Here is a 57,270-nt window from a genome sequence, read left to right as displayed (position 1 = left end):
CACCTCAAGCACTGGCACCGCCAGAAGCCGGAGCTCTTCAAGAAGCGACCGTACAATCATCCGGGATGTGACACCTAGTTGTAGAGTAGAGTGACTTCTACAATGCACCCAGGTGCTTTATGATATCAACAAGCTCATCGGCTTGCTCGGCGAAGCTATGGACGTTCAGTGGCTCAATCCGAACGGTATCCGGATTTTCTAGTAGATCTAACACTATTCGTTCGAGTTTTTCTGACCCCTCGCCAATTTGGAGTAAGCTGGTGCGATCGGTCCCTTCATGTTCTATTGTGCCGCCACCGTCCGTTTGAACGACATAAACACCGCGAGAGAGCGCCTCACGGATTGTGAGACCAAACGTTTCCTTCCACTGGGAAGGAAACAGAAGCACATCAATTTCGGCATAGAAATCATCTATTGTTATGCTGTCGTAGCGCTTCCGCACAGACCATTCGCCACTCATTCCCGCATATGCGTTCGGTGAATACCATGATTGATCCAGTGAAGCATCCACGAGTATTCCCTTGAAGTTCTTTCGTTTAAGTCTACGAAAAGTATCCTGAATTATTGGCCAGCCCTTTATCGGCGATGGGCCGCCTACGTAGCCAAAAACCAGACGGGGATCAAGTTCCCTGCGTCGCGCCTGTTTAGTGAAAAAATCCGAGGATGGTGGAATTATTCCATTCCTCAATACCACTCCCTTTCTCGGAAAAAACCCGGAGCGTTCGTAGAGTGATTTGGAAAAATGAGAAGGATAGGTAACAATCGCAGCGTGCGTAGCCTGAGTCTTTAGAAATTCCAGTCTTCCAATTGTCTCACGCATATCCTTGACACAGCCTGCGCATGCTTCGACTCGAATTGGATCCTGTGCACAATAAGTTCCGTCAGCCTTGATCATGAACTGCCGTTCACAAAGCCACCAAAAATCGTGAATGCTGAGGATGATCTCTTTGCCAAGCTCTCGCGCAGCACTAAGCAAGTCGGCGCCTAGATCCTGAACGCAATGGAAGTGGATCACGTCGGGATTGATATCTCGAACAACTTCCGAAAAAGCTTTCCGAACATTCTGGTTACTAAATTGCTCTTTCGAGTGGCGATGCGCTGGCAGGTTTACAATGTGATTAACGATACCATTTTTTTCTGTAGTCAACACGGAATATGGGCTGAATTCCGGTCGTGACATTGCCGAAAATGCCGATACGCGGAAACGGTGGCGATTGACGAGATTGATAGCTACTTGCTCTGCTACGTGCGTAGCCCCGCCATATGTATAGGGCGCGAAGAAAACGTTAACTACAAGAATATGAGGGGTCGGATTGGTCATGACAGGAACCAATGCTTGAATTGAGGATCTACAATCTGTTCATCCATGGATGCAGACCAGCGGCTTTCGATCAAGCGGCGAGCCGCTTGCCCCATTTTCATGGTGCGATCGCGATCAGAGACCATGATCGAAATCGCTTCTTTCCACCCAGTGTCCTTATTCAATACGATGCCTGTCTGGCTGTTTTGCACCAGGTTCCTTCCATCTCCGACCTGCGTAACTATGGCTGGAACAGCCGCGGCACAAGAATCAATGACGCGGACCCCACTCTTGCATCGATTGAAAAGATCGTCAGCCATTGGGATCAAGTTGCAGTCTGAGCGGGCAAGATGCGTCAAATACTGATCGTAGTCCACAAAAGGGACTAGCTTTACACGGTCGCGAATCCGTCTTGGAACATCGTTCATCCTGAAATGACCGATTATGACGATGCGTAAATTTGGTTGTTCCCGGGAAATATCGCCAAGGGCGTTGAATGCGTCCCGGAAGTCCGCGCTTCTTCCGGTCGAGCCTGTGGAAATCGAGAAGGTGAACGGTGTTGATCCTGACTTGTGTGGTATTGCGTCTTGAATTGCGCGACTGCCTGAAGCGAGAGTGTGCTTGTCGGCGAAATTTCGACGAACGAAAACTGGCCTCGGTGTGTGCTGTCGCGCGAGTGCTGCAAGAGTAGGGGTGCTGACGCACACAACGTCACATGCATCCATGAATGCAGCGTATCTCGGCGCTTCCCGCAGGAAGTGATCCATCAGGCTTCGATCAAATGTCTGGGCGGCGCCGTAATTCTGATATGCAGCTACGGAAAACAATGGGTCATCAATATCGTATGCCACAGGAAGTCCCAGGCGCCGTGCTTCATAAAGATAATCGCATGTGATGTCTTGAGTCTTGAGCCTGTAAAACATCACGTGTGTGGCATTTTGCATAATTCTTGCCGATCTGGGGAAATCTTCGTAGTGTGAATACTCCACTTCAGCATCGGCACATCGCCATAGATCGTTAACCTGTTCGACACGGTATTTCCGGCACTGGGGCAGGTTCAGATCGCCAATGATGGCAAGCCGGCGTTTCCGTATCCGCTTGATGGATGGTGTCGAAATATGAAAGGCGTCTGCCTTGCTTATCTCTGTCCAGAACGGAAAGAATCCACCCAGGCGGGTTGGAACTTCATCGGCCCGTCCGTATTGTCGTACGTCAGAGCGTGCCGCATCGGATATTATCAGTCTGGAAAAGTATGCTGCGCGGCGAAGTGCCTCGGCTGGTCCGTCCTGACGCGCAACAGAAAAAAATTTGCGGAAATGTACCGGTTTCAAGATGTGAAAAAATTTTCGCAAAAGTGCCATGCTTTTTTCTTTCCTGCCCTCGCGTCCTGGCTAACCACCTCCGAGGTGCGAGTGTACACGATTTCTGTCTGACCGGCCGTCACAATCTTCCCAGCATAGCTGCCAATGCCAAGGAAGCGTTGCCCGCAGCGGTTTGGCGATACACACCGGCCCCCCTCAGACGGGTCAGTGCAAGGAAGCCTCGCTGATGGCGCAGCTGCTCAAAACGGTCCAGGATTTCTCTGGCTTCGTCGGTGAGCAAATGTGAAACTTGACGAAGACACCGTATGTTGCGTGTGTTCCATTCGCTGAAACGGCCGCTCAGAACAGCCGATATTCGCCGTATTCGTCCGGCAAGTGCCATGTTCGATCCGATCTGGTTCGCTTCATGTTGGCGGTACAAAAGGCAGGGGTGCGGGTCGTAGATCACCTGACCACCGCAGCCGGAAATCAGTTGGTAAAGCCACCAGTCATGGCAGACCGGCTCCAGGCCCGCACCGGCGGCGATGACGAGATCGTGCGCCTTCCGGTTCAATACCATGGTGTTCCCCCCTGCGATGTTCTGCACCAGCGCGTTGCCAAATGTTGGCTTCCGCGCGAACAAGGGTGACAATCCAAGTCTCTTTAGCTGGTGATCGACGATCACAGTGCGCGCACCATACAGGGCCGGGCCCGATCCGGCGGCTTCCAAGGCAGCTATGGCGCGCGATAGCTTGTCTGGCAACCAGACGTCGTCCTGGTCCGCCAAGGCGATAAAATCGGTATCTAGGGCGGCGTCACACAAAAGGTGAAGAAAGTTTGCAGTGCTTCCCTTCCGCGGTCCGTGACGAAGTTGAATCGCGTGGTTCGGGTTTGAGTGAGCGAACTCATGAATCTTACGCAGCGTTTGGTCGGTCGAACCATCGTCGCCTACGATCAGGGACCATTCGCTGTGGTCCTGACGGCGGATGGATTCCAGCTGGTCACGGACGAAGCGGCCTCCGTTGCAGGTTGCCATCAGGATCGCGACATGACGCCCCGTACCCCTCATTGCTGCAGAAGATAGCTCTCGTTGCGCTCGAGAAGGAACGCGCCGAAGGCAAAAAGGCCCAGCCCTATGCCAAAGACGTAGGGCAGGGACACAAAGCCGGGCGTGTCGATGTTGAAGATGCCTTCGCGCATCTCGACGATCACATGTGCGATCGGATTGAACCACAGGATGTTCAGCAGATCTTCGGAGAGAGAGTTGAAATTGAACAGCACGCCCGAAGCGATGAAGAGCGGTCGGTTGATCATGGCCCAGATGTTCTGCCACGTGGGGAAAAAGCCCACCAGAACGCAATTCATCGTCCCGATCCCAAGACCCAGAGCAAAGGCCATGGTGACTGCCATCAGGATGCGGGCAAAATCGACATGAAGTTCGACCTGATCATAAACCATGATGGCCAAGGCCAGGATGAGACCGATCAGGAGATAGGTCAGTGTTTCCAGAATCGCCCGGGCAAGAATGGTGTCAAGGGCTGTCACGATCGGGTAGGTCAGCAATCCGCGATTGGTACGCAGTGACATCATCACGCTTTGGGCGACGTTGTTGTACATCAGAAACGGTACCAGTCCCGACGCATAGAACATCATGAAGCTGTCGCCGATCGGGGCCGTGCGCGTGATGAAGCTGAAGGCCAGTGACAACAGAAGGATACCGCCGGCGGGCTCGGCGATTGCCCACAGATAACCGCCCACGCTGCGCCCAAACCTCGCGGCCGTTTCGCGGATGATCAGTGCCGCGATGATCCGAAGACGCGCAGGCAGTACCAGGCGGCGCGGTACAAGAGGTCCGTGATGTCCTGTCTGGTCTGCCGGCATTTGCCTTCCGTTTCGCCAATGGATACCTTGCGCGTCATAGCACCAGATTGTCGGGCAGGACAGAGCCAGCATGAATACCCCAAAGCCAGCACCCATTGCGCCAAAGCCGTCAGGCAAGCAGGAGGCCGCGCCCGGGCGCCCGGCTGCCGCATCCGCAGGGCTGCAATCGGGCGCGGGCGGCAGGGCGTCCAGCCCGCAAGCACAGCATGACGGGGGCCAAGCCTCGCGGCAGGCTGCGCCCGTGCGGCCGGCGCAGCAACCGCAACGCCAGGCAGGCGCGCAGGGCAAACCGGGTTCCGGCGCCGCAGCGCCGAAGGCCGCGCAGCAGCCCGGACCGGCCAATACGGGCGGTCAGGCGGGCGCCGCGGCCGCGAAAGGGGCGGCGGCGGGTCAGGGGCCGGCGCGCGGCGCTCCCAAACCTCCGCAGCCGCTGCCGGTGGTCGATCTTCCAGATCCCGCGACCGAAGCTCCGCTGCGTCCGCGCCATCGGGTTGCGCTGGCCAGCTTCGTCGCTGTCGTTGTCGTGCCTACCTTGGCCGTTCTGGCCTATCTCTATCTCATCGCCGCCGATCAGTATCACTCCGAGGTTGCCTTCTCGATCCGGTCCGAAGAGCAGTCTGCGGGTGCTGCAGCGGGCCTCTTGGGCGCCCTGACCCAGATGAGCACCGGAACGGCCACGGATGCCGACATCCTTTATGAATTCATCACCAGCCAAAGCATGGTCAAGGCGGTGGACGAGCGGCTGGATCTGCGAACGCTGTTCCGCAAGCCACGATTCGATCCTGTATTCAAGCTGTCCGAGAATCCGTCGATCGAGGATCTGGTCGATTATTGGACCCGGATGGTCCATGTCAGCTATGACAAGAACTCGGGGATCATCCACGTCCAGACCGAAGCCTTTACCCCCGAGGACGCCCGCGCCATCGCGCAGGCGATCCTTGAAGTAAGCGGCAAGCTGGTGAATGAGCTTTCCGAACAGGCCCGTCAGGACGCGATCCGCTACGCGATGCTGGACGTTCAGGACGCCGAAAAGGCCCTGCGTGAGCAGCGCCGCAAGCTGGCCGAGTTCCGCAGCGAATACCGGATCATGAACCCCGAGGCCGACGTTGCCGGCCAGATGGGCCTTCTCAGCGCCCTGCAGTCCGAGCTTGCACAGGCCCTGGTCGAGCGCGATACGCTGCTGTCCTATGTGACCGAGGACGACCAGCGGGTGCAGCAGGCCAATCGGCGCATCGATGCAATCTCGGCCCGGATCGAGGCCGAGCGCACAAAGCTTGGCATCGGTGGCATCGACGTGGCCATCACCGATGTGATCGGCCGGTACGAAGAACTCCGCACCGATCTTGAATTCGCCGCCCAGGCCTATACCCAGGCGCTGGCCAATCTCACCCTGGCGCGGGCCGAGGCGCGCCGGCAGGCACGCTATCTGGCGCCGCATATTCAACCCACGCTTGCCGAGGAATCGCTTTATCCACGCCGGGCGCTGCTGACATTCCTGTCCGCGGTGTTCCTGTTCCTCGCATGGAGCATCAGCATGGTGCTGTATTACAACGTGCGGGATTCGCGATGACCCGGCGGGACTGACGGATCCGATGCTGCAATTCTGCCACGTCTCGAAATCCTATCCGACGCGCGATGGGCGCAAGGTCTTGTTGCGTGATCTCAACCTGACCCTGCCGTCAGGGACCAAGGTTGGCCTGCTGGGCCGGAATGGCGCCGGGAAGTCCACACTGATTGGAATGATCGCTGGCACGGTCAAGATCAGTTCGGGCAGGATCGTACGTCACGGCACGGTGTCCTGGCCGATGGGATTCGCCGGCAGCTTTGCCCCTGACCTCAGCGGTCTGCAGAACGCGCGTTTCGTGGCGCGTATCTATGGCGTCGATACCGACGCTCTGGTCAAATATGTCGAGGAGTTCTCGGAACTGGGCGAGTTCATGCGCATGCCGGTTCGGTCCTATTCCGCGGGGATGCGCGCCCGTCTGGCCTTCGGCCTGTCCATGGCTCTGAAGTTCGACTGGTACCTGGTCGATGAGATCACCGCCGTGGGCGATGCGCAGTTCCGCAAGAAATCGCTTGCCGTCTTTCGGGAAAGACTTGAACGGTCCGGACTTGTGATGGTGTCACATTCGAATGCGACGCTGCGCGAGTATTGCACCGCTGGAATTGTCCTCGAACATGGCGAGGCCATCTTCTATCCCGACATCGAGGAAGCGATTGCCCGCCACGAGGCCAATCTGGGCTAGCGATCTTCGTCGGCTTCGGCCAGCAGCGCAGCCAGATCCAGCCGTCGCGTGACCATCGCCAATCGCCCATCGGAATCGAACGGCCATTCGGCTCTCGGGCGGTCACGATACAGTTCCACCCCGTTCCCATCTGGGTCGCGCAGATAGACTGCCTCGCTGACGCCGTGATCGGCCGCGCCCTCCAGCGGGTATCCCGCTTCGATAACCTGTCGCACGGCCTGCGCCAAGGCTCTGCGATCGGGATAAAGCAGAGCTACGTGGTACAGGCCGGTATGACCGGGGGCGGGCGGCGTTCCCCCTTTGCTTTCCCATGTGTTCAGGCCGATGTGGTGATGGTACGCACCGGCCGACAGGAATGCGGCGTCGTTTCCATGGCGTTGCATGATCTCAAGACCCAAGACGCCCGACCAAAAACCGACCGCTCGGTCCAGGTCGGCGACCTTCAGGTGAACATGTCCGATGCGCATTCCAGCCGGGGCCGTGTAGGTCATGGCGACTCCCTCCGCGATTTCGTCCATCCTGGATCATCGGTGACGTTGGGGGTAGTGACAGACGCGAACACAAGATGTGCAAGACCGCAAAGGCCCTCACCACGCGGGTGAGGGCCTTCCAGACCGTGTTGGGGCGGGATGAACCCCGGGGGCCTCGGGCTGCCCGCCGCCTTGGGGATGTCCTGGGACGAACGGGCGGACAGGGCGTGTATATGCCTGTCACGTTTCAGTTTCGTGACAGTCCAAGCGCGGCCGCTAGGCGCGGCGGCTGCGCACGAACCCCACGATGTCATAGGCCCGCTGCAGGATCGGCTGTGCTATGGCCTCGGCGCGTTGTGCGCCTTCGCCAAGGATGCGATCGATCTCTGCGGTATCGGCCATCAGGCGCTTGGCCTCGGCCGAAATGGGAGAGATCTTCTCGACCACCAGCTCGGCCAGGGCCGGCTTGAAAACGCCGAAGCCCTGACCTCCAAAGCGGTCCAGTACCGACTGAGGGGTCGTGTCGGCCAGCGCGGCATAGATGTTGACCAGGTTGCGCGCCTCGGGGCGGTCCTTCAGCCCGTCGAGGGACTCGGGCAGTGGTTCGGGATCGGTCCGGGCCTTGCGAATCTTCTGGGCGATCGTGTCGGGATCGTCCGTCAGGTTGATGCGCGACTGGTCCGAAGGGTCGGATTTCGACATCTTCTTCGTGCCATCGCGCAGGCTCATCACGCGTGTCGCAGCCCCTTCGATCACCGGCTCGGGAAGGGGGAAGAAATCCACACCGTAATCGTGATTGAACTTGGTCGCGATGTCGCGGGTCAGCTCGACATGCTGTTTCTGATCCTCGCCCACGGGAACATGCGTGGCGTGATACAAAAGGATGTCGGCCGCCATCAGCGTGGGATAGGCGAACAGCCCGACCGAGGCATTCTCGCGATTCTTGCCGGCCTTGTCCTTCCACTGCGTCATGCGATTCATCCAGCCCATGCGCGCGACACAGTTCAACACCCAGGCAAGCTCTGCATGGGCGGCAACCTGGGACTGGTTGAACAGGATGGACCTCTTGGGATCGATCCCGGCAGCCAGGAAGGTCGCAGCGGCCTCGCGCGTGTTGTCGCGCAGCTTGTCCGGATCCTGCCAGACGGTGATCGCGTGCAGATCGACAAGGCAGTAGATCGTCTCGATCCCTTCTTCCTGCTTTTCGACAAATCGCTTGAGCGCGCCCAGGTAATTGCCCAGCGTCAGCCCGCCCGACGGCTGGATACCCGAAAAGATGCGGGGTTTGAACTTGGGCGCTGTGGCTTCGGTCATCTTGGTCCCCTAGCTTGGGCTATGGAATTTCATGCCCCGTTCGCGTATCGCAGGGTCAAAGCAGCGTCAACATGGGGGGCAGTGCCGAATGCGTCCGGGATATGACGAACCACCCGTTCACCCCCTGCCCTGGGCCGTGTGGGTCATCGTGCTGCCACTGGCCGCGGTCGAGCTTTGGATCAATGCCGGGGCCCTTGGCCTTGCGGGCGGCCAGGCCGGGATCGGCTGGCGCAATCTGGCGGCCCAGACGCTTGCGCTGGAGCCCCAGATGCTGGACCAGATGCTGGCCACCGGGCGGTTCGTCCCGGATTATGCGATGCGGCTTCTGACCTATGCCCTGGTCCATGGCAGCTTCACACATGCCCTGCTGGCCATCGTCTTTGTTCTGGCATTGGGCAAGTTCGTGGGCGAGGTCTTTTCCGGATTTGCCGTCGTTGCGATCTTCTTGCTGGCAACGATTTCCGGCGGGGTGATCTATTCCCTCGTTCCGGGGACAACGGCCTGGCTGCTGGGCGCCTATCCCGGCGCTTATGGCCTAATCGGGGCGTTCACCTATATCCTCTGGGCGCGCCTTGGCCAGGCACATGCCAACCGGGCGCGCGCCTTTTCCCTGATTGGCTTCCTGCTGGGGGCGCAGCTTGTGTTTGGCGCCCTTCTGGGGTCCAAGCCCGACTGGATTGCCGATCTTGGCGGGTTCATCGCGGGATTCGCCGCCTCTGCGCTAATTGCCCCCGGAGCGGGGCACAGGCTCTTGCGTCTGATCCGTCAGCGCTGACGGGTCAGGCCCGCGCGCAGCTCGGACAGGCGCAGGGCCCCGGTCAGATGCGCGGCAAGGCCATAGGCGATCATGCCCGCCAGAACCAGAAGGCCAAGCGCCCAGTAGCGGTGACCGGCCAAGCCCAGTTGCGCGGCCAGACCGCCTTGCAGGACCAGCAGCACGCCGCCCATCACCGCCGCGGACAGAAGGATTCGGGGCAGGCGCCTGCGAAGACGATCATCTGCGCGGGCCGCATCGCCCATCGCGCGCGACCCGCGCCAGAGCTGCCAGGCCATCGCCCAGCCCGCAAGCGTGGTCCCCAAAGCCGCGGCAACAAAGCCCAGAAACGGCGCCAGTCCGATTGCCAGCGCGGCATTGACCAGCATCGAGATCACGGCATAGCGAAAGGGCGTCGCGGTATCTTCGCGCGCAAAATACAGCGGTTGCCAGACCTTTTGCAGCACGAAGGCGGGCAGCCCGGCACCATAGACGGCAAGCGCCAGCGCGGTATTCGCGCTGTCTTCCGGCCCGAATGCACCGCGTTCATACAGGACCGCGACCAGAGGATAGGCGATCACGACAAGCGCCACCGCCGCGGGCACGGTCAGGAACAGGGCGAATTCCGCCGCCCGCGACAGCGCATGCCGTCCGCCCTGCGTGTCGCCGGCCTTCAGCCTGCGCGACAGATCAGGCAACAGGACAATCCCCACCGCGATGCCCACGACACCCAGGGGCAGCTGATACAGACGGTCCGCATAGCTCAGCCAGGCGATTGCGCCGTCGAAGAAACTTCCCACCTGCCGTCCGACCAACAGGTTCACCTGCACCACACCCCCCGCCAGAACGGCGGGGCCGGCAACGGTGACAAGACGGCGCATCTCGGGCGTCCAGCGCGGCCGCCGCAGACGCAGCGCAAAGCCCATGCGTGCCGCGGCGATCCAGACACAGGCCAGTTGCGCCAGCCCCGTCAGCGGCGTTGCCCAGGCCATGGTCAGGCCCATGTCCCAACCGGCGCGATCCGCCACCACCATCGCCGCGATGAAGATCACGTTCAGCAGTACCGGCGCCGCCGCGGCCGCGACGAAACGGCCGCCCGCATTCAGCACCCCCGACAGAAGCGCCGTCAGCGAAATCAGGATGATATAGGGAAAGCAGATCCGCCCGTATTGCACGGCCAGGTCAAGCCGGTCATCGCCGGCAAAGCCCGCGGCCATCGCCAGCACCATCCAAGGCATCACGGCCATTGCGATCACGGAAACCAGCGTGACGACCGCCGCCAGTCCGGAAAAGGCATCTTCGGCAAAGCGTCGTGCATCCTCGCCCGCTTCCAGTTTCTTGGAAAACATGGGGACGAAAGCGGTGTTGAATGCACCTTCGGCAAAGAAGCGGCGGAACATGTTGGGCAAGGTGAATGCCACCAGAAAGGCCTCGGCCACGGGGCCGGTGCCAAGATAGGCGGCCATCATCATGTCGCGCACGAAACCCGCCACGCGCGACAGCAATGTCCAGCCGCCAACGGTGACGAAGCCGTGAATCAATCGGATGGGTTTCATTCGCCCCGCGCCCGTTCGGCCCCTTCGGCAATCGCCTGCCGCAGCTTGCGCTCCAGGCTGTCGCGTTTGGCCTTGGAGTAAAGTTTCAGGCCGAACATGTCCTTTACATAGAAACTGTCCACGACCTGAGCGCCATAGGTCGCGATCACGGCGGATGCAATATAGATGTTGTTGGCCGCCAATGTGCGTGTCAGATCGTACAGCAGCCCCGGCCGGTCGCGGGTATCGACCTCGATGATCGTGTAGATTTCGGACCCCTCGTTGTCGAACGTGATATGGGTCGGAAATCTGAACTGGCGCTCGCGCTTGCGGATCTTGTCGCGGTTTTTCAGCGCGTCGCGTGCAACGACCTCGCCACGCAGGGTCTTTTCGATCATCTGTGTCAGGCGTGGCAGGCGCGACACCGCATAGGGATGTCCCTCGCCGTCTTGTATCCAGAAGACCGCCGTCGCATAGCCGTCCTTGGACGTGTAGGTGCGCGCGTCAACGACATTGGCACCGACCAGCGCCAAGGCGCCGGCAAGCCGAGAAAAGATGCCCGGATGGTCGGCCAGGGCGAAACAGACGCGCGTTGCATCGTGATCGGGGTCGGGGTGCAGATCGACGCGGATCTCGTTGTCGGGAATGTCGCGCAGCAGGCGGGCAAAGACGGCATGGGTCTCGGTGGAAAGACCTTGCCAGTAGGGCCCGTAGTGGCGCCCCAGTTCGCGCCGGATGTCGCGTTCCTCCCAATCGGGCAAGGCCTCGCGCAGCGCGCGCCTGGCCTCGTTTTCGCGCTTGTCGGAATTGATGCTCTCCAGACCGGCCTCCAGCGCTTGTGCCGTCTCGGAGTGGAGCCGGCGCAGCAGCATGGCCTTCCAGTTGTTCCAGGTGTTGGGGCCGACGCCACGGATGTCGCAAACGGTCAGCACCGTCAAAAGGTCCAGTCGCTTGCGCGTCTTCACCAGCTTGGCGAAGTCGCGCACCGTCCGTGGATCGGCGATGTCGCGCTTTTGCGCCATGTCCGACATGAGAAGATGATAGCGTACCAGCCATTCGACGGTCTTGCATTCCTCGGGGTTGAGGCCCAGCCGGGGGGCAACCTTTCGCGCGATCTTGGCTCCCAGGATCGAATGATCCTCGGGACGCCCCTTGCCGATGTCGTGCAAAAGCAACGCCACATACAGGACCCGGCGATTCACCCCGCGATCAAGGATCTCGGACGACAGGGGCAATTCCTCGATCAGCTCCTTGCGCTCGATCTGGGCCAGCACCGAGATCGTCTGGATCGTGTGTTCGTCCACCGTGTAGTGGTGATACATGTTGAACTGCATCATCGCGACGATCGGCTCGAACTCGGGAATGAAGGCGGCCAGCACGCCCAGCTCGTTCATCCGGCGCAAGGCGCGTTCGGGATTACCGTGCTTCAGCAGCATGTCCAGGAAGATGCGCGCGGCCTCGGGGTTGTTGCGCATCTCGTCATCGATCAGATGAAGATTGCGCGATACCAGCCGCATCGCCTCGGGGTGTATGAGATTGCCGGTGCGCAGGCCTTCTTCGAAAAGGCGCAGGATGTTCAGCTTGTCGGCAAGGAAAGCGTCGGGATCGACGACATTGATGCGGCCGCGTTCGATGCGGAAGCCTTCCCGTGTCTTGCGACGGCGGCGCAGAAAGCCGGCAAGCCGGGTTTCCTTCTTGACGTGACGTTCCTCCAGGACGGTCAGGAAGACACGGGTCAGCTCGCCCACATGGGTCGCATGGCGGAAATAGTCCTGCATGAAGTGCTCGACCGCGCGTCGTCCGGCACTATCGGAATAGCCCATGCGGCTTGCGACCTCGACCTGCAGATCGAATGTCAGCTGATCCTGCGGGCGCCCCGCGATCAGGTGCAGATGACAGCGCACCGCCCACAGGAAGTCCTCGGCCGCGGTGAAGGTGTCGTATTCCTCTCGGGTGAGCAGGCCTTGCGTGACCAGTTCGGACGGATGCCGGACCGCGTGAATGTATTTCCCGATCCAGTACAGAGTCTGCAGGTCGCGCAGTCCGCCCTTGCCCTCCTTGACGTTGGGCTCCAGCACATAGCGCTGCCCGCCCTGTTTCCGGTGCCGCTCGGCACGTTCCTCGAGCTTTGCCTCGATGAATTCCGTCGCGGTTGACTTGAAGAGCTCCGACCACAGTCTGCTGCGCAATTCATCGGCCAGGGGTTCGTGACCGCAGATGTATCGACGCTCCAGCAATGCGGTGCGGATCGTGTAATCCTCGCGCCCAAGGCGCAGGCAGTCGGCCACGGTGCGGCTGGAATGGCCGACCTTCAGCCGCAGGTCCCAAAGGATGTACAGCATGGATTCGATGACGCTCTCGGCCCAGGCGGTCATCTTCCACGGGGTGAGGAACAGCAGGTCGATGTCGGAATGGGGCGCCATCTCGGCCCGGCCATAGCCCCCGACCGCAAGCACGGCAATCCGTTCGCCCTCGGTCGGGTTGGGCAGGGGATGCAGCTTCTCGGTCACGACCGAAAAGATCGCGCGCACGATTGCATCCGTCAGGGCCGAATAGGAATCGACCGTCACCCGCGCCGCGCGCGGATGTTTCATGAAGTCGGTTTCTATGGCACCCAACGCCTCTACCCGGGCCTCTGCCACGTGAGAAACGATCGCGGCCCGGGCGTCGCGGGGATCCGTGTGATCTGCCACGGCTTCGCGCAGCGCCTGCGCAAAGCGTTCGGTGTCAAAGATCGGGCTGGCCGCAACCTCGGCCGGCAGGATGGGCGCGGGCCGGACTGTCAGCTCAGAAACCGGCACCGCGGAAGCTTCTCGGCGCGGGGTCGATGATCACGACCTGGGCGTTGCGGATCTGGGCGACGGCCAGCGCGCGTTCGTTCGTGCCGTCGGGCCGCAGACGGAAGATGCCATTGACGCCTGCGAAACCGGCCCCCTGGGTCAGGGATTCCCGCGACAGGGCATTGGGCCGCCCGCTGCGCACCAGGGCGCCAACAGCCGCAACGGCATCGTAGGCAAGACCCGCGATCGGATGCGGCTGTTCTCCGTATGCGGCAGAGTAGCGTGTTTCGAACTGTGCCTGCAGGCCGGGATCCGGCATTGCAAACCAACCTCCCTGCAGACCGGGCAATGACAGTGTCGCCGACGGAATGTCCCAGCGCGTCAAGCCGACGAATTGCACATCCTGGGGTCGAAGGCCCGATTCGGGCAGAAGCTGCGCCAGCAAAGGCAGCGCTCCGGCGCTGTTGGCGGTAAGGAAGACCGCCTCGGCCCCCGAGGCCCGGACATTTGCAGCGATCCGCGGAGCGGCCGCGATCACATCCTGCTGCGAGAACGGATAGGATTCACGCAGTACCACCTTCGCCCCGGATCGTGCCGCGGCCTGCTCGATAGCGCTGCGGCCGGCTTCGCCTGCCGCATTCTGTTCGAACACGATCGCGATCTGGTCCTTGCCGTTCCGTGCAGCGAAGGAAACCAACCGGTTGGCGGTGTTCTCGAAAGTCGGCCCCAGGACGAAGACGTTTCCGCCGGCGATCGCCGTGTTGTTCGAAAAGGACAGCACGTTCACGCCACGATCTCGCACCGCCTGTCCCGCGGCATTGGCCGCTTCGGCAAATACCGGGCCAAGGATGATTCGGGCCCCTTCATCCACCGCACGGCGCGCAACCGCGGCCGACATCGCCGGGTCACTGCCGGCATTGTAGACGCGAAGATCGATCCGAACGCCGTTGAGGTCGGCCATCGCCAGATCCGCTGCCTGCTTGAGGCTTCGCGCCAGCACCTCGTCTCCGGGATTGCCCGAGCCGCCGGGCAGGATCATTGCAACGGGAACCGGCGCTGCCGGATCGATGCGTGGGGCCTGGGCCTGGGGAGAGGGAACACAAGCTGACAGGAACAGTCCCGCGGCGATCATTGCGGCGCGGGTCATCGCCTTGCGGCGGCTGAGAAAAACAGGGAACATGGCACAATCCTCGATCCGGTGTCGGGGTATGAACTTGGTCAGAGGTTAGCCCTTGCCAAGCGTGAAGTAAACGCGGCATCAGGCTGATCGGCAACAAGAAGGCGCACATGTCCGGCAAGATCCAGCCGCTTGACCCGGGATTGTACTTTGTCTCGACCCCGATCGGGAACGCACGCGACATCACCTTGCGGGCGCTCGACATTCTGGGGGCGGCCGATGTGCTGGCCGCCGAAGACACGCGAAGCCTGCGTCACCTGATGGACATTCATGGCATTCCGACGGCGGGGCGTACGATCCTGTCCTACCACGATCACAATGGCGAGCGGATGCGCCCCCGGTTGCTGGGCGAGCTGGCCGAGGGGCGCTCGGTTGCCTATGCGTCCGAAGCCGGCACGCCGCTGGTCGCCGATCCCGGCTTTCAACTCGCGCGCGCTGCGATAAGCCAAGGATACATGGTCACGGCCGCCCCGGGGCCCAGTGCTGCAATCGCCGCGCTGACCGTGTCCGGATTGCCCTCGGACCGGTTTCTCTTCGCGGGCTTTCCGCCGTCGCAATCCGGTCAGCGGAAGCGTTGGCTGGCCGAACTCGCCAACATTCCGGCGACCTTGGTCCTCTATGAGTCTCCCAGGCGCATTAACGGACTGTTTTCCGATCTGGTGCAAACCTTGGGGCCGGAAAGAAGTGCCGTCATTTGCCGTGAGCTTACCAAGCGGTTCGAGGAGGTGCTGCGTGGCCCGATCGGCGTACTCGCCGAACAGGTGGCCGAACGGCCCCTCAAGGGCGAGATCGTCGTCCTGATCGATCGCGCGGGACACAAGGCTGCCTCCGAAGACGAGCTCGAGACTGCATTGAGGGAAGCGCTGGAATGCCATTCGATCAGGGAATCGGTTGCGATCGTGTCCCAGTCGCTGGGGTTGCCAAGACGGCGCGTTTATCAGGCGGCGCTGGCGCTGGGCAAAGACGACTGAAAGGGCGGCGCGCCTATCATTCCGGTCGCGTGGCCGAGGAACAGGTGGAAGCGGCCTATGTCGCGCGCGGCTGCAAGGTTCTTGATCGTCGCTGGCGGGGCAAATCGGGCGAGATCGATCTGATACTTGCCGATGACGACGGCGTGGTCTTTGTCGAGGTCAAGCAGGCAAGCACGGTCGAAGCCGCCGCGGAACGACTGCAGCCCCGGCAAGTGAAGCGCATCCTTGCCGCGGCCGAAGAGTATGTCGCGCGTCTGCCAACCGGCCTTGCCACGAACATGCGGCTGGATCTCGCCCTTGTGGATCGGTCCGGAAGGATCGAGCTGCGCGAAGCTGCGCTATGTGCCTGATGGCGGATTGCATATCGGCGCATGCTGGGCCATCACTGCGACCATCGCATGACGGAAGGGCTGAAGATGTCTCTCAAGGTCGCCATCCAGATGGACCCGATCGCGGGTATCAATATCGACGCCGATTCCACCTTTCGCATCGGGCTTGAGGCCCAGGAACGTGGCCATCGTCTGTTCTACTACACGCCGGACCGTCTGAGCTATTGCGAGGGGCGGGTTCTTGCGCGTGGCTGGCCGATCGAGCTGCGTCGGGTGCAAGGTGATCATTTCACCCTGGGAGAGGAAACCGAAACGGACCTGTCCGAGATGGACGTGGTCCTGCTCAGGCAGGATCCACCTTTCGACATGGCCTATATCACCACGACGCATCTGCTGGACATGATCCATCCGGCGACGCTTGTCGTGAATGACCCGTTCTGGGTTCGCAACCAGCCCGAAAAGCTTCTGGTCCTGCGATTTCCGCATCTGACGCCGCCGACGCTGATCGCGCGTGATCTGGATTCGATTCGTGCCTTCAAGGCGCGTCATGGCGACATCATTCTGAAGCCCCTCTATGGCAATGGTGGCGCCGGGGTGTTCCGACTGGACCCCAATGACCGGAACCTTGCCTCGCTGCACGAGCTGTTCACGGGGATGAGCCGCGAGCCGCTGATCGCGCAAAAATACGTCCCCGACGTCGTAAGGGGGGACAAACGGATCATCCTGGTCGATGGCGAACCCGTGGGTGCGATCAATCGCATACCTGCCGATGGCGAGACCCGGTCAAACATGCATGTCGGGGGGCGGCCTGAAAAGGTCGGCCTGACGGAACGCGATTTGCAGATTTGCGCCGAAATCGGCCCCGTCCTGCGCGAGAAGGGGCAGATTTTCGTGGGTATCGATGTGATCGGGGAATGGCTGACCGAGATCAACGTGACATCGCCCACCGGTATTCAGGAGCTTGAACGCTTCGACGGCACGAACGCGGCGCGGCTGATCTGGGAAGCCATCGAGGCACGCCGGGCCAATTCGGCCTGAATTAATTGGGCTGACGTTCCGTTCGCGAAGGCTTCGAAACGCGCCGTCAGCCCGAAGGGGCGGGTCACAGGGATGGCGCGAAAGTCAGGCGGTAGCTGGCGGCTTCGGAAAGATGGTGACGGCGAACACGCTCTGATCCCTCGAGATCGGCAATGGTCCGAGCGACGCGCAATATCCTGTGATAACCGCGCGCGCTCAGTCCCATACGCTCTGCCAGGCGGGACATCAGGTTGCGCCCTTCGGCGTCAGGCTCGGCGATCTCCTCCAGCAAGCGCCCGCTGGCATCCGCGTTGACCCGAACCTTCTCGTGGCCGGCAAAGCGTTGCGTCTGCATCGCCCGGGCCGAGAGAACCCGACTTGCGACGCTGGCCGTGCTCTCGCCGCCCTCGGGCAGTTGCAGGTCGGCAAAATCGACTGCGGGCACCTCGATGCGCAGATCGAAGCGGTCCATCAGCGGTCCCGAAATCCGCCCCAGATAGTCGGCCCCGCAAGCAGGCGCGCGCGCACAGGCCCGCGCGGCATCGGCCATATGGCCGCAGCGGCAGGGATTGGCCGCGGCGACCAGCAGGAAGCGACAAGGATAGCGAAGATGGGCGTTTGCCCGCGCGACGACGACTTCGCCGGTTTCGATTGGCTGACGAAGGGATTCCAGAACCGCGCGCGAAAATTCCGGTAGTTCGTCCAGAAACAGGACGCCGTTATGCGCAAGGCTGATCTCGCCCGGTCGCGCGCCGCGTCCGCCGCCGATGATCGCGGCCACCGATGCCGAATGATGCGGATCGCGCCAGGGGCGGGTCAGGCTCAGTTCGCCGTCCCGGATCATGCCGGCGATGGAGTGGGTCATGGCCGTCTCCAGCGCCTCATCTGGTGACATGGGTGGCAGAAGACCGGGCAGACGGGCTGCCAGCATGGATTTGCCTGCCCCGGGTGGACCGACCATCAGCAGGTGATGCCGCCCCGCTGCGGCGATTTCCAGCGCGCGCTTGGCGCGTTCCTGCCCTTTCACGTCGCGCAAGTCCGCGAAAGCGGTCTCGATTCGTGCGTTGCCGGGACCCGCGCGCTCCAGCGGGGCTGACCCGGTCAGGTGCTGCACGACCTGGAGCAGCGTTTCGGCCCCGAATACCCGTGCCGCGCCAACCCAGGCCGCTTCCGGCGCCGAGCTCGCGGGGCAGAGCATGTCGCGGTCATCCTCTGCAGAAGCCATGGCTGCCGGCAGGGCGCCCGCCACGCCGACCAGCCGCCCATCCAGCGACAATTCGCCCAGTGCGACCGCCTCTTCGACAGTTTCACGCGGCACGATGTCGATCGCGGCCAGCAGCGCCAGGGCGATCGGCAGGTCATAGTGCGAACCTTCCTTGGGCATATCCGCCGGAGACAGGTTCACGGTGATCCGTTTTGACGGCAGCGCGATCGACAATGCGGATAGCGCCGCGCGCACCCGCTCGCGCGCTTCGCTGACCGCCTTGTCGGGCAGGCCGACGATCGAGAAGGCCGGCAGCCCCGATGACAGCGAGCATTGCACCTCGACAAGGCGCGCCTCGACACCCTGAAATGCCACGGTATGGACGCGAGTGACCATTCGATTGCCCCCGATGCTGCCACCATGGCTAGGCTGAACATGGTTGCAGAATGGTTAACGCGGCACCGTGCTTGTCATCGCCGGTCCGGGCACCTAATGCTGAAGCGACCGATAGTCGGGGGGCAACATGCTGGCAGGCAGGCATATCCTGTTGATCATCAGCGGAGGAATTGCGGCCTACAAGGCGCTGGACCTGATCCGCCGCCTTCGCGAGTCGGGTGCCGAGGTGACGCCTGTCCTCACGCGCGCGGGCGAACAATTTGTCACCCCATTGACGGTCGGGGCGCTTGCCGGACGCAAGTGCTATCGCGACCTGTTCGACCTGACCGATGAAGCGGAAATGGGCCATATCCAGCTGTCGCGCGCCGCCGATCTGGTCGTCGTTGCGCCTGCAACGGCCGATCTGATGGCCAAGGTCGCGGGCGGGCATGCCGACGATCTGGCCTCGACCCTGCTGCTGGCAACGGACAAGCCGGTCCTGATGGCGCCCGCCATGAATGTCCGCATGTGGCAACATCCAGCGACCCAGCGCAACCTGCGCCTGCTGCAGGACGATGGCGTGCGGCTTGTCGGCCCGAACGAAGGCAGCATGGCCTGCGGCGAATACGGCCCCGGACGCATGGCCGAGGTGCCGCAAATCATCGAGGCGATCGAATCCGCATTCGGCGACGGTCCATTGTCGGGGCGTCATGTGATCGTTACGTCGGGACCGACCCATGAGCCGATTGATCCCGTTCGCTATATCGCCAACCGGTCTTCCGGGCGGCAGGGGGCCGAGATCGCCCGTGCGTTGCGCGATCTGGGCGCCCGGGTAACCTTCGTCACCGGCCCTTCGACGACGCCTCCGCCCGCAGGCGTCGAGGTGGTCGCCGTCGAGACTGCGCTGCAGATGCTGGGCGCCGTTCAGGGGGCCTTGCCCGCCGATGCGGTGATCTGCGCGGCGGCGGTGGCCGACTGGCGCGTGGCGAATGCGCATGCGGACAAGCTCAAGAAGGATCCCTCGGGCAGGATCCCGACGCTGGAATTCGTCGAGAACCCGGACATCCTGGCAACGATCTCGCAGATGCAAGAGGATCGGCCAAGGCTGGTCGTGGGCTTTGCCGCCGAAACGAGTGACGTTCTGGCGCATGCGCGCGCCAAGCGCGCACGAAAGGGATGCGACTGGATCGTCGCGAATGACGTTTCGCCGGAAACCGGGATCATGGGTGGCAACGAGAATGCGGTGCTGCTGATCACCGCCGATGGTGTCGAACAATGGCCGCGCATGGAGAAGTCCGAGGTCGCCCGACGGCTTGCCCGGCGCATTGCCGAAGCCCTGGCAGAATAGGGAGGCGCCCATGCAACCGGTCATCCGCGTCTTGCGCGAGGATTGGGCCGATCCGTCCGTACCGTTGCCCCGCTATGAAACCCTGGGCGCGGCGGGCGCCGATATCCGCGCAAACCTGCCACCGGAGGCACGCGAAAGCGGCCTGACCCTGCAACCGATGGAACGCCGGGTCGTGCCAACCGGACTGCGGATCGAGATACCCGAGGGCTACGAGGTCCAGATCCGGCCGCGCTCGGGCCTTGCACTGCGCCACGGCCTGTCGTTGCCGAACACGCCGGGCACGATCGACAGCGACTATCGCGGCCCCCTGGGGGTACTGCTGATCAATCTTGGTGTCGAACCCTTTACCATCCGGCATGGCGACCGGATCGCGCAGATGATCGTCGCACCGGTCATCCGCGCGCGCTTTGCCGAGGTTGATGCCCTTGCAGCGACCGAACGTGGTGAAGGCGGGTTTGGATCGACGGGGCGCGCATGATGGGGGTGGCGACATTTCTTGCTGTCGTCTTGCTGGCGGTGATCTTTCGGCCACCAGCGCGGCTGGTGCTGACGGGGGTGTGCCTTGTCTGGACTGGCATCATGGCGGCGGTTCTTCTGCTGCCGGCCGGCCATGCGCTGCGTGAAGGTCTGGGAGGGGACTGGCGCCCATGGGCCGCGCTGGGCGTGGTGGCGGCCCTTGGCCTGTCCTATCGGGGCGTGCTTCAGGTGCTGCGCGCCCGCGCGGTGGCACCTGCCATGCCCGGCTCGCAGGATGCGCCTTTCTCGGATGTCGAACTTGAACGCTATGCCCGCCATATCGTCCTGCGCGAGGTGGGGGGGATGGGCCAGAGGCGCCTGAAGGAAGCGCGTGTTCTGGTGGTGGGCGCCGGGGGGCTGGGATCGCCCGCGCTGCTGTATCTTGCCGCGGCTGGCGTCGGCACGATCGGCGTCGTGGACGACGACGTCGTGTCGAATTCGAACCTGCAGAGACAGGTGATCCATCGCGACAAGGATATCGGCCAGCCCAAGGTCTTTTCCGCGCAGGCGGCGATGACGGCGCTGAATCCCTTTGTCGAGGTCCGGCCCTACAACCGGCGCCTGACCGCCGAGGATGCCCAGGCGCTGTTTGCAGACTATGATCTGATCCTGGATGGATCGGACAATTTCGATACGCGCTATCTGGTGAACAAGGCGGCCGTGGCAGCGGGCAAGCCCCTGATCTCGGCGGCCATCACGCAATGGGAAGGCCAGATCAGCCTCTATCACCCCGCGGGCGGGGGGCCATGCTATGCCTGCGTGTTTCCGCAACGCCCGGCGGCCGGGCTTGCACCGGCCTGCGCCGAGGCAGGCGTGATGGGCGCATTGCCGGGGGTCGTGGGTTCAATGATGGCGGTCGAGGCAATCAAGCAGATCACCGGCGCGGGCCAGACCCTGATGGGACGTCTGATGATTTATGATGCCCTCTACGCCGATTGTCGGACGATTGCGCTTGCGCCCGATCCCGACTGCCCGGTCTGCGCCGGGCATCGTCCACGGGCTGAAGCCTGAGGGGCGCTTGATCCGCATCAAGGCGGAATCCAACCGCATGTGAAATGGCTTCGGCACGCAAAATCCGGAGCCAAAGATGAGCTATATCGAAGAAATCGACCATATGCGGGCCGAGCTGCGCCAGCTCTACAAGGCCGCCCCTGCAGCCACGCAGGGCTTTTCCGCGCTCTCGAAGGCCGTCAAGGAAAGCGGCGTTCTGGGTGTGAAGGAAAAGGAATTCATCGCGCTGGGCATTGCCGTGGCGCAGCGCTGCACGCCCTGCATCAACTTTCATGTCGAGGCGTTGATGAAGGCTGGCGGCACGCGCGAGGAATTGTGCGACGTGCTGTCGATGGCCATCCAGATGGGGGGCGGACCGGCGCTGATGTATGCAGGCAAGGCGCTTGCCTGCTGGGACGAACTCGCCGCGGCCAGGGGCTGACCGCGGCGCCTCTGCTGCGGGACCGGGGGGCGATGCCCCCCGTCCCTGTGTTCAGCCGTCCACGCGGATACGCTCGTTCTTCGGGTCGTAGGGGCTGTCCTCGACCACTTCGGCGTCCCACTCTTGCCGCAGCATCCGCACCTTCAGCTTCTGCCCCACCTCGGCCAGATCGGGTCGGACATAGCCCATGCCGATCTGCTTGCCAAAGGCGACCGACCAGCCGCCCGAGGTCAGGCGCCCGACCATTTCCCCGTCATGCAGGATGGCCTCCTTGCCCCAGGGGTCGGCATCGTCCGGCCCGTCGATCAGGACGGTGACGCATTTCGCGCGGATCCCGGTATCCAGCATGGCCTGCTTGCCGATGAAGTCCTTCTTCAGGTCCACGAAGCGGTCCAGCCCGGCCTCCAACGGCGTGGCATCGCGGCCCAGTTCCGTGCCGAAGGCACGATAGGATTTCTCTTGCCGCAGCCAGTTCTGTGCGCGCGCGCCGACCAGCTTCATCCCGTGCTTTTCCCCGGCTGGCAGCAGCAGGTCCCACAGGTATCGGCTCATCTCGATCGGGTGGTGCAATTCCCAGCCCAGTTCGCCGGTATAGGCGACGCGGATCGCATTGACCGGGCACATGCCCAGTTCGATCCGGCGGGCGGACAGCCATGGGAAGCGCTTGTTCGACAATACCGTCGCGGGATCGGCATCCTTGACGATCTCGTTCAGGATCGCGCGCGAGTTCGGGCCGGCAATGGCAAAGACGCCGTACTGAGAGGTGACATCGTGAATTTCGACATAGGCACCGCCATTCGCCATGAAATCCTCGGCGCGCTTGCGCAGGTAGTCGGCATCATAGGCCGTCCATGCCCCCGCCGAGACGAGGTAATAATCGTTTTCGCCCCAGCGCACGATCGTGTACTCGGTGCGGACGGTCCCCGCGTCGGTCAGCGCATATGTCAGGTTGATGCGGCCGATCTTCGGCAGCGCGTTGCACGTGAACCAGTCCAGGAACGCCGTCGCGCCCGGGCCGCGCACGACATGCTTGGTAAAGGCCGTCGCATCGATCAGGCCGGCCGTCTCGCGGATGGCCTTGGCTTCTTCGACGGCAAAGGGCCACCATTTGGCGCGGCGGAAGCTACGGGCGTAGTGGTCGTAGTCTTCGGGCGCGTCCTTGGGGCCGTAATAGTTCGGCCGCTCCCAGCCATTGACCTGCCCGAACTGGGCGCCCAACGCTTTCTGGCGATCATAGTTCGGCGCGGTGCGCAGAGGCCGGCAGGCTTCGCGCTCTTCGTCCGGGTGGTGCAGGATATAGACGTGCTCGTAGCATTCCTCGTTCTTGCGCGCGGCATATTCGGTCGTCATCCAGCTGCCATAGCGCTTGGGATCGAGGCTGGCCATGTCGATTTCGGCCTCGCCCTCGGTCATCATCTGGGCAAGGTAATAACCGGTGCCGCCCGCGGCGGTGATGCCAAAGCTGAAGCCCTCGGCCAGCCACATGTTGCGCAGGCCCGGCGCGGGGCCGACCAGCGGATTGCCGTCGGGCGTGTAGCAGATCGGACCGTTGAAATCGTCCTTGAGCCCCACATGTTCCGAAGACGGAATGCGGTGGATCATCGACATGTATTCTTCCTCGATCCGTTCGAGATCCAGCGGGAACAGATCGGCCCGGAAGCTTTCGGGCACGTCATAGAGGAACCGCGCCGGCGCGCCACGCTCATAGGGCCCGAGGATCCAGCCGCCGCGTTCCTCGCGCACATACCATTTGGCATCGGCATCGCGCAGGACGGGGTGTTCGGGATTGCCCGCCTTGCGCCATTCGACCAGCGCCGGGTCGGGTTCGGTCACGATATACTGATGCTCGACCGGGATTGCGGGGATCTTGATGCCCAGAAGCCGCGCGGTGCGCTGGGCATGGTTGCCGGTGGCGGTGACGACATGCTCGGCGGTGATGACGACCTTCTCGTCGCCTGGCACAAGGTTCCCGCCCTTTTCGACCATCTTCGTGGCCGTCACGCGCCATTCCGAACCGGTCCATTCATAGGAATCCACCTGCCATTTGCGCTCGATCGTGGCGCCGTGCATCCGCGCGCCCTTGGCCATTGCCTGGGTCACGTCAGCGGGGTTGATATAGCCGTCCTGCGGGTGGAACAGCGCGCCTTTCAGGTCGTCGGTGCGCACCAGCGGCCAGCGCTCCTTGATTTCCTTCGGCGTCAGGAACTCGTGATAGACGCCCGCGGTTTCGGCGACCGATGAATACAGCATGTATTCGTCCATCCGCTCCTGCGTCTGGGCCATGCGCAGGTTGCCGACCACGGCGAAGCCGGGATTGAGGCCCGTTTCGGCCTCCAGCGTCTTATAGAAATCGACCGAATACTTGTGAATATGCGTCGTGGCATAGGACATGTTGAACAAGGGCAACAATCCCGCCGCGTGCCAGGTGGACCCCGCGGTCAGTTCGTCCCGCTCCAGCAGCATCGTATCCCATCCGGCCTTGGCCAGATGATATGCGATCGAACAGCCGACGGCACCACCGCCGACGACCAATGCCCTGACATGCGTCTTCATCTTCTGCCCTCCGCTGCGGCTGGAAACCTGCCCCAAATTGCCCATTTGGCAGCGCCATGGAAAGGTTGGCGCGACCATTTTCAGACGAAAGCGACAATGCCACCTTGGCATGCAGGCCGCGTCGCGTTTCCCGAATTCATTGGCGGAGGGTCGAATTTGCAGCCAATCGGCCATCAGTGCGGATGCAGGTGCCCGATATGGCGCAAATCCCAACGCCAAGATGGAGAGATTTGCAAAACCCGTGATCTTGATGGCGCCCTTGACCCCTGCCTTGTCGGCCTGCAGCGCCAAGCAATGGTATGGCGATGGCGAGCCTGTAGGCACGGAAAACGGCAAGACCGTTTACAGCTCGACCGGCAGCCCGCGCGTCGGCGCAATCTCGAAGACTGCGCTGCATCAGTGCCTCAAGCGCGCTGAAATACGTTGTGGCGGAAAGACAGCTTATGAGGTCAAGGCCATTCGAAGAACGGGGACGCCCCGGCGAGAAAACGGTTCACGCCATACGTTCGCCAATTCGTCTGGGACCAGCCGACCGAGATCTTGTTTTCCTGCAAGGCATAGCGCCCTACGAAGAATTTTTCATGACGAGAATCCATGGTCGGGTCAGCGCATGACCCGATCATGGTTTATGAAATTGCCCAATTGCGCGCACAGTAAAAAGCTCGGCGCGCCCTGGCGTGGACGTAAGCGACAAGCGGGCCGACCGGGGCGTGTGGCGGTGGCTTCCGGCCGGGCCCAGGTGGTAGGGTTTCCGGTGGCAGCGGTGAGCGACATCAAGAGAGCCGGACCTAAAGCATCGCCGGCACGACCAGGTCGGGCGGGCGGTGGCCGTCGGCGAAGGTCTTGATGTTGATCAGAACCTTCTCGCCCATCTCGATCCGGCCATCCAGCGTGGCGCTTCCCATATGCGGCAGCAAGACCACGTTGGGCAGCGCGCGCAGGCGCGGATTGACCTCATGCCTGCCTTCGAACACATCCAGCCCCGCCCCGGCGATTTCCCCCGCGCGCAGCATCCGCGTCAGGGCATTTTCGTCGATCACCTCGCCACGCGACGTGTTCACGATGACCGCGGTCTTTTTCATCAGCCGCAACCGGCGCGCATTCATCAGGTGATAGGTCGCCGGCGTGTGCGGACAGTTGATCGACAGCACGTCCACCCGCGAAACCATCTGGTCGAGGCTTTCCCACCAGGTCGCTTCCAGTTCGGCCTCGATCTCGGGGCGCAGACGGCGACGATTGTGATAGTGGACCTGCATTCCGAAGGCGCGCGCCCGCCGCGCCACCGCCTGGCCGATGCGCCCCATGCCCAGAATGCCGATGCGTCGTCCGGTCAGCCGCATGCCCATCAGCGCCGTCGGAGCCCATCCCTTCCAGTCGCCCGACTGCATCAGGGACAGGCCTTCGGGAATCCGCCGGGTCACGGCAAGGATCAGCGCCATCGTCATGTCGGCCGTGTCGTCGGTGACCACGCCCGGCGTGTTCGTCACCAATATCCCGCGCTGGCGGGCGGAATGGACGTCGATATGGTCCACGCCCGCGCCGTAATTCGCGATCAGCTTGAGCCGGTCGCCGGCCTGCGCAAGCATCGTGCCGTCGATTCGGTCGGTGATGCACGGAACCAGCACGTCTGCCCGGCGCATGGCCGAGGCAAAAGTCTCGCGATCCATCGGCGCATCGGTTTCGTTCAGCTCGACGTCGAACAGTTCCTTCATCCGCGTCTCGACCGCCTCGGGCAGACGTCGTGTGACGACAACACTCAGTCTTGGCGATCGCATGGTCGGGTCTCCTTGCTTCCAAAGGCGGGCGTTCACTGGCAAGGTAGGGCGCGAATGGGGCGGCTCACAAGCCCCGATCGACGGGGCGTAGGTCGCGTTCGACAAGACAGGAAATACGGGCAGGATTGCAGGTGCAGGCATTGCGAAGACACATGATGGCACGCCCGGGGAATTTCCGGGCCCGCTGGGCAATCGTCTGGGGGGCGATCGCGACATGTCTGGCGCTGATCGTTCCCGCCATTCCCGTGACGGCGCAGCAATCGGGCGGCGAGACCACGCAGATGTCCCAGACGCGTCGCGGCCCCGTCACGAACCTTCCGCTGCCGCGATTCGTCTCGCTCAAGGCATCGAAGGCAAATGTGCGGCGTGGGCCGGGTTTGAACCATCGCATCGACTGGGTGTTCCAGCACCGCGGCATGCCGCTGTTGGTCACGGCCGAATACGGCCATTGGCGCCGGGTCGAGGACCAGGAAGGACAGGGCGGCTGGATCTATTACACGATGCTGTCGGGGGTCAGAACCGTTTCGGTGACACGCGACGACGTGAGATTGATGAGCCGTCCCGACCCCGAATCCGAAGTCGTGGCGCGCGCCCGGTTGGGCGCGATCGCCCGGCTTGGGGAATGCGTGCCCGGCTGGTGCCGCATCACGGCAGACGGGATCAAGGGCTGGGTCCCGCGCGACGCGATCTGGGGCGTGGCCCCCGACGAGATGCGACAATAGGGCAGGGGGGGCCTGGGTTCCTCTTGCCTTTGGGCATGTGGGTGATAGACGACCGGCCCCAACCGCCAGAGGAGCCCGGCCATGAACCATGCCACGACCGAAACGCGCCTGAACATTTCCGCCGGACTTGCCTCGGTCAGCGTGGCGCTGATCCTTGTGGCATTGAAGCTCTGGGCGCTGGGCACGACGGGCGCGCTGTCCATCGCGGCCTCGCTGGCCGACAGCGCGCTGGACCTGATGATCTCGGTCGGCGGATTGGTCGCGATCCTGTATGCGGCCCGCCCCGCGGACGAAGATCACGCCTTCGGTCACAGCTCGGCCGAGGATATTGCGGCGCTGGCGCAGGGGGTATTCGTGCTGATCTCGGGCATCGTGATCGGCTGGACGGCGATTGCGCGCCTGTTGTCCGATGCGCCTGTCGCGCTGGAAGGGCAGCAGGGCGGGATCGCCGTGATGGTCGTGTCGATCCTTCTGACCCTGGCCCTTGTCTTGTGGCAAAGGCGGGTTGCGCGCCGTACCGGAAACCGCGTCGTCGCGGCCGATTCACTGCACTACATGTCGGATCTTCTGCCCTCGATCGGGGCGATCGCGGCCTTGTGGATTTCCGACCGCTTCGGCGTGACCCAGGTGGACAGCGTCGTGGCGCTCGCGGCCTCGGTAATGCTGATCGTGGGTGCGGCGCGGATCGGAAAGGGCGCATTCGATGCCTTGATGGACCGCCAGGCCGACCCCGAGCTGATCGCCGGAATCGAACGGATCGTGCGCGATTTCCCCGGCATTCGCGGGTTTCATGACCTGCGCACCCGCATGGCGGGCAGTCGGGTCTTCGTGAATATCCATATCGAGCTGGATGGCGACCAGACACTGCGCGAGGCTCATGCCATCGGCGCCGCCCTGCGCCGCAAGATCATCGAGACCTATCCCCAGTGCGACGTGATCGTGCACAAGGACGTGGCGGGCGAGACCTGACAACCAAAAGCCCCGCGGGCCCGGGGGCCGCGGGGCTTGGTCATGCGTGCTGCAGGAATCAGCGCGGGATTTCGCCCTTGATGCCCTCGATGTAGAAGTCCATGCCCAGCAGGTCGCCATCCGGCGCGACTTCGCCCTCGGCCAGCCACGGCGTGCCGTCCTGCTTGTTGATCGGGCCGGTGAAGGGATGATAGGTTCCCGCCGCGATCGCATCGCGCATGGCTTCGGCCTCGGCCTTGACCTCGGGCGGAACGGCCTCGGTGATCTCGCCGATCAGGACCTCGCCGCCGGCGATGCCTTCCCATGCGTCCGCCTGTTCATAGGTCCCGTCCAGAAGCGCGCCGACGCGCTTGACATAATAGGGCCCCCAGTTGTCGATGATCGATGATACGCGCGGCGTGGGCTTGTATTCGGCCATGTCGCTGGCCTGTCCAAAGCCGATCACCTTGCCGCCCGTCTTGGCGGCCTCGGCCAGGGGCGCGGTCGAATCGGTATGGCTGGCGATCACGTCCACGCCCTGGTCGATCAGCGCGCGTGCCGCATCTGCCTCCTTGGCCGGGTCGAACCAGGTGAAGGCCCAGACGACGCTCAGTTCGACATCCGGGTTCACCTTGCGCGCATGCAGGAAGTAGCTGTTGATCCCCATGATGACCTCGGGGATCGGGTACGAGGCAATGTAGCCGATCTTGTTCGTCTTGGTCATGCGCCCGGCGATCGTGCCCTGCACGGCACGGCCCTCATAGAAGCGCGCATTGTAGGTCGAAACGTTCGGATGTTCGCGCTTGAAGCCCGTGGCATGTTCGAACTTCACGTTCGGAAACTTGGCCGCCACCGCGTTCACGGCATCCATGTATCCAAACGACGTCGCAAAGATGATGTTGCAGCCCGACAGCGCCATCTGGGTCATGACGCGCTCGGCATCGGCGCCTTCGGGAACGCTTTCCTGCCAGGCGATCTCGACCTTGTCGCCAAAGGCCTTCTGGACGTCCAGCGCGCCCTGATGATGCTGATAGGTCCAGCCGCCGTCGCCGATCGGACCGACATAGACGAAGCAGGCCTTGACCTTGTCCATCTGGGCCTGGGCCGCGCCCGCGAAGGCCAGCGCCAGACCTGCCGCCGCCGAGGCCAAGAGGTGTCTTCTCTTCATGGTTCACTCCCGGTTGGATGGGGCTTGGCGCCCCGGTGATTGGGCCTCATTGCGAGGCGTGGAAACCTTGCCCCAGGCTTGCCGGGGCATTGACGGCCGCCCGTCCCCGACCCGAGGACATGACGACCAGCACAAGGATCGTTACCAGATAGGGCGACATCGACAAATACTCGACGGGGATCGCGCTGCCCGCTGCCTGCAGATTCAGCTGCAAGACGCTGATCCCGCCGAAAAGCCAGGCACCCAGAAGAACCCGCCATGGCCGCCAGCTGGCGAACACGACGATGGCCAGCGCGATCCAGCCCGCGCCGGCGGTGATGCCATCGGTCCATTGCGGCACCCGTACCAGGCTGAGATAGGCCCCGCCCAGACCTGCCATCGCGCCGCCGAACAGGATGCAGAGGACGCGCACGCGCACGACCTTGTAGCCCAGCGAATGCGCGGCATCGTGGTTTTCGCCGACCGCGCGGATGATCAGGCCCAGCCGCGTGCGCCCCATCACCCATGCGGTTCCCGCGACCAGCGCGACCGACAGATAGACCAGCAGGTCATGGCCGAACAGGATCGGCCCCAGGACGGGCAGATCGGCCAGAGGCCCAAAGGGCAGGGGATGCGTGGCCGGGGGCTTGATGCCGTTATAGCCCTGGCCCAGCAAGCTGGACAGGCCCAGCCCGAACAGCGTCAGCGCCAGGCCGGTTGCCACCTGGTTGGTCAGCAGGAACTGGGTCAGGAACGCAAAGATCAGGCTGAGCAACGCGCCCGCGATGGCGCCGCCCAGAAAACCCATGGCCGGACTTCCGGTGGCCACGGCGATGATGAAGCCGCCGATCGCGCCGGTGATCATCATGCCTTCGACGCCCAGGTTCAGAACGCCCGCCTTCTCGACCACCAGCTCGCCGGTCGCGGCCAGAAGGATCGGCACCGAGGCCACAATCAACGCAGCGACAAGCGTGACGGGATCGATCGTGCCAAACAGCATCACCTGGCTCCTTTCACTGGCCGGATGCGATAATTCGTCAGTACGTCCACGCCCAGCAGGAAGAACAGCAGCATGCCCTGGAAGACCTGGATCGCGGCCGCAGGCAGGCCCATGTTGGTCGAGGCCATTTCTCCGCCCACATAGGTCAGCGCCATCAGAAGGCCCGCCAGCACGATGCCCAGTGGGTTCAGTCGGCCAAGGAAGGCGACGATGATCGCCGTGAAGCCATAGCCGGAATTGAAGTCGATCGAGATCTGCCCGGCGGGTCCGGCGACCTCGAACAGGCCCGCAAGCCCGGCCAGCGCCCCCGACAACCCCATGCAGAAGATGACCAGCCGGGTGGGGTCGACCCCGTGAAAACGCGCGGCGCGCGGCGCCTGACCGGCCAGTCGGATCTGGTAACCCAGCACATGGTGCCGCAGCAGGACATGGGCGGCCAAGGCGACGAAAACGGCGGTCACGCCGCCCCAGTGCAGGCCGCTGCCGGCAAACAGCTCGGCATTCGCGGCGGCGGGGTAGCTGGAGAAGTTCCGGCTGCCCGGAAAGCCCATGCCATCGGGGTTGCGCAGGAACCCTGTTGCCGCCTTGGCCAGGATCGTTTCGGCGACATAGACCAGCATCAGCGATACAAGGATTTCGTTGGTGTTGAAGCGCGTGCGCAGGATCGCCGGAATCATCGCCCAGGCCCAACCGCCCAATGCGCCCGCAAGGACCATGACCGGAAAGATCAGGCGGCTTTCGGTCGGATAGACGGCCAGACCCACTGCCGCGCCACAGATCGCGCCCATGATGTACTGGCCCTCGGCGCCAATATTCCAGATGCCCGCGCGAAAGCCCATGGCAAGCCCGATCGCGATCAGGATCAGCGGCCCCGCCTTTACCAGAAGCTGGCCGCGCAGGTAGAAGGCGAAGTCGCCGAACAGGGGCTCCCAGAAGATGGTGCGGATGACCGCGACGGGATCCTTGCCCATGGCCGCGAACAGCAGCCCGCCCGCGATCATCGTCAGCACCACCGCGACCGGAGGCGTGGCATACAGCCAGAAGCGCGACGGGTTCGGCCTGCGTTCAAGCCTGAGCATGATGCGCGACCTCCATGCCGTGGGCTCCTCCCATCATCAGGCCGATCTCCTCCATCGTCAGGCCCTCGGTCGTGCGGGGGCGGGTCAGGCGGCCTTCGTTCAGCACCGCGAAGCGGTCCGAGATCTCCAGAAGTTCGTCAAGATCCTGGCTGATGACCACCACGCCCGCGCCTTCGGCCGCGCGGTTCAGGATGGCCTGGCGGATCGCGGCGGCTGCCGCGGCATCCACGCCCCAGGTGGGCTGGTTGATGACGATGACATCGGGCGCCTGCTCCAGCTCGCGCCCGATCAGGAACTTCTGCAGGTTGCCGCCGGAAAGGGCGCGGGCCGCGACATCCGGGCCGGGTGTGCGCACGTCATAATCGGCGATGATCTGGCGTGCGAATTCCCGTGCCGCGCGCCAGCGGACAAAGCCGCGGCTGACCAGCCCGCGCCGGACCATGCCCGTCAGAAAGGCGTTTTCCGTCAACGTCATGTCGGGCGCGGCAGCATGGCCATAGCGGTCTTCCGGCGCGGCGACCAATCCCATGGCGCGGCGCTTGTCCGGTCCCAGATCGCCCGCGGGGCGGCTGTCGATGCGCACGCGGTCGGGCTCGGTCACGATCTCGCCGGACAGAGCCATCAGCAATTCGTCCTGCCCGTTGCCCGCAACGCCCGCGACGCCAAGGATTTCCCCGCGCGCGACCGTGAAACGGATATCCTTCAGCGCGGTGCCAAAGGCAAAGGGCGAGGGGACCGACAGGTCCGAGACGCCAAGGACGATCCGCCCGCGCTCGGCCTTGACGGTCCGTCGGGTCGGCGACAGCGCCTGCCCGACCATCATCTCGGCCAGTTGCGCCGCGCTGCATTCGCGCGGGTCGCATTCGGCGACGACACGCCCACGCCGCAGCACGGTCGCGCGGTCGCACAGGGCGCGGATCTCTTCCAGCTTGTGCGAGATGTACAGGATCGACGTGCCCTCGGCCGCCAGCTTGCGCAGGGTGGCAAAGAGGATCTTCACCTCCTGCGGCGTCAGGACCGAGGTCGGTTCATCCATGATCAGAAGGCGTGGGTTCTGCAGCAGACAGCGCACGATCTCGACCCGTTGACGCTCGCCGGCCGAAAGGTCGCCAACCCGGCGTGACGGATCCAGCGGCAGGCCGTATTCCTCGCTGACCACGCGGATTCGCGCCGCCAGTTCCCGCATGGGCGGGGCGTCTTCCATCCCCAGCGCGACGTTCTCGGCAACGCTCAGTGCCTCGAACAGCGAAAAGTGCTGAAACACCATGGCAACGCCGCGCGCGCGCGCCTCGCGCGGGGCGGCGGGCGCATAGGGCTGACCGTTCAGAAGCATCCGCCCCTCATCCGGCCGCACGAGGCCATAGATGATCTTGACCAGGGTGGACTTGCCCGCGCCATTTTCGCCCAGCAGTGCGTGGATCTCACCGGGTGCGATGGTCAGGCTGACATCCTCGTTCGCCCTGACGCCGGGATAGGTCTTGCCGACCCCCTCGACCCGGAGAAGATCCCCCCCTGTCATGCCCTGCCATCCCCCGTGCTGTCCGCCCCCGTCCCGGGCGGAGAGATTCGTCCCCCCAATAGCGCGGCTGCGACCCCGACGGCAATCGCCTGTGGATGTTTCCCAAGGGACGGGTCGCCGATCGGACACAGGATGCGGCCGATCCGTTCGGGTGGGTGGCCCAAAGCGGCCAGTCGCGACCGGAACCGCGCCCACTTGGTTGCCGAGCCGATCAGCCCAAGGGAGCGAGAGCCGTGCCCGAGCAGCCGGTGGCACAGATCCAGGTCCAGCGCGTGGGAAAAGGTCAGCACCAGGTGCTCGGCCGATTGCGGTGCCTGTTCGACCAGATCGGACAGCGGGTTTGCGACCCGGGCCTGCACGCCTTCAGGCACGGCAGGGAAGCGGTCCGGCGCGACGTCGGCCCAGATGATGCGGAAGTCGGGCAGCGGATGCAGGACCGAGACGATTGCCCGCCCCACATGGCCCGCGCCCCAGACCCAGATCTCGCGCGCGGGATGCGCGATCGGCTCGATCACCCAGCCGTCGACGATTTCCAGCCGCGGCGGCGACTGGCGTCCACGCGCTTCGCGCAGACGGTCGGCGACACGGCGGGGCATCGCGCCGGTCGTTCCAGGCAGCGGCCGCGCGGCGGGATTGGCAAGCGGATCCAGCCGCGCCCGGTCCCAGATCTCGGTCAGCAGAGTCACCGCGCCGCCGCAGCATTGTCCCATGTCGGGGCCAAGGGCCAGCCGGTCCATGCGGTCACCGGTATCCAGCGCGTCGCGCGCGCGTCCGATCGCGGCAAGTTCCAGCGCGCCGCCGCCGATGGTCCCTTCGAAGCCGTCCGCCCAGACCAGCATCGCCGCGCCAACTTCTCGCGGTGCCGAGCCCTTGACCGAGACGATGACGACGCGGGCCACCCGGCCATGGCGCGCCACGGCGCGTTCCAGCGCCCGGAGGTCGATGCTCATGCCGCCCCTTGCGCGCGCCGGACCGCGCGCAGCACCTGTTCGGGCGTGGCGGGGGCCTGCAGGTTGGGGAAATGCGGCCCGGCCGCGGCGCAGGCCTGGGCCAGCGCGGAAAAGACCGAGATCGCCAGCATGAAGGGCGGCTCGCCCACGGCCTTGGAACGATAGATCGTCTGTTCGCGGTTTGGCCGGTCATACAGGCGGATGTTGAAGATGCGCGGCCGGTCCGCGCAGGCCGGGATCTTGTAGGTCGAAGGCGCATGGGTGCGCAGGCGACCCTTGTCGTCCCAGACGATTTCCTCGCATGTCAGCCAACCCGCGCCCTGGACGAAACCGCCCTCGATCTGGCCGATATCGATGGCCGGGTTCAGGCTGTTGCCGCAATCGTGCAGGATGTCGGTGCGCAGGATGCGGTATTCGCCGGTCAGGGTGTCGATCACGACCTCGCTGATCGCGGCGCCATAGGCGAAGTAATAGAAAGGCCGACCACGCCCCGCCTTGCGGTCCCAGTTGATCTTGGGCGTGGCATAGAACCCGGTCGAAGACAGGCTTACGCGCCCCTGGTGGCAGGCGGCAGCGGCTTCGGCAAAGCTCATCTCGCTGCCCGCCACGGTGACGCGGCCATCGGCAAAGCGGACATCGGCCGGATCGGCCTGGTGCAGGCGCGCCAGATACTCCGCCATCCGCGCGCGGATCGTGTCGCAAGCGACCTTGACCGCCATGCCGTTCAGATCCGACCCCGACGAGGCCGCCGTGGCCGAGGTGTTGGGCACCTTGCCGGTGTCGGTCGCCGTGATGGCGACCTGTTCGACCGGCACGCCGAAGGCCTGCGCCGCGACCTGCGACACCTTGCGAAACAGGCCCTGACCCATCTCGGTCCCGCCATGATTAAGGTGGATCGATCCATCCTGATAGACATGGACCAGCGCGCCGGCCTGGTTCAGATGCGTCAGCGTGAAGGAGATGCCGAACTTCACCGGCGTCAGCGCGATGCCCTTTTTCAGCACTTCGTTCCGGGCATTCCAGTCGGCCACCGCGGCGCGGCGGGCGTCATAATCGGCCTCGCGCGTCAATTCCGCGGTCATGGCGTCCAGGACGAAATCCTCGACCTCCATGTGATAGGGGGTCGTCTGTCGCCGTGGCGCCCCCCCGGCCCCCGCATCCGCATAGAAATTCGCGCGCCGAACCTGCAACGGATCAAGGCCCAGCTCGTGCGCGATGTGGTCCATGACGCGCTCGATCCCCACCATGCCCTGCGGACCGCCGAAGCCGCGGAAAGCCGTGGCCGACTGGGTGTTCGTGCGCAGCCGGTGGCTTTCGATCCGCACGTTTTCCAGAAGATAGGCGTTGTCGGAATGCAGCATCGCGCGGTCGGCGACCGGCAGGCTGAGATCCTGCGCCCAGCCGCAGCGGACGTAATGGGTGAATTCCAGCCCCAAGATGCGGCCGCGTTCATCATATCCCACGCGATAGTCGATCCGGAAATCGTGCCGCTTGCCGGTGATGATCATGTCGTCATCGCGGTCATAGCGCATGCGGGCAGGGCGGCCGAACATCCGTGCGACGATCGCGCAGGCCACGGCCAGCGCATTGCCCTGGCTTTCCTTGCCGCCAAAACCACCGCCCATGCGGCGGCACTCGACCCGCACCGCCGCCATCGGAAGGCCGGTCGCCTCGGCGACCTTGTGCTGGATTTCGGTCGGGTGCTGGGTCGAGGAATGAACGTGGAGGCCTCCTTCGGTCGGCAGGGCGAATGCCGCCTGCCCTTCGAGGTAGAAATGCTCCTGCGCGCCGGTATGGATGCACCCCTGAATCACATGCGGCGCGCGCGCGATGGCGCGATCCGCGTCTCCCTTGATCCAGACGACCGGACCGTCCTCGAAGCGCGAATTCGCCTCGAGCGCCTGCTCGATCGTCAGGATGGCGGGCAATTCTCGCCAGGTGATCCGCGCCTTTCGCGCCGCCTTGCGCGCGGCCAGATGGCTGTCGGCGACGACCAGGAAGATCGGCTGACCGACGTAATGCACCCGCCCGGTGGCCAGAAGCGGCTCGTCATGCGCCGAGGGCGAAACGTCGTTGTCGAAAGGCAGGTCCCGTGCGGTCAGCACGGCGACCACGCCGGGACTCTTCCTGACCTCGGACAGGTCCATCGATTCGATTTCGCCATGCGCGATTTCGGACAGGCCGAAACACAGGTGCAGGCAGTCCGCGGGCAGGGGGACGTCATCGACGTATCGCGCAGCGCCCGTGACATGCAGGGCGGCCGAATCATGGGGTATGGGACGCGAGACGCTCACGGCTCGACCTCCAGAACATTGACGCGCTGGCCCTGTCGTTCGCGGAAATGGCGGACCAGCAGGTTGCGCGCAGCCTCCAGCCGGTATTCGGCCGATCCACGCATGTCGGTCAGCGGGGTGAAATCCTCGGCAAAGGCGGGCAGGGCGCTGGCGATGGTCTCGGCGCTCCACGCGCGGTCGATCAGGGCTGCCTCGACGGCGCGGGCGCGTTTCGGGATACCGGCCATGCCGCCAAAGGCAATGCGGGCGTCCGTGACGCGCCCGTCCTGCACCGCGATGTTGAAACAGCCGCACAGGGTCGAGATGTCCTGGTCAAAACGCTTGGACAGCTTGTAGCAGGCCAGATCCGGCGCTGACGCGGGCATCGTCACGGCTTCGACGAACTCGCCCGGGCGGCGGTCCTGCTTGCCGTAATCGACGAAGAAATCCTCAAGCGCGATCTCGCGTCGATCATTGCCGCGGCGCAGGTGCAGCCGCGCGCCCATGGCGATCAGCGCCGGCGGGCTGTCGCCGATGGGCGAGCCATTCGCGATGTTGCCCCCGATTGTCGCGGCCGCGCGCACCTGCTCGGAGCCGAAGCGGCGCAGAAGCTCGGCAAAAGCGGGGTGGCTGTCGCGCAATGCTGCCCGCAGCGCGGCGATGGTCACGCCCGCGCCGATGCGGATCGCATCGCCTCTTCGTTCGATCCGCTGCAGATCGCGGCAGCCATGCAGGAAGACGATCCGCGGCAGATCCTGCAGCTTCTTGGTGACCCAAAGGCCGATATCGGTCGCGCCTGCGACCAGAACCGCATCGGGGTGATCCAGATACCATGCGGCCAGCTCATCGGCCGATCGCGGCGCAAGCGGGGCCGCCGCGTCGGGCAAAGACGAAAAGTCTTCGCGCAGCCATTCGGGCGGCGGGGTGCCCTCGACGGCGCGCGCGGCGCGCACGATCGGGGCATAGCCCGTGCACCGGCACAGATTGCCGGCCAGGTAATCGTCGTGGTCGCGCGCCCCGCGCAGATGCGCCGTGGCCATCGAAACGACAAAGCCCGGCGTGCAGAATCCGCATTGGCTGCCGTGATTGTCGATCATGGCCTGCTGAACCGGGTGCAACCGCCCGTCCGGGGCAGACAGGCCCTCGACCGTGCGCACGGCGCGCCCATGCAGCTGGGGCAGGAACAGGATGCAGGCGTTCAGCGCCCGGACCGCGCCGTCCGGATCGGTCACCATGACCGTGCAGGCGCCGCAATCGCCCTCGTTGCAGCCTTCCTTGGTGCCCTTCAGGCCGCGCGTCTCGCGCAGCCAGTCCAGAAGCGTCCTCGTCGGGCTTTCGCCCGCGATGCGGACGGGCTGTCCATTCAGAAGAAAGGCGATTTCGGCCATGGATCGGGGTCTGCTCCTGCTATCGGTGGACAAGACTTGCCATTCTCCATCAAGGGGGCTGCGCGGCGGCAAGGCAAGTCAATCTTCTTCGAAATCGATCGCAGCACTTTCACGATTTTCCGAAAGGTCGGCGGAAAGTCGCTTCGTCCAAATGGTCAACTGGATCGGACTGCCCCCGCTGCCGATACTGCGCGCAGTTGGAAACGGGGGGCGCATGTGTCTGGCATATCGGCGATGACCCTTTCGCTTGGCTTTCTGGCGGGGCTTTGGGTGCTGTTCATGGTACTGGCGGGCAGCCGTCGCATGCGGGCCGAGGTCCTGCATCTGGCCGAGCGGCTCGAGTCAGGACCGACAGTCGGCAATCTGGAAAACGCCGTTCCGACGATCGTGGCCGATTTCGCCCTGCGCAACGGCGCCCAGCCGGGGTCGGGCCTGCGGGCGGCCCAGATGCATTTCGAGGGCGAGATCCGGTCCCGCCCCGATGGCCGGTTCCGAGGCGTCCTGGCATGGCAGGTCTCGGCACTCGCGCGTCCCGGCTTTGTGTGGGAGGCCAGGATACCCGGTCTTTTCCCGCCCGGGCTGCGCGTTCTGGACGCGCTGGTTTCCGGCGAAGGCCGGGCCGAGGTCCGCGCGGCGGGTTTCATCGTGCTTGCGCGCGAAAAGGGCCCCGTGCTCAACCTCTCGCAGGTCTGCCGCCACCTGGCGGAACTGCCCTGGATGCCTGATGCGATTCCGGGCAACCCGATGATTGCGTGGCGCATCGGCGGACCGGACCAGGTCGAGGCCCGGCTGACGACACCGGATGGCACGGCACGCGCGATCTTCGGCTTCGACGGGAATGGCGATATCGCAAGCGTTCTGGTCCCTGACCGCCCGGCGCGTCAGCCCGATGGCACTTATGCCCTGCGCGACATGGTCGGACGGTTCAGCGATTATGGCTGGATGGGCGGCCGGCGCCTGCCGCGACGGGCCGAGGTGGGCTGGCGCGAAGCGGACGGCGTGACCGTCTGGTACCGCTGCCGGCTGACGGGTCACCAGTTGATCGCGGATGCGCGGGCCGAGCCCATGGCGGCGCTTTCATCGGCCGGCGCGCTCGGCTAACGTCTGGCCATGGCCGATCCCCGATTCATCCACCTTCGCGTTCACACGGAATATTCCCTGCTGGAAGGGGCGATTCCGCTCAAGAAGCTGATTGGGCTGTGCGACCGGCTGAACATGCCGGCCGTGGCCGTGACCGATACGAACAACCTGTTCGCGGCGCTGGAATTTTCGGTGCTGGCGCGGGGCGCCGGCCTGCAGCCGATCATCGGATGCCAGATCTCGGTCGATTACGACCCGGTCCAGCCCGGCGAAAGGGCAGCGGGTTATGCGCCCATCGTTCTCCTTGTGCAGGACGAGACGGGCTACATGAACCTGATGAAGCTCAATTCCTGTCTCTATCTGCGCGGCGATGGAACGCTTCCGCATGTCACGCTGGAAGAGCTCGAGGCCCATTCGCAGGGCCTGATCTGCCTGACCGGTGGGCCGGAAGGTCCGGTTGGCCGGCTTCTGGCCTCGGGGCAACATGGCCGGGCCGAAGCGCTGCTGCGGCGCATGGCGCGGATCTGGCCCGACCGGCTTTACGTGGAATTGCAGCGCCATCCGGGCGAGGGCGGTCAGCCGACCGAGGCCGAGGCCGCAACCGAACGGGGCCATGTCGAGCTGGCCTATGCGCTGGATCTGCCGCTGGTCGCAACGAATGACGCCTATTTCCCAGCGCCCGACATGTATGAGGCCCATGACGCGCTGATCTGCATCGCCGAGGGCGCCTATGTCGATCAGGCCGAACCGCGCAGGCGCCTGACCCCGCAGCACTACCTGAAAAGCCCCGAGGAAATGGCGGCCCTGTTCGCAGATCTGCCCGAGGCGGTCGCCAATACCGTCGAGATCGCCCGCCGCTGCGCCTATGCGCCGTCCAAGCGCAAGCCGATCCTGCCGAAATTCGCCGATGACGAGGTCCAGGAGCTGCGCCGCCAGGCGCATGCGGGGCTCGAGGCGCGGCTGAAGGTGATCCCCCACGCCGTTCCGGCCGAGGAATACCGCAAGCGGCTGGAATTCGAGCTGGGCATCATCGAGCAGATGGGCTTTCCCGGCTACTTCCTGATCGTTGCCGACTTCATCAAGTGGGCCAAGGCGCAGGGCATTCCGGTGGGGCCGGGGCGGGGCTCGGGCGCGGGTTCGCTTGTCGCCTATGCGCTGACGATCACCGACCTTGATCCGATGCGCTACAACCTGCTGTTCGAGCGGTTCCTGAACCCTGAACGGGTGTCGATGCCGGACTTCGACATCGACTTCTGCATGGACCGGCGCGAAGAGGTCATCGGTTATGTCCAGCAGAAATACGGCCGCGACCGGGTCGCGCAGATCATCACCTTCGGCGCGCTTCTGTCCAAGGCCGCGGTGCGCGACGTCGGGCGCGTCCTGCAGATGCCCTATGGCCAGGTGGACCGGCTGTCCAAGCTGATCCCGGTCGAAGGGGTCAAGCCCGTCTCGATCGAGAAGGCGCTGGCCGAAGAGCCGCGCCTGCGCGAGGCCGCGCGGGCCGAAGAGGTCGTGCAGCGGCTGCTGGACTATGCCCGGCGGGTCGAGGGCCTGTTGCGCAATGCCTCGACCCATGCCGCGGGCGTCGTGATCGGCGACCGGCCGCTGGACGAGCTGGTGCCGCTGTATCGCGACCCGCGTTCGGACATGCCGGCCACCCAGTTCAACATGAAGTGGGTCGAGCAGGCGGGCCTGGTCAAGTTCGACTTCCTTGGCCTGAAGACGCTGACGGTCATCCAGAACGCCGTCGACCTGATCCGCGCGCAGGGCCGGCATCTGCATATCGCGGCCGATGGACGCAAGCTGTATGACCCGCCGGAAGGCGCGGTGGACCAGATCAACGCGATCCCGCTGGACGATCCCGAAACCTACAAGCTTTATGCCAGCGCCCGCACCGTCGCGGTGTTCCAGGTGGAAAGCTCGGGCATGATGGATGCGCTGCGGCGCATGAAGCCCACCTGCATCGAGGACATCGTCGCGCTGGTGGCCCTGTATCGTCCCGGCCCGATGGAAAACATCCCCGTCTATTGCGAGGTCAAGAACGGCCTGCGCGAGCGGGAATCGGTGCATCCTCTGATCGACCACATTCTCGAGGAAACCCAGGGCATCATCGTCTACCAGGAACAGGTGATGCAGATCGCCCAGGTCATGGCGGGATACAGCCTTGGCGGCGCCGACCTTCTGCGCCGCGCGATGGGCAAGAAGATCCCCGAGGAGATGGCCAAGGAACGGCCCAAGTTCATCAAGGGGGCGACCGCCAACGGCGTGGACGAGAAGAAGGCCGGCGAGGTCTTTGACCTTCTGGAAAAGTTCGCCAATTACGGCTTCAACAAGTCGCACGCGGCGGCCTATGCCGTGGTCAGCTACCAGACCGCCTGGCTGAAGGCCAACCATCCGGTCGAGTTCATGGCAGGCGTCATGAACTGCGACATACATCTGACCGACAAGCTGGCGATCTATGCCGAGGAAGTGCGTCGGGGGCTGAAAATCGAGATCGTGCCGCCCTGCGTCAATCGCTCGGGCGCGACCTTCCGGGTCGAGGGGGGGCGGATCCATTACGCGCTGGGCGCGCTGAAGAATGTCGGCGTCGAGGCAATGCGCATGATCGAGGCGGCGCGGGGCGATCGGCCCTTTGCCACTTTGTTCGATTTCGCCCGCAGGGTCGATCTGAAGCGGATCGGCAAGCGCCCGCTGGAGATGCTGGCGCGCGCCGGGGCCTTCGATCAGCTGGATCCGAACCGGGCGCGGGTGTTTGCCTCGATCGACACGCTGGTCGCATGGTCGGCGTCGATCCACGAGGGGCGGGCCTCGGCGCAGGTGTCGCTGTTCGGCGAAGGGGGCGACGACCTGCCCGAGCCGCGCCTGCCCAATGTCGATGACTGGCTGCCGGCCGAGCGCCTGTCTCAAGAGCACCTTGCCGTGGGCTTCTACCTGACCGGGCATCCTCTGGACGATTATGCTCCGGCGCTGAAGCGCAAGGGGCTGATGACGCTGGCCGAGCTGCAGGAAAAGGCCGAACAGGAGGGGGCCGCTGTGGCGCGCGTTGGCGTGCTGGTCTCGGCCCTTCAGGAACGCAAGTCGGCACGGGGCACGCGGTTCTTCCGCATGAACATCTCCGATCCGACCGGGCAGGTGGCGGGCATCGCGCTGTTCCCCGAGGATTTCGATGCCTGTCGCAAGGTCTTTGACCAGACCAGCCAGGTCATCATGACGCTCGAGGCGCGGTTCAACGAAGGCCAGTTCGACCCGGTCGGACGGTCGGTGGCCCCGATGGAGGCGATGATCGCCGATGTCTCGGCCGGGCTGCGCATCCATCTGCAGGACGAGACGGCCGTGGGGTCGGTCGCCTCGCTTCTGTCGCGGATGAGCGAAGAGGGCCGCATCCGTTCGCGCGGGCCGATCCGGTTCTGCGTCCTCGATCCGCGCACGGGCGCCGAGATCGAGCTGGACGCTGGCGAGGAATGGCCCGTCAATCCCCAGATCAAGGGCGCGATCAAGGCGATCCCCGGCGTGGCGCTGGTCGAGGATATCTGAGGCGTTTTAGCCTCGCGGGGCGAAGAAGCGCGCAAAGCTGACGGCCAGGATGATCCGCATCAGATGATGCGCGGTCACGTAAAGGATCGACATCTTCAGCGACAGGGCGATCAGGCCCATCTCGACCAGCCCGCCGGGCGCAAAGGCAAGGATCACGGCGCGCACCGGTTCGCCGATCCAGGGGGCCAGCAGGAAGCCGACGGCGACCGCCCCGCCCAGCGTCACGCATCCGTTCAGCAGGGCCAGCTGCAGGGCATCGAGGATGCGCCGGACAGGCATTCCCGCAAAGCGTACGCCAAGGGCAGTGCCGATCACCACCTGCGCCGAGGCAACCAGCCAGCCGGGCGGGGCGGCATTGGTCCAGCCCATGACATGGGCCAGGACCGAAAGCAGGATCGGCCCCAGGACGTGGCCGGCGGGCAGCTTCAGGCGCAACCCGATCATGAGCCCGATCACCGCGCAGGCGGCCATGATGGCAAGGTCCGGCAGGCCCGCGGGGCTGCCGGCAACCGCCGCGCCCGCCGCCGAGCCGACGGCATGGCCCTCCATGATCGAAAAGCCCAGCGGCACCGCCACGATGGTCAGGATCAGGCGCAGGAATTGCAGCATGGCCAGCATCTGCATGTCGGCGCCGGCCTCTTCGCCCATCTGCACCGTCTCGACCAGACCGCCGGGGGCCGCGCCATAGAAGGCCGTCAACCGGTCCACCCGACCGGTTGACGCAATCAGGCGATAGCCGATCTGGTGGACGATGGGAATGAACAGGCACAGAACGGCCAGCGATGGCATCCAGCCCACGGCCTCGGCAAGCAGTCCGGGCCGCGCGGCGCTGCCGATCGCCACGCCAATGATGGGGACAAAGGCCATGCGGATGCTCTGGGGTGCCTGCGGCAGGTGGCCCAAGGGGCGCAGGCCCGCCACCGCCGCGGCGCCGACCGCAAGCAGCGAGCCCAGCAGCATGGGCAGCGGCAGATGCAATGCCTTGGCGATCAGACCGCCCGAAAGGCCCACCGCATAGGTCAGGGCAACGGTCGGCCAATGTGGCCTTCCAAGAATACGGAGCAGAATGGTACGCATGGAGATAACCGCAGGTTCGGACCGAACCTGTCACCATGCGCGGGCGACCGCAAGCGGTGTCCTAGTAATGGGGCGGGACCTCGTCGGCGGGTGGCAACTGGCCCGTGGCGATGGCTTCGGCCTCGGCCGCGCGTTCCATCAGCATCTGGACGCGACGGGTCAGGGTATCGATCTCGCGCGTCTGACGGGCAACCACGTCGGACAGATCGTCCACCGCGCGGCGCAGATGGGCCAGTTCCTCTTCGACATGTTCCAGTCTGTCCTGCATGGTCATTCCTCCTTGCGCTGCTGTCTGGTCCAAAGGCCGCGAAAGCGGGGCATGGACAAAATCGGCGCGGCTCTGCCTTGTTCCCCTTGGCTGCATCCGCTACACCCCCGGCGGATCAGATTGAAGGGTCGGACCATGGCCAGGGACAAGGGACCGCGCAGACCGAAGGCCGAAACGCCAAAGGGCTTTCGTGACTATTTTGGATCGGATGTGACCGAACGCAAGGCGATGCTGGACCGCATTGCCGAAGTCTATCACCGCCATGGCTTCGAGCCGCTGGAAACCTCGGCGGTCGAAACGGTCGAGGCATTGGGCAAGTTCCTGCCCGATGTCGATCGTCCGAACGAGGGCGTCTTTGCCTGGAAGGACGACGATGCGGGCTGGCTGGCTCTGCGCTATGACCTGACCGCGCCGCTGGCGCGCGTGGCCGCGCAATACCGAAACGACTTGCCCTTTCCCTATCGCCGCTATGCGATGGGGCCGGTCTGGCGCAACGAAAAGCCGGGGCCCGGACGCTTCCGCCAGTTCTATCAGTGCGATGCCGATACGGTGGGCGCCCCGACGGTGGCGGCGGATGCCGAGATCTGCGGGATGCTGTCCGAGGCGCTGGAAGAGGTTGGCATTCCGCGCGGCGACTACGTGGTGCGGGTCAACAACCGCAAGGTTCTGAACGGCGTGATGGAGGTCGCGGGCATCCTGGACCCGACCGATCCGTCGCGTTTCGAGACCGAGCGCGGCATCGTGATGCGCGCCATCGACAAGATCGACCGGCTGGGCGAAGCCGGAGTGCGGGCCCTGATCGGCGAGGGGCGTCTGGACGAATCCGGCGACTTCACCAAGGGGGCGGGGCTGTCGCAGGAACAGGCCGATGTCGTGCTGGGCTTCATGTCCGCGCGCGGTGCGGACGGGGCCCAGACGCTGGCCCGTTTGGGCGAGCTGGTGGGCAGCAGCGAAACCGGGCGCGAAGGCGTTGCGGAACTGGCCACGATCGCCGAACTGCTGGACGCACAGGGCTACGGCCCCGACCGCATCGTCATCGACCCGTCGGTCGTCCGCGGCCTTGGATATTACACCGGACCGGTCTTCGAGGCCGAGCTGACCTTCGAAATACGCGACGAAAAGGGCCGCCCGCGGCAGTTCGGTTCGGTCGCAGGGGGCGGTCGCTATGACGACCTGGTCAAGCGATTCACCGGACAGACGGTGCCGGCAACCGGTGTCTCGATCGGCGTCGACCGGCTTCTGGCCGCCTTGCGCGCCAAGGGGCGTGTTCAGGCCGATACGCGCGGCCCCGTCGTCGTCACCGTGATGGATCGCGATCGCATGGCCGAGTATCAGGCCATGGCGGCCGAGTTGCGCCGCGCGGGCATTCGCGCCGAGGTCTATCTGGGGAACCCGAAGAACTTCGGCAATCAGTTGAAATACGCCGACCGCCGCAATGCGCCGGTCGCAATCATCCAGGGCAGTGACGAGGCCGCGCGCGGCGTGGTCCAGATCAAGGACCTGTATCTGGGCGCGAAGCTGGCCGCCGAGGCAACGCACGAGGAATGGAAGGCGCAGCCCGCCCAGTTCGAGGCGCCGCGCGAAGATCTGGTCGCGCATGTGCGGCGCATTCTGGAGGGCGGCTGAATGGCAGGCAAGGCCGAGGCGCGGGCCGAGGCCGCGCGGCTGATGCAGGCATTCCTCGACGCGGGCGCCCGCGCCGTCGAGGCCGACATCCTGCAACCTGCGGAGACATTGCTTGACCTTTATGGCGAGGACATCCGCGCCCGCGCCTATGTGACCAACGACCCGCTGCGCGGCGAGATGATGCTGCGCCCCGATTTCACCGTGCCCGTTGTGCAGATGCACATGGCCGGGGGCGCCGAGCCCGCGCGCTATTGCTATGCGGGCGAGGTCTTCCGCAAGCAGGAGCGGCCTTCGGCGCGCGCGGTCGAATACCTTCAGGTCGGCTATGAGGTCTTTGACCGCGACGATCCGGTCGCTGCCGATGCCGAGGTCTTTTCCCTGTTCGACCGGCTTCTGTCGCCGCTGGGCCTGCGTGCCATCACCGGGGATATCGCGATCCTGACGGCCGCGGTGCGCGGGCTGGACACGATCGACAGCCGCAAGCGGGCGCTGTTGCGCCATGTCTGGCGCCCGCGCCGGTTCACCCGGCTGCTGGAGCGCTTTGGCGGTCTGCAGCCCCAGCCCGAGTCGCGTCAGCGCCTGATCGCGAACCTGCGGGCAGGGCGCATGCCCGAGGCCGCCGCGCCGCTGATCGGTCTGCGTTCGCGCGTCGAGATCGAGGCGCGCCTGGCGGCCCTTGTCGAGGATGCCGAGGCCCCGCCCATTCCCGCACAGCAGGTCGCCCAGATCGAGGCGCTTCTGAACCTGTCGGGCAAGGCTGGCGCCGCCCTGGACAGGTTGCGCGAGATGGCTGCCGAGATGCCCGCGATCCGCGCCGCGACCGATCGGCTGGCCCAGCGGCTCGACGCCCTCGCGGGCCGCGGCATCAACGTGGATGCGCTGGACTTCGAGGCCAGCCATGGTCGTTCGACCATGGAATATTATGACGGTTTCGTCTTTGCCTTCCATGCGCCGAACCCGGATCTGCCGCCTGTGGCCTCGGGCGGGCGCTATGACGCGCTGACGGCCGTCCTGGGGCAGGGGCGGTCGATCCCGGCGGTCGGCGGCGTCATCCGCCCGGGCCTTGTCGCCGACCTGAAGGGGGCGCAGCCATGCTGAAGCTGGGGGTGCCGTCCAAGGGGCGGCTGATGGAAAAGACGTTCGACTGGTTCGGTCAGCGCGGCGTTCGTCTGCACAAGGCGGGGTCCGAACGCGAATACGCCGCGCGCGTCGAGGGGATCGAGGGGCTGTCCCTGGTGCTGCTGTCGGCGGGCGAAATCCCGCGGGAACTGGCAGCGGGGCGCATCCATCTGGGGGTCACGGGCTCGGATCTCGTGCGCGAGAAGCTGGCCGATTGGCCTGCCCAGGTGCGCGAGCTGGTCCCGATGGGCTTTGGCCATGCCGACCTGGTGATCGCGGTTCCCGCGGCCTGGATCGACGTGGACACGCTGGACGATCTGGATGCGGTCGCCGCGGCGTTTCGCGCCACCCATGGCCACCGGCTGCGCATCGCGACCAAGTATCATCGCCTGGTGCGCGAATTCCTGCGCGAAAACGGCGTCGCGGATTATCAGCTTGTGGACAGCCAGGGCGCGACCGAGGGCACGGTGAAGAACCTGACCGCCGAGGCGATCGCCGACATCACCTCGACCGGCGAGACGCTGCGGGCAAATCATCTGAAGATCCTTGCGGACGGGCTGGTCCATGCCAGCCAGGCGACGCTGTTCATGTCGCGCAATGCCCGGTTCGGCGATGACGAAACCCGCACCCTTTCCGTGCTTGCCCGGCGTCTGGGGCTGGACGAGGTTCGCCCCTGAGTCAGCGTATGCCGAATTCGGCAAGCGCCTCGGCCAGGCCGGGCGGCAAGGTATCGTCCTGTGCGGACCCCACGCGCAAATCGCGCGGCGCATCCTGCGGGTCGAGATAGCGCCAGCCCTGGAACGGCCGGCGTGGCGCGGGTTCGGTCCGGATAACCTCGGGGTCCAGGATGATCGCGCAGCGCGGTTTGCCGTCCTGGCCGTCGACCTCTTCCAGCCGCAGGACCCTCTGGCGGCACAGGATCGCGCCCTTTATGACCCAATACAGCGATCCGCCGTTCAGCAGCTCTTCGGCGCGCCTTGGCCACATCCGCGTGACATGACGGCGCGCCCCGCCGGGCAGGGGCGAGGGATTGGCCGCATGCCAGGCCAGCAGGTCCTCGACGCTGTCGGCGCCGACGCAGAGTTTTACCAGATGAACCAGATCAGCCATTGCGCGTTTTCTCAAGACCTTGGGTATTCTAGTGCCTGCACCCCCGAGATCAAGTTGACCGGCACGGTGCGCTTGCGTATCTTCAAAAGCCTTTCGAAAAGTCGAGGATCACGATGAGCCGTTTTGCCGCCCCCATCGCCGAGTCCATCTGGGACATGAAATACCGCTTCAAGTCTGCTGACGGAACGCCGATCGACGGCACGGTCGAGGATACCTGGCGGCGCGTGGCGCGCGCGCTGGCCGCCGTGGAGAAAGAGCCCGAGACTTGGGAGGAACGGTTCTACGCCGCGCTTGAGGATTTCCGCTTTCTTCCCGCGGGCCGGATCACGGCCGGGGCGGGCACGGGACGCAACGTGACCCTGTTCAACTGCTTCGTGATGGGCACGATCCCAGATGACATGGCGGGCATCTTCGAGATGCTGAAGGAGGCCGCGCTGACGATGCAGCAGGGCGGCGGGATCGGCTATGACTTTTCGACCATCCGCCCGCGCGGGGCCGAGGTCAAGGGCGTGGGCGCCGATGCCTCGGGTCCGCTGTCGTTCATGGATGTCTGGGATGCGATGTGCCGCACGATCATGTCGGCGGGCTCGCGGCGCGGGGCGATGATGGCCACGATGCGCTGCGACCACCCGGACATCGAAGCCTTCATCGAGGCCAAGCGCGACCCGGCGCGACTGCGCAATTTCAACCTGTCGGTGCTTGTCACCGATCCGTTCATGGATGCGGTCCGGCAGGACAAGCCGTGGGATCTGGTCTTTGGCGGCAAGGTCTATCGCACGGTCCAGGCTCGCGATCTTTGGAACAAGATCATGCGGGCGACCTATGACTATGCCGAACCGGGCGTGATCTTCATCGATCGCATCAACGCGATGAACAACCTGTCCTATTGCGAGACGATCGCGGCCACCAATCCCTGCGGCGAACAGCCTCTGCCGCCCTATGGCGCCTGTCTTCTGGGCTCGATCAACCTGGCGCGGCTGGTGCGCGATCCCTTTGGCGAGGACGCCGAACTGGACCTGCAGGAGCTGGACGAACTGGTGCGCACGGCCGTTCGGATGATGGACAACACCATCGATGCCAGCCGTTTCCCGCTGCCCCAGCAGAAGGAAGAGGCCCACGCCAAGCGCCGCATCGGACTGGGCGTCACGGGACTTGCGGACGCGCTGCTGATGCTGAAGCTGCGTTATGGCTCTGAGGAGGCCGCGCGGCAGACCGAGGAATGGATGCACCGCATCGCCCACACGGCCTATCTGGCCAGCGTGGACCTTGCGCGCGAGAAGGGCGCCTTCCCGCTGTTCGACGCCGAGAAATACCTTGCCTCGGGCACGATGCGCCAGATGGACGAGGACGTGCGCGAAGCCGTGGCGAGGCACGGCATCCGCAACGCATTGCTGACCTCGATCGCGCCCACGGGCACGATCAGCCTTTATGCGGGCAATGTCTCGTCGGGGATCGAGCCGGTCTTCGCCTATGCCTACAAGCGCAAGGTTCTGCTGAAGGACGGCTCGCGCATCGAGGAAGAGGTCGTGGACTACGCCGTGCAGCTGTGGCGCGAACGCTTTGGCGATGCGCCCTTGCCCGACTGGTTCGTCGATGCCCAGACGCTGGCGCCGCTGGACCATGTGCGGATGCAGGCGGCGGCGCAGAAATGGGTCGATTCGTCGATTTCCAAGACCATCAACTGCCCCGAGGAAATCAGCTTCGAGGCATTCAAGGATGTGTATCTTGCGGCCTATGAAAGCGGCTGCAAGGGCTGCACGACCTATCGGCCGAACCCGGTTACCGGGTCGGTGCTGTCGGTGTCCGAATCGGCCGAAAAGGCGCCGGAAGTCGATCAAGGCGCCGATGTCGTCTATCTGTCCGAGCCGCTGGAGCGGCCCCAGGCCCTGGAAGGCACGACCTACAAGCTGAAATGGCCGGGCAGCGAGCATGCGATCTACATCACGATCAACGACATCGTGCAGGGCGGGCGTCGGCGGCCCTTCGAGGTCTTCATCAACTCCAAGAACATGGAGCATTTCGCCTGGACCGTGGCGCTGACGCGGATGATCTCGGCCGTGTTCCGGCGCGGAGGAGACGTCAGCTTCGTGGTCGAGGAATTGAAGGCGGTCTTCGATCCGCGCGGCGGCGCCTGGGTGAACGGGCGTTACATTCCGTCGATCCTGGCCGCCATCGGCGGGGTGATCGAGCGTCACATGATCGCGATCGGATTCATCGAGGGCGAAGGGCTGGGGCTGAAGTCCGACCCCAAGGCCGATGTGAAGGTCGTGGGCGAGGCACCGCGCGGCCCGGCCTGTCCGTCCTGCGGCCAGTACGACATGCAGATGATCGAAGGCTGCATGACCTGCGCCTCGTGCGGTTATTCGAAATGCGGCTGACGGGGAAAGGGCGTTGACACCGCCCGCCGCGCCGCTATAAGCCCGCCATCCCCGAGCGGAGAGTCCGGGGTTCAATTGGTGTTGGTGGCCCCCGCAAGGGGATGCCTGTCGCCCGAAAGGGAAAGGACAACGCCCTTCACTGCCGCCCGAGCGCGGCGCCACAACGAAGGAGATCAGAGGTGACCAAACGCACCGCTGCCAAGTACAAGATCGACCGCCGGATGGGCGAGAACATCTGGGGTCGTCCGAAATCCCCGGTCAACCGTCGTGAATACGGCCCCGGCCAGCATGGCCAGCGCCGCAAGGGCAAGCTTTCGGATTTCGGCATTCAGCTGCGCGCCAAGCAGAAGCTGAAGGGTTATTACGGCGACCTGACCGAAAAGCAGTTCAAGCGCATCTATGCCGAGGCCGCCCGGGTCAAGGGCGATACGGGTGAAAACCTGATCGGCCTTCTGGAGCGCCGCCTGGACGCGGTCGTCTATCGCGCCAAGTTCGTGCCGACCATCTTTGCCGCGCGCCAGTTCGTCAACCACGGCCACGTTACCGTGAACGGCAAGCGCGTGAACATCCCCAGCTATCGCGTCAAGGAAGGCGACGTGATCGCCGTGCGCGACAAGTCCAAGCAGATGGCGCTGGTCCTGGAAGCCGTCAGCCTGGCCGAGCGTGACGTGCCCGATTACCTGGAGGTCGATCATTCCAAGATGACCGCCACCTTCCTGCGCACCCCGACGCTGGCCGACGTGCCGTATCCGGTTCAGATGGAACCGAACCTGGTCGTCGAATTCTACGCCAAGAACTGATCCGTCTGCACGGATCGAACGTTCGGGGGTCGCGGTTTTGCCGCGGCCCCTTTTCTTTGTGACTCAAGCCTCTGGCATTGGCCGCGCAGGGGCTGCTAGAAAGCCGTGAACCCAAGTCGAGGGCACAGATGAACGACCTTCCCAGACCCCAGCCGGGCATAATGGGCATCGATCTTTACGAAGGCGGTGCCAGCCAGATCGCGGGCGTGGCAAACCCGGTGAAGCTGTCGTCGAACGAAAATCCCTTTGGCCCGTCCGACGCGGCCAAGGAGGCCTATCTGCGCGCGGTGCACGATCTGCACCGCTATCCCTCGACCGACCATGCCAGCCTGCGCGCGGCGATCGCCGAGGTTCATGGTCTTGACCCGGACCGGATCGTCTGCGGCACGGGGTCGGACGAGATCCTGCTGCTGCTGGCCCAGGCCTATGCCGGGCCGGGTGGAGAGGTCATCCATACCGAGCATGGATTCCTCATGTATCCGATCGCCGCGCGCGCGGTTGGCGCGACGCCCGTGAAGGTGCCGGACCGTGACAGGCGGGTCGATGTCGATGCGATCCTGTCGGCCGTGACCGAACGCACGCAGATCGTGTTCATCGCCAATCCGAACAACCCGACGGGCACGATGCTGGACGAGTCCGAGGTCGAACGTCTGGCCCGCGCGCTGCCGACGCATGTCATGCTGGTGCTGGATGGCGCCTATGCCGAATATGTCGAAGGTTTCGACGGCGGTGCGCGGCTGGCGACCGAATACCCCAACGTCTTCATGACGCGGACCTTTTCCAAGATCTATGGTTTGGGCGGCTTGCGGATTGGCTGGGGCTACGGCCCGCGCGCGATCGTCGATGTGTTGAACCGCATCCGCAACCCGTTCAACCTGTCCCATGGCCAGATTGCCGCGGCCGAAGCGGCCATGCGCGACCAGGCCCATATCGCGCGGTGCCGCGCCGAGAATGCCCGCCTGCGCGCCTGGCTAGCCGCGGCGCTGGCCGATCTTGGCGTGCACTCGGACCCGTCGCATGGCAATTTCATCCTTGCCCGGTTTGCCGATGCGGCCGAGGCCGGGCAATGCGACGATTACCTGAAGACCCAGGGCCTGATCGTGCGGCGCGTCGGCAGCTACGGCCTGCCGCATTGTCTGCGCATCACGATCGGTGACGAATCGGCATGTCGTCGCGTGGCCGCCGCCATCGCAGCGTTCAAGGGGAAGGCATGAGCCAGCAGATCTATGACCGTGTTGCCCTGATCGGCCTGGGGCTGATTGCCTCGTCCATGGGGCATGCGATGAAGAAATGGAATCTGGCCGGAAGCGTCGTCGGCCATGCCCGCAGCGAGGAGACCCGCAAGGCGGCGCTGGAAGTCGGGTTCTGCGATGAGGTCTTCGACACGGCTGCCGAAGCGGTCAAGGATGCCGACCTGGTCGTCCTGGCCGTGCCCGTGCTGGCCATGGGGCCGATCGCGGCCGAGATCCGCGACCATCTGAAGCCGGGCGCGACCGTCACGGATGTGGGGTCCGTCAAGCAGGCGGTGATCGAGGCCGTGGCGCCGCACATTCCCGAAGGCGTGGATTTCGTGCCTGGCCACCCCTTGGCCGGGACGGAACATTCGGGGCCGCGCGCGGGTTTTGCGACACTGTTTCGCAATCGCTTCTGCCTGCTGGTTCCGGGGCATGCCCGGCCCGTGGCCGTCGAGCGGCTGACCCGCCTATGGCAGGGCATGGGCGCGAATGTCGAGCAGATGGACGCCGCCCATCACGACCGCGTTCTGGCCGTGACCAGCCACACGCCCCACCTGATCGCCTATACGATGGTGGGGGTGGCCGACCATCTGGCGCAGGTCACCGAGAGCGAGATCATCAAGTATTCTGCCGCAGGCTTTCGTGATTTCACGCGCATCGCGGCCTCGGACCCGACGATGTGGCGCGACGTCTTTCTGACGAACAAGGAGGCGACGCTGGACATCCTGGGCCGCTTCATGGAGGAACTTTTCGTCCTGCAGCGCGCGATCCGAATGGAGGATGGCAAGACGCTGCATGACTATTTCACCCGCACGCGCGCGATCCGCCGCGGCATCATCGAGGCCGGGCAGGACACTGCCGCGCCCGACTTCGGACGGGTCAAGGCCCAGGAGGAGTGATCAGAACCGGGGCGCGGGGCCAAGCGGCAACGGCCCCAGCGCCATCGCGCCGCCAGACAGGACCAGTGGCAGCGAAAGCGTGTCCGGATTGCCATCCGATGCGGCCAGCATGCCCAGCATGCTTTCGGCCATGGCCTGGGATCGCGGCTGGATCAGCCCCGCCTGCCGCAACACCGGCAATAATGCGCGCCAGTTGCGCAGCGACAGATCGATCCGGCCCTCGGGCTGACCTGCTGAAGAGACGTTCATTTCTCCCGCGCCGGTCAGGGACAAACCGCCCCAATCGAACGCAAGGTCAGTGATCCGAACTGCGGTAACGCGCAGCCGGCCATCCAACGCGCGGCGATCCAGCGGCCGGTCCGTTGCGACGATCCCATCAAGCCTCAGGTGACCATCTTCCGCATCGAGTCCCGCCCGGGCCAGGATCGCCTGCGCGGGGCCTTTCAGGTCGATGCCCGTGGCCTCGGCCCCGATGCGAATGGCGTTCTGGCCAAGCGGGTCGTCGTCGAGCGCCTGGGCCGCGAGGCGCAGCTCGGTCACTGTCATGGACCAGTCGAGACGCCCCGTCAGGCGCAGATCGCGCGCGACGACATTTGCGCGTTCAAGCGGCACGTCCGTCGATATTCGGGTCACCGCGCTGGCGCGCGCATCGGCGGTCTGGATGTCGATCTCTTCGCCTCCAAGCCAGACCGTCTGGCGCGCGGGCAACACGGCGATCAGATGATGCGGACGATAGGACAATGCGTGCAGCTCGAGCTTCGGCGCGGCCCATGCGAACTGCCCGTCCGCGGATGCAAGGCGCGGCTCTTGCAGGGTCAGGTCGAAACGCCAGGGGAAGCCCTGCAATCTCCAATCGGCCACGCTGGCCTGCCCGGTGGCCTGCATCCCGGCCAGTGCCTGACCAATCCCGGACCGGATCTGCCGGGCGGCAAGATGCCAGCCAGCCGCGAAAAGCACCGCCACAAGGGCAATCAGCCAAAGAACCGTACGCATGGACCTTTCCTCGAACCCAGGGATCGTGTTTACCGGATCGTGTGGCGAGAAGTGCCACAGACAGACGAGGCAGTCCATGTGGGTCTTTGGATACGGTTCCCTGATCTGGGATCCGGGGTTCGATTTTGACGAACGCGTGCTTGCGCGGCTTGACGGTTGGCATCGCTGCTTCTGCATGCGCTCGCTGCACCACAGGGGAACGGTCGAACGTCCCGGGCTTGTGCTGGCCCTGGATGCCGCGCCCGAAACGGTCTGCCATGGCGTGGCCTTTCGCGTGGTTCCGGGGCAGGAGCAGGCGACGCTTGACTATCTTCGAGCGCGCGAGCTCGTGACCTCGGCCTATCTGGAAAAGGAGCTGCCCGTTCAACTTGCGGATGGGCGCGTGGTGACGGCAGTGACCTATGTGATCGACCCCCAGCATGTGCAGTATTGCCGCGGCCTGTCGCTGGAAGAACAGGCCCGCATCATCGCCGAAGCCGTCGGCGGCCGGGGGCGCAATGCGGACTACCTGCTGAACACGGTCGCACATCTGCACGAGCTTGGGATCCCCGATGCCGAACTGGACTGGCTGGCCGACAGGGTGCGCGCGCTGACCGCGCAGGGGGCGTCTTACGACTTGTGAGCCAGACTGAGCGCGCCTATTGTCGCTGGAAACACGAAAAGACAGGCGTGGTACCATATGGTCAAGTCGCTGCGCGAGGCAGAGCCGAAATTCACGCAACCCTGGCGTCAGATCCTTCTGATGCTGATCGTCTGCGGATTGGTCGGGGCAGGGGCCTATTTCGCCTATGGGCCCATATTCTCGATCTTCATTGCCAATCCCTGGCTGAACGGGCTGATCCTTGGGGTCTTTGTCCTGGGGATCCTGACATGCTTCTGGCAGGTGGCTCAGCTGATGCGCTGCGTCAGCTGGATCGAAGGCTTCGCGGCCAATCGTCCGGGTCATGAGATCACCGTCCCCCCCCGTATGCTGGCGCCTCTGGCGGCGCTGCTGCGCTCGCGCGGGCCGCGTGGGGGTCAGATATCGTCCAGTTCCGCCCGGTCGATCCAGGATTCGGTTGCGACCCGCATCGATGAGGCGCGCGACATCACGCGCTATCTGACGAACCTTCTGATTTTCCTTGGCCTTCTTGGCACGTTCTATGGCCTGGCAATCACCGTGCCGGCCGTCGTCGACACGATCCGGGCGCTGGCACCACAAGAGGGCGAAACCGGAACCCAGATCTTCGACAAGCTGATGTCGGGTCTCGAGGCGCAGCTGGGCGGTATGGGCACGGCGTTTTCCTCGTCCTTGCTGGGTCTGGCCGGGTCGCTGGTCGTGGGGCTGCTCGAGCTGTTTGCCACGCATGGCCAGAACCGCTTTTACCGCGAGCTGGAGGAATGGCTGTCCACCTTTACCCGCCTGACCTTTGCCGGGGGCGATGCCGAGGGGGGTATCGATCAGGAAACCGTTGCGGGTGTGCTGGACCACATGGCCGATCAGGTCGAGACCTTGCAGGAAATCCTGCGTCAGTCCGACGAAGGCCGCAGTGCGGTAAACCAGCGGCTGGAAGAGCTGGCAACGGCGGTCGAAGGCCTGACCCGGCGTCTGGAATCCGAAGTCGGGACGGCCGGTATCCTGACACATATCGCCGAAGGCCAGGAGCGCCTGATCGGCCTGATCGATCGTGCCGTGCGCGCCGAGACCGAAACCAGCGGCGCTCAGGGCGATGCGTCGGCCGAGGCCGAGATCCGGATGCGTCTGCGGTCGATCGACGTGCAGCTGCTGCGCCTGCTCGAGGAATTGGCGGCAGGTCGGCAGGAGGCCATGGCAGACCTGCGCGGTGACATTGCCGAACTGACGCGGGCCGTGCGCATGCTGGTCCGGGCCGAGACGGGCAGGGCGGGCTAGGCCATGGCGCTGAAGAACGGCCGCGGCGGACAGCGCTTTTCGACCAATGTATGGCCCGGCTTCGTCGATGCGCTGACGGCGCTGCTGATGGTGCTGATGTTCGTGCTGACGATCTTCATGATCGTGCAATTCTCGTTGCGCGAGACGATCAGCACCCAGGATGACGAGCTGCAGGCACTTTCCGAACAGGTCGCGGGGTTGGCGGATGCACTGGGGCTCGAACGCGATCGAACCGCGGCGCTGCAATCTGAACTGGACCGTCTTGGCGAACGAGCCGATCAGCAGCAGGCATTGATCGCGACCTTGCGTGGGCAGGTGGCGGCCAGTGATGCGGCTCTGGCCGAAGCTCGGGCGCGCATCACGGAGTTCGAATCCCAGGTCGCCGCCTTGCTGTCGGAACGCGATTCCGCCCGCGCCGAGGCCGAAAGGCTGGGCGCCGAACGCGACGCGCTGGCGCAAGAGCGGGACGCCCTGAACCTGGCGGTCGCGCGCGCGCGCGAAGAGATCGACGCGCAGGCCGAGGCCGCGCGCCTGGCCGCGGCACGTCGCGAGGCTCTGGAGGCTCTGGTCGCCGACCTCAAGGCGCAGAATGCCAAAGCCGAAGAGACGCTGAGCGAAGCCGAAAAGGCGCGGCTGACCGAAGCCGCCGCGGCAGCCGCCTTGCGCGAGAAGCTGAAATCGGCCGAGGACGAGCTGACGGCCATGACGCTGGCTCTGGAAGCCGAGCGCAAGCGGGCCGAGGAAACGCTGACCCTGCTGGCGGCGGCAAAGGCCGCGCAGGCCGAGCTGCAGGGCAGGGCCCAGGAAAGTCTGACCGAGGCTGAAAGGCAAAAGGCGCTGTTGGCGCAGGCAAATGAATTGCTGGCCAGCGAGCGCGAGAATTCGGCCGAGCTGGCCCGCAAGGTCGCGCTGTTGAACCAGCAGGTTCTGGCGCTGCGCTCGCAACTTGGCTCGCTTCAGGAGATGCTGGATGCCTCGGAGGCACGCGATGCCGAAAAGCAGGTCCAGATCGAGGCCCTGGGCACGCGGTTGAATTCCGCGCTGGCCCAGCTTGCCGCCGAGGAAAAACGCCGCGCCGAACTGGAAGAGGCCGAACGCAAGCGGCTTGAGGAGGAGGCGAAGCAGCTGAAGAAGAAGGCCGAGGAGCTTGAGCGCTACCGCTCGGAATTCTTTGGCCGCCTGTCGCAGGTCCTGCAGGGCCGCGAGGGTGTGCGCATCGTTGGCGACCGCTTCGTGTTTTCCTCGGAAGTCCTGTTCGAGCCGGGCTCGGCCGATCTGTCGCCCGAGGGGCGAAGCCAGATTGCCCGGGTGGTCGAGATCCTGCAGGACGTTTCGGACGAGATTCCGCCCGAGATCGACTGGATCATCCGGGTCGATGGCCACACCGACAATGTGCCCCTGTCCGGTACCGGGCGGTTCCGTGACAACTGGGAGCTCAGCCAGGCGCGCGCCCTGTCTGTCGTGCGCTACATGACCGAGGAACTGGGCTTCCCGCCCAACCGGCTGGCGGCGACGGGCTTTGGGGAATATCACCCCGTGGCACAGGGCGACAGCCCCGAGGCGCGGGCGCAGAACCGGCGTATCGAACTGAAGCTGACAGAACGCTGACCGAAGGGGTTGCCTTCCCCCTGCATGGCATTCGCCATCTCAATGTCGGGCGGTGACCTCGGACATCCCCGGCTCGGGCATATTCGGGCCCATTGTCAGACATGGACATGCCAAGGGCCCGCCGGGTGGCGGGCCCTTGCGTGATGAGGCCGGGATCAGTCCGCGGTCAGAAGCGGCGGTTTCGAGCCGGACAGCCGCGGCTTCTGCGTCTCTTCGATATCGAGGACCAGTTCGCCGTCGCGGACGCGGACATGGACGACCCCGCCCTTGGTCAAGCGGCCGAACAGCAGCTCTTCGGCCAGGGGCTTCTTGATGTGTTCCTGGATCACGCGGCCCAGGGGGCGCGCA

The 57,270-nt window shown here is 64.4% G+C and carries 48 protein-coding genes (1 of these 48 only partly in view); 24 read left to right on the top strand and 24 right to left on the bottom strand.

Annotated elements, in window-relative coordinates; genetic code table 11:
• Nucleotides 1–97 precede the first annotated feature (97 nt).
• From LV82_RS12400 to LV82_RS12385, 4 genes are all read right to left on the bottom strand, one after another.
• A complete protein-coding gene (locus LV82_RS12400; protein ID WP_104072146.1) occupies nt 98–1,321 on the bottom strand; it encodes a glycosyltransferase family 4 protein in 1,224 nt (407 codons plus the stop codon).
• Nucleotides 1,318–2,661, bottom strand: coding sequence for a glycosyltransferase (locus LV82_RS12395; RefSeq protein WP_104072144.1), 1,344 nt, complete (start codon nt 2,659–2,661; stop codon nt 1,318–1,320). Before LV82_RS12395 ends, LV82_RS12400 begins: the two co-directional genes overlap by 4 nt.
• Nucleotides 2,662–2,740: 79 nt before the next feature.
• Entirely contained in the window at nt 2,741–3,637 is an 897-nt protein-coding gene (locus LV82_RS12390; protein ID WP_170063424.1) for a glycosyltransferase family 2 protein, read from the bottom strand.
• A 29-nt stretch (nt 3,638–3,666) separates the two neighbouring features.
• Complete coding sequence (locus tag LV82_RS12385) at nt 3,667–4,482, bottom strand: ABC transporter permease (protein WP_170063423.1); 816 nt, start codon at nt 4,480–4,482, stop codon at nt 3,667–3,669.
• Between the two features lie 70 nt (nt 4,483–4,552).
• Between LV82_RS12385 and LV82_RS12380 the strand changes: the two genes are divergently transcribed.
• On the top strand, nt 4,553–6,052 hold the full coding sequence (locus LV82_RS12380; RefSeq protein ID WP_104072139.1) for a KpsE/RkpR family capsule polysaccharide export protein: 1,500 nt from the start codon (nt 4,553–4,555) through the stop codon (nt 6,050–6,052).
• Nucleotides 6,053–6,074: 22 nt separating this feature from the next.
• Complete coding sequence (locus LV82_RS12375) at nt 6,075–6,728, top strand: ABC transporter ATP-binding protein (RefSeq protein WP_104072137.1); 654 nt, start codon at nt 6,075–6,077, stop codon at nt 6,726–6,728.
• Here LV82_RS12375 and LV82_RS12370 read toward each other — a convergent pair.
• Both LV82_RS12370 and trpS read right to left on the bottom strand, forming a co-directional pair.
• Nucleotides 6,725–7,219 carry a VOC family protein gene (locus LV82_RS12370; RefSeq protein WP_104072170.1) on the bottom strand — a complete coding sequence of 165 codons (495 nt, stop codon included), beginning with the start codon at nt 7,217–7,219 and terminating at the stop codon, nt 6,725–6,727. The genes LV82_RS12375 and LV82_RS12370 overlap by 4 nt on opposite strands.
• Before the next feature lie 255 nt (nt 7,220–7,474).
• Nucleotides 7,475–8,512, bottom strand: coding sequence for a tryptophan--tRNA ligase (trpS, locus tag LV82_RS12365; RefSeq protein WP_104072135.1), 1,038 nt, complete (start codon nt 8,510–8,512; stop codon nt 7,475–7,477).
• Nucleotides 8,513–8,600: 88 nt separating this feature from the next.
• Between trpS and LV82_RS12360 the strand changes: the two genes are divergently transcribed.
• Complete coding sequence (locus tag LV82_RS12360; protein WP_104072133.1) at nt 8,601–9,287, top strand: rhomboid family intramembrane serine protease; 687 nt, start codon at nt 8,601–8,603, stop codon at nt 9,285–9,287.
• Here LV82_RS12360 and murJ read toward each other — a convergent pair.
• The 3 genes from murJ to LV82_RS12345 are packed head-to-tail and all read right to left on the bottom strand — an operon-like array spanning nt 9,278 to nt 14,761.
• Entirely contained in the window at nt 9,278–10,822 is a 1,545-nt protein-coding gene (murJ, locus tag LV82_RS12355; protein ID WP_104072131.1) for a murein biosynthesis integral membrane protein MurJ, read from the bottom strand. The two genes, LV82_RS12360 and murJ, sit on opposite strands and share 10 nt — an antisense overlap.
• Nucleotides 10,819–13,602 carry a [protein-PII] uridylyltransferase gene (locus LV82_RS12350; protein ID WP_170063422.1) on the bottom strand — a complete coding sequence of 928 codons (2,784 nt, stop codon included), beginning with the start codon at nt 13,600–13,602 and terminating at the stop codon, nt 10,819–10,821. Before LV82_RS12350 ends, murJ begins: the two co-directional genes overlap by 4 nt.
• On the bottom strand, nt 13,589–14,761 hold the full coding sequence (locus LV82_RS12345) for a penicillin-binding protein activator (RefSeq protein WP_104072129.1): 1,173 nt from the start codon (nt 14,759–14,761) through the stop codon (nt 13,589–13,591). The genes LV82_RS12350 and LV82_RS12345 overlap by 14 nt, the downstream gene beginning before the upstream one ends.
• Before the next feature lie 107 nt (nt 14,762–14,868).
• Here LV82_RS12345 and rsmI point away from each other — a divergent pair, with 107 nt between their 5' ends.
• The 3 genes from rsmI (at nt 14,869) to gshB (ending at nt 17,096) form a co-directional block, all read left to right on the top strand.
• Complete coding sequence (gene rsmI / locus LV82_RS12340; RefSeq protein ID WP_104072128.1) at nt 14,869–15,729, top strand: 16S rRNA (cytidine(1402)-2'-O)-methyltransferase; 861 nt, start codon at nt 14,869–14,871, stop codon at nt 15,727–15,729.
• A 29-nt stretch (nt 15,730–15,758) separates the two neighbouring features.
• A complete protein-coding gene (locus LV82_RS12335) occupies nt 15,759–16,079 on the top strand; it encodes a YraN family protein (RefSeq protein ID WP_245873160.1) in 321 nt (106 codons plus the stop codon).
• 66 nt (nt 16,080–16,145) lie between these two features.
• On the top strand, nt 16,146–17,096 hold the full coding sequence (gene gshB, locus LV82_RS12330) for a glutathione synthase (protein WP_104072166.1): 951 nt from the start codon (nt 16,146–16,148) through the stop codon (nt 17,094–17,096).
• Nucleotides 17,097–17,160: 64 nt separating this feature from the next.
• On the opposite strand, the gene LV82_RS12325 is transcribed toward gshB, so the two are convergent.
• On the bottom strand, nt 17,161–18,675 hold the full coding sequence (locus LV82_RS12325; RefSeq protein ID WP_104072124.1) for a YifB family Mg chelatase-like AAA ATPase: 1,515 nt from the start codon (nt 18,673–18,675) through the stop codon (nt 17,161–17,163).
• 127 nt (nt 18,676–18,802) lie between these two features.
• Between LV82_RS12325 and coaBC the strand changes: the two genes are divergently transcribed.
• The 4 genes from coaBC (at nt 18,803) to LV82_RS12305 (ending at nt 21,950) form a co-directional block, all read left to right on the top strand.
• Entirely contained in the window at nt 18,803–20,002 is a 1,200-nt protein-coding gene (coaBC, locus tag LV82_RS12320) for a bifunctional phosphopantothenoylcysteine decarboxylase/phosphopantothenate--cysteine ligase CoaBC (protein ID WP_104072122.1), read from the top strand.
• Nucleotides 20,003–20,012: 10 nt separating this feature from the next.
• A complete protein-coding gene (gene dut, locus LV82_RS12315) occupies nt 20,013–20,480 on the top strand; it encodes a dUTP diphosphatase (RefSeq protein ID WP_104072120.1) in 468 nt (155 codons plus the stop codon).
• Complete coding sequence (locus LV82_RS12310; RefSeq protein WP_104072118.1) at nt 20,477–21,529, top strand: HesA/MoeB/ThiF family protein; 1,053 nt, start codon at nt 20,477–20,479, stop codon at nt 21,527–21,529. The genes dut and LV82_RS12310 overlap by 4 nt, the downstream gene beginning before the upstream one ends.
• A gap of 76 nt (nt 21,530–21,605) precedes the next feature.
• A complete protein-coding gene (locus LV82_RS12305) occupies nt 21,606–21,950 on the top strand; it encodes a carboxymuconolactone decarboxylase family protein (protein ID WP_104072116.1) in 345 nt (114 codons plus the stop codon).
• Between the two features lie 51 nt (nt 21,951–22,001).
• Here the strand turns inward: LV82_RS12305 and LV82_RS12300 are convergent, their stop codons facing one another.
• Together LV82_RS12300 and LV82_RS12295 are read right to left on the bottom strand one after the other, a co-directional pair.
• Nucleotides 22,002–24,503 (bottom strand): GcvT family protein, encoded by a 2,502-nt coding sequence (locus LV82_RS12300; protein ID WP_104072164.1) that lies wholly within the window; start codon nt 24,501–24,503, stop codon nt 22,002–22,004.
• Between the two features lie 788 nt (nt 24,504–25,291).
• On the bottom strand, nt 25,292–26,278 hold the full coding sequence (locus LV82_RS12295; RefSeq protein ID WP_104072114.1) for a 2-hydroxyacid dehydrogenase: 987 nt from the start codon (nt 26,276–26,278) through the stop codon (nt 25,292–25,294).
• Between the two features lie 155 nt (nt 26,279–26,433).
• Here LV82_RS12295 and LV82_RS12290 point away from each other — a divergent pair, with 155 nt between their 5' ends.
• Together LV82_RS12290 and LV82_RS12285 are read left to right on the top strand one after the other, a co-directional pair.
• A complete protein-coding gene (locus LV82_RS12290) occupies nt 26,434–27,000 on the top strand; it encodes an SH3 domain-containing protein (RefSeq protein ID WP_425427751.1) in 567 nt (188 codons plus the stop codon).
• An 81-nt stretch (nt 27,001–27,081) separates the two neighbouring features.
• Nucleotides 27,082–27,969: a cation diffusion facilitator family transporter gene (locus LV82_RS12285; RefSeq protein WP_104072110.1), complete on the top strand. Its 888-nt coding sequence runs from the start codon at nt 27,082–27,084 to the stop codon at nt 27,967–27,969.
• 58 nt (nt 27,970–28,027) lie between these two features.
• On the opposite strand, the gene LV82_RS12280 is transcribed toward LV82_RS12285, so the two are convergent.
• From LV82_RS12280 to xdhA, 7 genes are read right to left on the bottom strand one after another with little or no spacing between them, the layout of a single operon-like run.
• Nucleotides 28,028–29,116 carry a BMP family ABC transporter substrate-binding protein gene (locus tag LV82_RS12280; protein WP_104072108.1) on the bottom strand — a complete coding sequence of 363 codons (1,089 nt, stop codon included), beginning with the start codon at nt 29,114–29,116 and terminating at the stop codon, nt 28,028–28,030.
• Nucleotides 29,117–29,162: 46 nt separating this feature from the next.
• Nucleotides 29,163–30,095, bottom strand: coding sequence for an ABC transporter permease (locus LV82_RS12275; protein ID WP_104072107.1), 933 nt, complete (start codon nt 30,093–30,095; stop codon nt 29,163–29,165).
• Nucleotides 30,095–31,174 (bottom strand): ABC transporter permease, encoded by a 1,080-nt coding sequence (locus LV82_RS12270; protein ID WP_104072105.1) that lies wholly within the window; start codon nt 31,172–31,174, stop codon nt 30,095–30,097. Before LV82_RS12270 ends, LV82_RS12275 begins: the two co-directional genes overlap by 1 nt.
• Nucleotides 31,161–32,693, bottom strand: a complete 1,533-nt coding sequence (locus LV82_RS12265; RefSeq protein WP_104072103.1) for an ABC transporter ATP-binding protein — start codon at nt 32,691–32,693, stop codon at nt 31,161–31,163. Before LV82_RS12265 ends, LV82_RS12270 begins: the two co-directional genes overlap by 14 nt.
• Nucleotides 32,690–33,643 carry a xanthine dehydrogenase accessory protein XdhC gene (xdhC, locus tag LV82_RS12260; protein ID WP_104072101.1) on the bottom strand — a complete coding sequence of 318 codons (954 nt, stop codon included), beginning with the start codon at nt 33,641–33,643 and terminating at the stop codon, nt 32,690–32,692. Before xdhC ends, LV82_RS12265 begins: the two co-directional genes overlap by 4 nt.
• Nucleotides 33,640–35,937 (bottom strand): xanthine dehydrogenase molybdopterin binding subunit, encoded by a 2,298-nt coding sequence (xdhB, locus tag LV82_RS12255; RefSeq protein WP_104072099.1) that lies wholly within the window; start codon nt 35,935–35,937, stop codon nt 33,640–33,642. Before xdhB ends, xdhC begins: the two co-directional genes overlap by 4 nt.
• Nucleotides 35,934–37,304 (bottom strand): xanthine dehydrogenase small subunit, encoded by a 1,371-nt coding sequence (xdhA, locus tag LV82_RS12250; RefSeq protein ID WP_104072097.1) that lies wholly within the window; start codon nt 37,302–37,304, stop codon nt 35,934–35,936. Before xdhA ends, xdhB begins: the two co-directional genes overlap by 4 nt.
• A gap of 234 nt (nt 37,305–37,538) precedes the next feature.
• On the opposite strand from xdhA, the gene LV82_RS12245 reads away from it, so the two are divergent.
• Together LV82_RS12245 and dnaE are read left to right on the top strand one after the other, a co-directional pair.
• Nucleotides 37,539–38,405 (top strand): DUF6544 family protein, encoded by an 867-nt coding sequence (locus LV82_RS12245; RefSeq protein WP_104072095.1) that lies wholly within the window; start codon nt 37,539–37,541, stop codon nt 38,403–38,405.
• Between the two features lie 9 nt (nt 38,406–38,414).
• Nucleotides 38,415–41,918 carry a DNA polymerase III subunit alpha gene (gene dnaE / locus LV82_RS12240; RefSeq protein ID WP_104072093.1) on the top strand — a complete coding sequence of 1,168 codons (3,504 nt, stop codon included), beginning with the start codon at nt 38,415–38,417 and terminating at the stop codon, nt 41,916–41,918.
• A gap of 6 nt (nt 41,919–41,924) precedes the next feature.
• Here dnaE and LV82_RS12235 read toward each other — a convergent pair whose 3' ends face one another.
• A complete protein-coding gene (locus LV82_RS12235) occupies nt 41,925–42,995 on the bottom strand; it encodes an AbrB family transcriptional regulator (protein WP_104072091.1) in 1,071 nt (356 codons plus the stop codon).
• 61 nt (nt 42,996–43,056) lie between these two features.
• A complete protein-coding gene (locus tag LV82_RS12230; protein WP_211289213.1) occupies nt 43,057–43,263 on the bottom strand; it encodes a SlyX family protein in 207 nt (68 codons plus the stop codon).
• A 135-nt stretch (nt 43,264–43,398) separates the two neighbouring features.
• Between LV82_RS12230 and hisS the strand changes: the two genes are divergently transcribed.
• Genes hisS through hisG form a run of 3 tightly spaced genes read left to right on the top strand, consistent with a single transcriptional unit; the run spans nt 43,399 to nt 46,685 of the window.
• Nucleotides 43,399–44,889: a histidine--tRNA ligase gene (gene hisS / locus LV82_RS12225; RefSeq protein ID WP_104072090.1), complete on the top strand. Its 1,491-nt coding sequence runs from the start codon at nt 43,399–43,401 to the stop codon at nt 44,887–44,889.
• On the top strand, nt 44,890–45,987 hold the full coding sequence (locus tag LV82_RS12220; protein WP_104072087.1) for an ATP phosphoribosyltransferase regulatory subunit: 1,098 nt from the start codon (nt 44,890–44,892) through the stop codon (nt 45,985–45,987). It abuts the gene before it with no gap.
• Nucleotides 45,981–46,685, top strand: a complete 705-nt coding sequence (hisG, locus tag LV82_RS12215) for an ATP phosphoribosyltransferase (protein ID WP_104072085.1) — start codon at nt 45,981–45,983, stop codon at nt 46,683–46,685. The genes LV82_RS12220 and hisG overlap by 7 nt, the downstream gene beginning before the upstream one ends.
• A gap of 1 nt (nt 46,686) precedes the next feature.
• Here the strand turns inward: hisG and LV82_RS12210 are convergent, their stop codons facing one another.
• On the bottom strand, nt 46,687–47,118 hold the full coding sequence (locus LV82_RS12210; protein WP_104072083.1) for a DUF1489 family protein: 432 nt from the start codon (nt 47,116–47,118) through the stop codon (nt 46,687–46,689).
• Between the two features lie 113 nt (nt 47,119–47,231).
• Here LV82_RS12210 and LV82_RS12205 point away from each other — a divergent pair, with 113 nt between their 5' ends.
• The 4 genes from LV82_RS12205 (at nt 47,232) to LV82_RS12190 (ending at nt 52,430) form a co-directional block, all read left to right on the top strand.
• Entirely contained in the window at nt 47,232–49,496 is a 2,265-nt protein-coding gene (locus LV82_RS12205) for an adenosylcobalamin-dependent ribonucleoside-diphosphate reductase (RefSeq protein WP_104072081.1), read from the top strand.
• A gap of 179 nt (nt 49,497–49,675) precedes the next feature.
• Nucleotides 49,676–50,296, top strand: coding sequence for a 30S ribosomal protein S4 (gene rpsD / locus LV82_RS12200; RefSeq protein WP_104072079.1), 621 nt, complete (start codon nt 49,676–49,678; stop codon nt 50,294–50,296).
• A gap of 128 nt (nt 50,297–50,424) precedes the next feature.
• Nucleotides 50,425–51,510 (top strand): histidinol-phosphate transaminase, encoded by a 1,086-nt coding sequence (gene hisC, locus LV82_RS12195; protein ID WP_104072078.1) that lies wholly within the window; start codon nt 50,425–50,427, stop codon nt 51,508–51,510.
• On the top strand, nt 51,507–52,430 hold the full coding sequence (locus LV82_RS12190) for a prephenate/arogenate dehydrogenase family protein (RefSeq protein ID WP_104072076.1): 924 nt from the start codon (nt 51,507–51,509) through the stop codon (nt 52,428–52,430). The genes hisC and LV82_RS12190 overlap by 4 nt, the downstream gene beginning before the upstream one ends.
• Here LV82_RS12190 and LV82_RS12185 read toward each other — a convergent pair whose 3' ends face one another.
• Nucleotides 52,431–53,423: a DUF2125 domain-containing protein gene (locus tag LV82_RS12185; RefSeq protein ID WP_170063420.1), complete on the bottom strand. Its 993-nt coding sequence runs from the start codon at nt 53,421–53,423 to the stop codon at nt 52,431–52,433.
• Between the two features lie 76 nt (nt 53,424–53,499).
• Between LV82_RS12185 and LV82_RS12180 the strand changes: the two genes are divergently transcribed.
• From LV82_RS12180 to LV82_RS12170, 3 genes are read left to right on the top strand one after another with little or no spacing between them, the layout of a single operon-like run.
• Nucleotides 53,500–54,045, top strand: coding sequence for a gamma-glutamylcyclotransferase (locus tag LV82_RS12180; protein WP_104072160.1), 546 nt, complete (start codon nt 53,500–53,502; stop codon nt 54,043–54,045).
• 57 nt (nt 54,046–54,102) lie between these two features.
• The gene (locus tag LV82_RS12175) at nt 54,103–55,314 is read left to right on the top strand and encodes a biopolymer transporter ExbB (RefSeq protein WP_104072073.1); all 1,212 of its coding nucleotides are present in this window, start codon (nt 54,103–54,105) and stop codon (nt 55,312–55,314) included.
• Between the two features lie 3 nt (nt 55,315–55,317).
• Nucleotides 55,318–56,922 (top strand): peptidoglycan -binding protein, encoded by a 1,605-nt coding sequence (locus tag LV82_RS12170; protein ID WP_104072072.1) that lies wholly within the window; start codon nt 55,318–55,320, stop codon nt 56,920–56,922.
• A 155-nt stretch (nt 56,923–57,077) separates the two neighbouring features.
• Here LV82_RS12170 and clpA read toward each other — a convergent pair whose 3' ends face one another.
• On the bottom strand, nt 57,078–57,270 hold the end of the coding sequence (gene clpA, locus LV82_RS12165) for an ATP-dependent Clp protease ATP-binding subunit ClpA (protein WP_104072070.1). Its footprint extends 2,117 nt past the window's final position; only the last 193 of its 2,310 coding nucleotides appear in the window; the start codon falls outside the window, past its right edge; its stop codon occupies nt 57,078–57,080.

Source organism: Albidovulum inexpectatum (genome assembly GCF_002927635.1).
In the GTDB taxonomy this organism is placed as follows: domain Bacteria; phylum Pseudomonadota; class Alphaproteobacteria; order Rhodobacterales; family Rhodobacteraceae; genus Albidovulum; species Albidovulum inexpectatum.
Note: the sequence above shows the minus strand (reverse complement) of the source record. Positions and strands in the feature narration are given on the sequence as shown.

Bases quoted from the DNA above. Each gene is read 5' to 3' on its own strand.
- LV82_RS12275 (WP_104072107.1), bottom strand. From the start codon at position 30,095: ATGCTGTTTGGCACGATCGATCCCGTCACGCTTGTCGCTGCGTTGATT.
- LV82_RS12400 (WP_104072146.1), bottom strand. From the start codon at position 1,321: ATGACCAATCCGACCCCTCATATTCTTGTAGTTAACGTTTTCTTCGCG.
- LV82_RS12295 (WP_104072114.1), bottom strand. From the start codon at position 26,278: ATGCGATCGCCAAGACTGAGTGTTGTCGTCACACGACGTCTGCCCGAG.
- xdhC (WP_104072101.1), bottom strand. From the start codon at position 33,643: ATGAGCATCGACCTCCGGGCGCTGGAACGCGCCGTGGCGCGCCATGGC.
- LV82_RS12245 (WP_104072095.1), top strand. From the start codon at position 37,539: ATGACCCTTTCGCTTGGCTTTCTGGCGGGGCTTTGGGTGCTGTTCATG.
- LV82_RS12285 (WP_104072110.1), top strand. From the start codon at position 27,082: ATGAACCATGCCACGACCGAAACGCGCCTGAACATTTCCGCCGGACTT.
- LV82_RS12380 (WP_104072139.1), top strand. From the start codon at position 4,553: ATGAATACCCCAAAGCCAGCACCCATTGCGCCAAAGCCGTCAGGCAAG.
- hisG (WP_104072085.1), top strand. From the start codon at position 45,981: ATGCTGAAGCTGGGGGTGCCGTCCAAGGGGCGGCTGATGGAAAAGACG.
- LV82_RS12360 (WP_104072133.1), top strand. From the start codon at position 8,601: ATGCGTCCGGGATATGACGAACCACCCGTTCACCCCCTGCCCTGGGCC.
- LV82_RS12310 (WP_104072118.1), top strand. From the start codon at position 20,477: ATGATGGGGGTGGCGACATTTCTTGCTGTCGTCTTGCTGGCGGTGATC.
- xdhA (WP_104072097.1), bottom strand. From the start codon at position 37,304: ATGGCCGAAATCGCCTTTCTTCTGAATGGACAGCCCGTCCGCATCGCG.
- LV82_RS12395 (WP_104072144.1), bottom strand. From the start codon at position 2,661: ATGGCACTTTTGCGAAAATTTTTTCACATCTTGAAACCGGTACATTTC.
- trpS (WP_104072135.1), bottom strand. From the start codon at position 8,512: ATGACCGAAGCCACAGCGCCCAAGTTCAAACCCCGCATCTTTTCGGGT.
- LV82_RS12170 (WP_104072072.1), top strand. From the start codon at position 55,318: ATGGCGCTGAAGAACGGCCGCGGCGGACAGCGCTTTTCGACCAATGTA.
- LV82_RS12265 (WP_104072103.1), bottom strand. From the start codon at position 32,693: ATGACAGGGGGGGATCTTCTCCGGGTCGAGGGGGTCGGCAAGACCTAT.
- LV82_RS12390 (WP_170063424.1), bottom strand. From the start codon at position 3,637: ATGGCAACCTGCAACGGAGGCCGCTTCGTCCGTGACCAGCTGGAATCC.
- LV82_RS12180 (WP_104072160.1), top strand. From the start codon at position 53,500: ATGTGGGTCTTTGGATACGGTTCCCTGATCTGGGATCCGGGGTTCGAT.
- LV82_RS12300 (WP_104072164.1), bottom strand. From the start codon at position 24,503: ATGAAGACGCATGTCAGGGCATTGGTCGTCGGCGGTGGTGCCGTCGGC.
- murJ (WP_104072131.1), bottom strand. From the start codon at position 10,822: ATGAAACCCATCCGATTGATTCACGGCTTCGTCACCGTTGGCGGCTGG.
- LV82_RS12375 (WP_104072137.1), top strand. From the start codon at position 6,075: ATGCTGCAATTCTGCCACGTCTCGAAATCCTATCCGACGCGCGATGGG.
- gshB (WP_104072166.1), top strand. From the start codon at position 16,146: ATGTCTCTCAAGGTCGCCATCCAGATGGACCCGATCGCGGGTATCAAT.
- rsmI (WP_104072128.1), top strand. From the start codon at position 14,869: ATGTCCGGCAAGATCCAGCCGCTTGACCCGGGATTGTACTTTGTCTCG.
- LV82_RS12345 (WP_104072129.1), bottom strand. From the start codon at position 14,761: ATGTTCCCTGTTTTTCTCAGCCGCCGCAAGGCGATGACCCGCGCCGCA.
- LV82_RS12270 (WP_104072105.1), bottom strand. From the start codon at position 31,174: ATGCTCAGGCTTGAACGCAGGCCGAACCCGTCGCGCTTCTGGCTGTAT.
- LV82_RS12325 (WP_104072124.1), bottom strand. From the start codon at position 18,675: ATGGTCACTCGCGTCCATACCGTGGCATTTCAGGGTGTCGAGGCGCGC.
- LV82_RS12185 (WP_170063420.1), bottom strand. From the start codon at position 53,423: ATGCGTACGGTTCTTTGGCTGATTGCCCTTGTGGCGGTGCTTTTCGCG.
- LV82_RS12205 (WP_104072081.1), top strand. From the start codon at position 47,232: ATGAGCCGTTTTGCCGCCCCCATCGCCGAGTCCATCTGGGACATGAAA.
- LV82_RS12175 (WP_104072073.1), top strand. From the start codon at position 54,103: ATGGTCAAGTCGCTGCGCGAGGCAGAGCCGAAATTCACGCAACCCTGG.
- hisC (WP_104072078.1), top strand. From the start codon at position 50,425: ATGAACGACCTTCCCAGACCCCAGCCGGGCATAATGGGCATCGATCTT.
- LV82_RS12230 (WP_211289213.1), bottom strand. From the start codon at position 43,263: ATGCAGGACAGACTGGAACATGTCGAAGAGGAACTGGCCCATCTGCGC.
- LV82_RS12190 (WP_104072076.1), top strand. From the start codon at position 51,507: ATGAGCCAGCAGATCTATGACCGTGTTGCCCTGATCGGCCTGGGGCTG.
- coaBC (WP_104072122.1), top strand. From the start codon at position 18,803: ATGCTGGCAGGCAGGCATATCCTGTTGATCATCAGCGGAGGAATTGCG.
- LV82_RS12210 (WP_104072083.1), bottom strand. From the start codon at position 47,118: ATGGCTGATCTGGTTCATCTGGTAAAACTCTGCGTCGGCGCCGACAGC.
- dnaE (WP_104072093.1), top strand. From the start codon at position 38,415: ATGGCCGATCCCCGATTCATCCACCTTCGCGTTCACACGGAATATTCC.
- LV82_RS12385 (WP_170063423.1), bottom strand. From the start codon at position 4,482: ATGCCGGCAGACCAGACAGGACATCACGGACCTCTTGTACCGCGCCGC.
- hisS (WP_104072090.1), top strand. From the start codon at position 43,399: ATGGCCAGGGACAAGGGACCGCGCAGACCGAAGGCCGAAACGCCAAAG.
- LV82_RS12235 (WP_104072091.1), bottom strand. From the start codon at position 42,995: ATGCGTACCATTCTGCTCCGTATTCTTGGAAGGCCACATTGGCCGACC.
- LV82_RS12290 (WP_425427751.1), top strand. From the start codon at position 26,434: ATGGCACGCCCGGGGAATTTCCGGGCCCGCTGGGCAATCGTCTGGGGG.
- LV82_RS12220 (WP_104072087.1), top strand. From the start codon at position 44,890: ATGGCAGGCAAGGCCGAGGCGCGGGCCGAGGCCGCGCGGCTGATGCAG.
- LV82_RS12305 (WP_104072116.1), top strand. From the start codon at position 21,606: ATGAGCTATATCGAAGAAATCGACCATATGCGGGCCGAGCTGCGCCAG.
- LV82_RS12280 (WP_104072108.1), bottom strand. From the start codon at position 29,116: ATGAAGAGAAGACACCTCTTGGCCTCGGCGGCGGCAGGTCTGGCGCTG.
- LV82_RS12370 (WP_104072170.1), bottom strand. From the start codon at position 7,219: ATGACCTACACGGCCCCGGCTGGAATGCGCATCGGACATGTTCACCTG.
- dut (WP_104072120.1), top strand. From the start codon at position 20,013: ATGCAACCGGTCATCCGCGTCTTGCGCGAGGATTGGGCCGATCCGTCC.